48 protein-coding genes and 1 tRNA gene (2 of these 49 only partly in view) are annotated in these 57671 nt (G+C 41.2%); 22 read left to right on the top strand and 27 right to left on the bottom strand.

Annotated elements, in window-relative coordinates; translation table 11 throughout:
• The 6 genes from PHAL_RS0112170 to PHAL_RS0112145 form a co-directional block, all read right to left on the bottom strand.
• On the bottom strand, window positions 1–80 hold the start of the coding sequence (locus PHAL_RS0112170; RefSeq protein WP_016708690.1) for a Na(+)-translocating NADH-quinone reductase subunit C. Its footprint begins 670 nt before the window's first position; 80 of the gene's 750 nt are visible here — the first part of the coding sequence; the start codon lies at window positions 78–80; its stop codon lies beyond the left edge, outside the window.
• Window positions 73–1275 carry an NADH:ubiquinone reductase (Na(+)-transporting) subunit B gene (locus PHAL_RS0112165; protein ID WP_016708689.1) on the bottom strand — a complete coding sequence of 401 codons (1203 nt, stop codon included), beginning with the start codon at window positions 1273–1275 and terminating at the stop codon, window positions 73–75. Before PHAL_RS0112165 ends, PHAL_RS0112170 begins: the two co-directional genes overlap by 8 nt.
• 4 nt (window positions 1276–1279) lie before the next feature.
• Window positions 1280–2623 carry a Na(+)-translocating NADH-quinone reductase subunit A gene (locus tag PHAL_RS0112160; RefSeq protein WP_029216129.1) on the bottom strand — a complete coding sequence of 448 codons (1344 nt, stop codon included), beginning with the start codon at window positions 2621–2623 and terminating at the stop codon, window positions 1280–1282.
• 368 nt (window positions 2624–2991) lie between these two features.
• Window positions 2992–4185, bottom strand: a complete 1194-nt coding sequence (gene fabV / locus PHAL_RS0112155; RefSeq protein ID WP_016708687.1) for an enoyl-ACP reductase FabV — start codon at window positions 4183–4185, stop codon at window positions 2992–2994.
• A gap of 100 nt (window positions 4186–4285) precedes the next feature.
• Window positions 4286–4597 carry a BolA family protein gene (locus PHAL_RS0112150; RefSeq protein WP_016708686.1) on the bottom strand — a complete coding sequence of 104 codons (312 nt, stop codon included), beginning with the start codon at window positions 4595–4597 and terminating at the stop codon, window positions 4286–4288.
• 60 nt (window positions 4598–4657) lie between these two features.
• Window positions 4658–5257, bottom strand: coding sequence for an alpha-ketoglutarate-dependent dioxygenase AlkB family protein (locus PHAL_RS0112145; RefSeq protein WP_016708685.1), 600 nt, complete (start codon window positions 5255–5257; stop codon window positions 4658–4660).
• Between the two features lie 43 nt (window positions 5258–5300).
• Here PHAL_RS0112145 and PHAL_RS0112140 point away from each other — a divergent pair, with 43 nt between their 5' ends.
• The 4 genes from PHAL_RS0112140 to PHAL_RS0112125 are packed head-to-tail and all read left to right on the top strand — an operon-like array spanning window position 5301 to window position 9055.
• Entirely contained in the window at window positions 5301–6449 is a 1149-nt protein-coding gene (locus PHAL_RS0112140; RefSeq protein WP_016708684.1) for a methyltransferase, read from the top strand.
• A 2-nt stretch (window positions 6450–6451) separates the two neighbouring features.
• Window positions 6452–7006 (top strand): YajG family lipoprotein, encoded by a 555-nt coding sequence (locus PHAL_RS0112135; RefSeq protein ID WP_016708683.1) that lies wholly within the window; start codon window positions 6452–6454, stop codon window positions 7004–7006.
• A gap of 2 nt (window positions 7007–7008) precedes the next feature.
• Window positions 7009–7629: a peptidylprolyl isomerase gene (locus PHAL_RS0112130; protein ID WP_016708682.1), complete on the top strand. Its 621-nt coding sequence runs from the start codon at window positions 7009–7011 to the stop codon at window positions 7627–7629.
• A 46-nt stretch (window positions 7630–7675) separates the two neighbouring features.
• Entirely contained in the window at window positions 7676–9055 is a 1380-nt protein-coding gene (locus tag PHAL_RS0112125; RefSeq protein ID WP_016708681.1) for an AmpG family muropeptide MFS transporter, read from the top strand.
• Window positions 9056–9139: 84 nt separating this feature from the next.
• Here the strand turns inward: PHAL_RS0112125 and PHAL_RS0112120 are convergent, their stop codons facing one another.
• The 4 genes from PHAL_RS0112120 to erpA all read right to left on the bottom strand — a co-directional run bounded on the left by PHAL_RS0112120 (window position 9140) and on the right by erpA (window position 14568).
• Complete coding sequence (locus PHAL_RS0112120) at window positions 9140–9379, bottom strand: helix-turn-helix domain-containing protein (protein ID WP_016708680.1); 240 nt, start codon at window positions 9377–9379, stop codon at window positions 9140–9142.
• 521 nt (window positions 9380–9900) lie between these two features.
• On the bottom strand, window positions 9901–12978 hold the full coding sequence (locus tag PHAL_RS0112110) for an efflux RND transporter permease subunit (protein WP_016708678.1): 3078 nt from the start codon (window positions 12976–12978) through the stop codon (window positions 9901–9903).
• Window positions 12979–12982: 4 nt separating this feature from the next.
• Complete coding sequence (locus PHAL_RS0112105) at window positions 12983–14077, bottom strand: efflux RND transporter periplasmic adaptor subunit (protein ID WP_016708677.1); 1095 nt, start codon at window positions 14075–14077, stop codon at window positions 12983–12985.
• A gap of 152 nt (window positions 14078–14229) precedes the next feature.
• On the bottom strand, window positions 14230–14568 hold the full coding sequence (gene erpA, locus PHAL_RS0112100) for an iron-sulfur cluster insertion protein ErpA (protein ID WP_016708676.1): 339 nt from the start codon (window positions 14566–14568) through the stop codon (window positions 14230–14232).
• Between the two features lie 217 nt (window positions 14569–14785).
• Here erpA and PHAL_RS0112095 point away from each other — a divergent pair, with 217 nt between their 5' ends.
• From PHAL_RS0112095 to PHAL_RS0112070, 6 genes are all read left to right on the top strand, one after another.
• Window positions 14786–17146 carry a diguanylate cyclase domain-containing protein gene (locus PHAL_RS0112095; protein WP_016708675.1) on the top strand — a complete coding sequence of 787 codons (2361 nt, stop codon included), beginning with the start codon at window positions 14786–14788 and terminating at the stop codon, window positions 17144–17146.
• A gap of 206 nt (window positions 17147–17352) precedes the next feature.
• On the top strand, window positions 17353–19035 hold the full coding sequence (locus tag PHAL_RS0112090; RefSeq protein ID WP_016708674.1) for a chloride channel protein: 1683 nt from the start codon (window positions 17353–17355) through the stop codon (window positions 19033–19035).
• 20 nt (window positions 19036–19055) lie between these two features.
• Entirely contained in the window at window positions 19056–19490 is a 435-nt protein-coding gene (locus PHAL_RS0112085; protein WP_016708673.1) for a CopD family protein, read from the top strand.
• A 138-nt stretch (window positions 19491–19628) separates the two neighbouring features.
• Window positions 19629–20645 (top strand): aspartate carbamoyltransferase, encoded by a 1017-nt coding sequence (locus tag PHAL_RS0112080; protein WP_016708672.1) that lies wholly within the window; start codon window positions 19629–19631, stop codon window positions 20643–20645.
• Window positions 20646–20673: 28 nt separating this feature from the next.
• The gene (gene hemL / locus PHAL_RS0112075; RefSeq protein ID WP_016708671.1) at window positions 20674–21954 is read left to right on the top strand and encodes a glutamate-1-semialdehyde 2,1-aminomutase; all 1281 of its coding nucleotides are present in this window, start codon (window positions 20674–20676) and stop codon (window positions 21952–21954) included.
• A gap of 131 nt (window positions 21955–22085) precedes the next feature.
• Complete coding sequence (locus PHAL_RS0112070) at window positions 22086–23927, top strand: methyl-accepting chemotaxis protein (protein ID WP_029216127.1); 1842 nt, start codon at window positions 22086–22088, stop codon at window positions 23925–23927.
• Between the two features lie 69 nt (window positions 23928–23996).
• Here the strand turns inward: PHAL_RS0112070 and mrcB are convergent, their stop codons facing one another.
• The 5 genes from mrcB to PHAL_RS0112045 form a co-directional block, all read right to left on the bottom strand.
• Complete coding sequence (gene mrcB / locus PHAL_RS0112065) at window positions 23997–26348, bottom strand: penicillin-binding protein 1B (RefSeq protein WP_016708669.1); 2352 nt, start codon at window positions 26346–26348, stop codon at window positions 23997–23999.
• An 86-nt stretch (window positions 26349–26434) separates the two neighbouring features.
• A complete protein-coding gene (locus tag PHAL_RS23040) occupies window positions 26435–26626 on the bottom strand; it encodes a YqaE/Pmp3 family membrane protein (protein WP_016708668.1) in 192 nt (63 codons plus the stop codon).
• Window positions 26627–26767: 141 nt separating this feature from the next.
• Complete coding sequence (locus tag PHAL_RS0112055) at window positions 26768–27997, bottom strand: ammonium transporter (RefSeq protein ID WP_016708667.1); 1230 nt, start codon at window positions 27995–27997, stop codon at window positions 26768–26770.
• 9 nt (window positions 27998–28006) lie between these two features.
• A complete protein-coding gene (locus tag PHAL_RS0112050) occupies window positions 28007–28345 on the bottom strand; it encodes a P-II family nitrogen regulator (protein WP_016708666.1) in 339 nt (112 codons plus the stop codon).
• Between the two features lie 176 nt (window positions 28346–28521).
• Window positions 28522–29754, bottom strand: coding sequence for a GGDEF domain-containing response regulator (locus tag PHAL_RS0112045; protein ID WP_016708665.1), 1233 nt, complete (start codon window positions 29752–29754; stop codon window positions 28522–28524).
• A gap of 268 nt (window positions 29755–30022) precedes the next feature.
• Between PHAL_RS0112045 and PHAL_RS0112040 the strand changes: the two genes are divergently transcribed.
• The 5 genes from PHAL_RS0112040 (at window position 30023) to serA (ending at window position 34777) form a co-directional block, all read left to right on the top strand.
• A complete protein-coding gene (locus tag PHAL_RS0112040; protein WP_016708664.1) occupies window positions 30023–31540 on the top strand; it encodes a S10 family peptidase in 1518 nt (505 codons plus the stop codon).
• A gap of 114 nt (window positions 31541–31654) precedes the next feature.
• A complete protein-coding gene (locus tag PHAL_RS0112035) occupies window positions 31655–32200 on the top strand; it encodes a hypothetical protein (protein WP_016708663.1) in 546 nt (181 codons plus the stop codon).
• Between the two features lie 30 nt (window positions 32201–32230).
• Entirely contained in the window at window positions 32231–32827 is a 597-nt protein-coding gene (locus PHAL_RS0112030; RefSeq protein ID WP_016708662.1) for a 5-formyltetrahydrofolate cyclo-ligase, read from the top strand.
• A gap of 53 nt (window positions 32828–32880) precedes the next feature.
• On the top strand, window positions 32881–33534 hold the full coding sequence (gene rpiA, locus PHAL_RS0112025) for a ribose-5-phosphate isomerase RpiA (protein ID WP_016708661.1): 654 nt from the start codon (window positions 32881–32883) through the stop codon (window positions 33532–33534).
• Between the two features lie 13 nt (window positions 33535–33547).
• Window positions 33548–34777, top strand: a complete 1230-nt coding sequence (serA, locus tag PHAL_RS0112020; RefSeq protein WP_016708660.1) for a phosphoglycerate dehydrogenase — start codon at window positions 33548–33550, stop codon at window positions 34775–34777.
• A 370-nt stretch (window positions 34778–35147) separates the two neighbouring features.
• Here the strand turns inward: serA and PHAL_RS0112015 are convergent, their stop codons facing one another.
• From PHAL_RS0112015 to radA, 3 genes are all read right to left on the bottom strand, one after another.
• Window positions 35148–35852: a hypothetical protein gene (locus PHAL_RS0112015; protein ID WP_016708659.1), complete on the bottom strand. Its 705-nt coding sequence runs from the start codon at window positions 35850–35852 to the stop codon at window positions 35148–35150.
• Between the two features lie 495 nt (window positions 35853–36347).
• Window positions 36348–37280 (bottom strand): hypothetical protein, encoded by a 933-nt coding sequence (locus tag PHAL_RS0112010; protein WP_016708658.1) that lies wholly within the window; start codon window positions 37278–37280, stop codon window positions 36348–36350.
• Between the two features lie 154 nt (window positions 37281–37434).
• Window positions 37435–38820, bottom strand: coding sequence for a DNA repair protein RadA (gene radA / locus PHAL_RS0112005; protein WP_016708657.1), 1386 nt, complete (start codon window positions 38818–38820; stop codon window positions 37435–37437).
• Between the two features lie 363 nt (window positions 38821–39183).
• Between radA and PHAL_RS0112000 the strand changes: the two genes are divergently transcribed.
• Window positions 39184–41670 carry a PilZ domain-containing protein gene (locus PHAL_RS0112000; RefSeq protein WP_016708656.1) on the top strand — a complete coding sequence of 829 codons (2487 nt, stop codon included), beginning with the start codon at window positions 39184–39186 and terminating at the stop codon, window positions 41668–41670.
• On the opposite strand, the gene serB is transcribed toward PHAL_RS0112000, so the two are convergent.
• Entirely contained in the window at window positions 41671–42684 is a 1014-nt protein-coding gene (serB, locus tag PHAL_RS0111995; RefSeq protein ID WP_016708655.1) for a phosphoserine phosphatase SerB, read from the bottom strand. It abuts the gene before it with no gap.
• Between the two features lie 134 nt (window positions 42685–42818).
• On the opposite strand from serB, the gene PHAL_RS0111990 reads away from it, so the two are divergent.
• Complete coding sequence (locus PHAL_RS0111990; RefSeq protein ID WP_016708654.1) at window positions 42819–43439, top strand: AhpA/YtjB family protein; 621 nt, start codon at window positions 42819–42821, stop codon at window positions 43437–43439.
• On the opposite strand, the gene PHAL_RS0111985 is transcribed toward PHAL_RS0111990, so the two are convergent.
• The 4 genes from PHAL_RS0111985 to prfC form a co-directional block, all read right to left on the bottom strand.
• A complete protein-coding gene (locus tag PHAL_RS0111985) occupies window positions 43406–44179 on the bottom strand; it encodes a TatD family hydrolase (RefSeq protein WP_016708653.1) in 774 nt (257 codons plus the stop codon). The two genes, PHAL_RS0111990 and PHAL_RS0111985, sit on opposite strands and share 34 nt — an antisense overlap.
• Before the next feature lie 6 nt (window positions 44180–44185).
• The gene (pdxH, locus tag PHAL_RS0111980; RefSeq protein WP_016708652.1) at window positions 44186–44824 is read right to left on the bottom strand and encodes a pyridoxamine 5'-phosphate oxidase; all 639 of its coding nucleotides are present in this window, start codon (window positions 44822–44824) and stop codon (window positions 44186–44188) included.
• Window positions 44825–45110: 286 nt separating this feature from the next.
• Window positions 45111–46853 carry an arginine--tRNA ligase gene (argS, locus tag PHAL_RS0111975; RefSeq protein WP_016708651.1) on the bottom strand — a complete coding sequence of 581 codons (1743 nt, stop codon included), beginning with the start codon at window positions 46851–46853 and terminating at the stop codon, window positions 45111–45113.
• Window positions 46854–46906: 53 nt separating this feature from the next.
• Window positions 46907–48490, bottom strand: a complete 1584-nt coding sequence (gene prfC, locus PHAL_RS0111970) for a peptide chain release factor 3 (protein ID WP_016708650.1) — start codon at window positions 48488–48490, stop codon at window positions 46907–46909.
• Between the two features lie 368 nt (window positions 48491–48858).
• Here prfC and PHAL_RS24705 point away from each other — a divergent pair, with 368 nt between their 5' ends.
• The 5 genes from PHAL_RS24705 (at window position 48859) to PHAL_RS0111945 (ending at window position 56120) form a co-directional block, all read left to right on the top strand.
• Entirely contained in the window at window positions 48859–49707 is an 849-nt protein-coding gene (locus tag PHAL_RS24705) for an energy transducer TonB (protein ID WP_016708649.1), read from the top strand.
• 12 nt (window positions 49708–49719) lie between these two features.
• Window positions 49720–50433, top strand: a complete 714-nt coding sequence (locus PHAL_RS24645) for a MotA/TolQ/ExbB proton channel family protein (protein WP_016708648.1) — start codon at window positions 49720–49722, stop codon at window positions 50431–50433.
• 2 nt (window positions 50434–50435) lie between these two features.
• Window positions 50436–50852 (top strand): ExbD/TolR family protein, encoded by a 417-nt coding sequence (locus PHAL_RS0111955; protein ID WP_016708647.1) that lies wholly within the window; start codon window positions 50436–50438, stop codon window positions 50850–50852.
• 115 nt (window positions 50853–50967) lie between these two features.
• Window positions 50968–53157, top strand: a complete 2190-nt coding sequence (locus tag PHAL_RS0111950; RefSeq protein ID WP_016708646.1) for a TonB-dependent siderophore receptor — start codon at window positions 50968–50970, stop codon at window positions 53155–53157.
• Window positions 53158–53441: 284 nt separating this feature from the next.
• The gene (locus PHAL_RS0111945; RefSeq protein WP_016708645.1) at window positions 53442–56120 is read left to right on the top strand and encodes an ATP-binding protein; all 2679 of its coding nucleotides are present in this window, start codon (window positions 53442–53444) and stop codon (window positions 56118–56120) included.
• A 20-nt stretch (window positions 56121–56140) separates the two neighbouring features.
• Here PHAL_RS0111945 and rimI read toward each other — a convergent pair whose 3' ends face one another.
• The 4 genes from rimI to guaA all read right to left on the bottom strand — a co-directional run.
• Window positions 56141–56602, bottom strand: coding sequence for a ribosomal protein S18-alanine N-acetyltransferase (gene rimI / locus PHAL_RS0111940; protein WP_016708644.1), 462 nt, complete (start codon window positions 56600–56602; stop codon window positions 56141–56143).
• The gene (locus PHAL_RS0111935) at window positions 56589–56897 is read right to left on the bottom strand and encodes a hypothetical protein (RefSeq protein ID WP_016708643.1); all 309 of its coding nucleotides are present in this window, start codon (window positions 56895–56897) and stop codon (window positions 56589–56591) included. The genes rimI and PHAL_RS0111935 overlap by 14 nt, the downstream gene beginning before the upstream one ends.
• Before the next feature lie 65 nt (window positions 56898–56962).
• A tRNA-Trp gene (locus PHAL_RS0111930) sits at window positions 56963–57039 on the bottom strand.
• A gap of 145 nt (window positions 57040–57184) precedes the next feature.
• Window positions 57185–57671 carry the 3' end of a glutamine-hydrolyzing GMP synthase gene (guaA, locus tag PHAL_RS0111925; RefSeq protein ID WP_016708642.1) on the bottom strand. Its footprint extends 1091 nt past the window's final position, so the window shows 487 of its 1578 coding nt (coding positions 1092–1578); the start codon falls outside the window, past its right edge; its stop codon occupies window positions 57185–57187.

Genomic DNA, 57671 nt, shown 5'->3' with positions numbered 1-57671 from the left:
GATACGATGATTGCGCACACTAAACATAGTGCAACAACAACGGTTAGCGTTTTGCCGATTGATTCGTTATTACTAGACATTACGTGCCAACCTCCGCTTGATATTAGCTTGCACTACAAAGTGATCAAATAATGGCGCAAATAAGTTAGCAAATAAAATCGCTAGCATCATACCTTCTGGGAAAGCAGGGTTTACTACGCGGATCATCACTACCATAAAGCCGATTAATGCACCGTATGCGAATTTTGCTTTGTCGGTAAAAGCAGCAGATACTGGATCTGTCGCCATGAAGAACATACCAAAAGCAAAACCACCTAGTACTAAGTGCCAATGCCAAGGCATTGCAAACACTGGGTTAGTCTCTGAGCCAATTGCATTTAATAAGAATGCAGTTGCAACCATACCCAAGAATACACCTAGCACGATACGCCAAGACGCAATTCGCACGTAGATTAAGAACAAGCCACCGATTAACAATGCAAGAGTCGATGTTTCACCTACTGAACCTTGAATGAAACCGTAAAACGCATTCCACCATAGCTCCATGTTGCTGTAATCTAGTGAACCAACAAACGCTTGACCTAGCATAGTTGCACCAGAGAACGAATCTACTGCTGTCCATACTGTGTCACCTGAAATTTGCGCTGGGTATGCGAAGAATAAGAACGCACGGCCCGCTAAAGCAGGGTTTAAGAAGTTACGGCCAGTACCACCAAAGATTTCTTTAGCAATAACAACACCGAATGTAATACCTAATGCAACCTGCCATAGTGGAATAGTTGCTGGTAGGATCAATGCAAATAATACAGAGGTTACGAAGAAGCCTTCGTTAACTTCATGCTTACGTACAGAGGCAAACAATACTTCCCAAAAACCACCTACCGCAAAGGTTACTGCGTAGATTGGTAAGAAGAAACATGCTCCGTAGAACATTTTTGCGCCCCATCCAGATTCAGCCGTTAATTCACCGCCAAATAACTGAAATAAACCTACTTGCCAAGAGTTTGCTAGTTCAAAACCTTGTGCTAAAGCACCCGCGGCCTGATGACCGATATTGAACATACCAAAAAACATCGCAGGGAATGTCGCCATCCACACTAAAATCATCATACGTTTTAGGTCGATGTTATCACGAACGTGTGTTTTGCCTTTATTTACATAACCCGGGGTATAAAAAATAGTTGCCGCTGCTTCATACAGTGCATACCACTTTTCATGTTTACCACCGGCTTCAAAATGCGGCTCGATATCTTCTAGAAATTTCTTTAAACCCATCTCTCTAGCCTTCCTTCTCGATCGTAGTCAAGCAATCGCGTAGGATTGAACCATACTCGTATTTACCTGGACAAACGAAGGTACATAACGCTAAATCTTCTTCATCAAGTTCAAGCGCACCTAAAGCAATAGCACCGTCTAAATCACGTGCAATTAAGTCACGTAATAAAAGCGTTGGTAAAATATCTAAAGGCATTACACGCTCATAGCTACCAATTGGTACCATGGCACGTTTTGAACCACCTGTTGACGTCGTCATTTTAAATAAACGACTCGGTGTAAGGTGAGATAAGAATGTACGTGTTACAGAGAATTTGTCTGTACCTGGAGCAATCCAACCAAACAATTCTTTTTCACGACCTTCAAGTAATACTGATACTTGAACATGGTAGCGACCTAAGAATGCTTGAGGACCTTGCGAAATAGCACCTGATAAAACAGAACCAGAAATAACACGGTTATCACCGTCTTCTAGCTCACCGGCAACTAAATCATCAAGCGCTGCACCTAGTTGAGTTTTCACTAAACGCGGGTTTTTAACACGAGGACCAGCAAGCGAAACCACACGATCAGTGCTAATTTCACCCGTTAGGAATAAGTGACCAAAGGCAATAACATCTTGGTAACCAATATGCCAAACTTGCTTGCTTGCAGAGACTGGGTCTAAGTGATGGATATGTGTGCCAACAAGGCCAGCCGGATGTACGCCACCAAACTCATGCACTTCTACTTGAGGGATTGATGAACTAGGTACTTGGCTACCTGCTTGTTTACAAACAAATACTTTACCGTCAGTTAAACGCGAAACCACAGCTAAACCCGCTTCAAATGCTTGCGCATTTTCAGCAATAATTACCGCAGGATCTGCAGCAAGAGGGTTAGTGTCGATTGCGGTCACAAAGATAGAGCTAGGATTTGCATCCACAGCCGCAACTTTGCTAAATGGGCGAGCACGAAGCGCCGTCCATTGACCTGACTGAATAAGTACTTCTTTGGCTTTTTCACGGTCGAGGCTCGAAAGTTGCTCAGCTGAGAAAGAGTCAAAGGTGATTTGCTCACTGCCATTTACTTCAATAACGACAGATTGCAGCACACGTTTTGCACCACGATTAATTTCTTTTACTGTACCAGCAGCTGGGGCAGTAAATAATACACCTGGGTTCTTTTTGTCTTCAAAAAGTACCTGGCCTTTTTTAACTTGGTCATCCACACGAACATGCATGGTTGGACGCATACCAATAAACTCTTCACCTAGCACAGCTACACGTTTGACGGCAGAGCCATCATGAATAACTTGCTGAGGTGCGCCCTCTATGGGTAAGTCCAGACCTTTTTTTATGTTGATCATACGCACTTGCACTACATTAACGGAAAGAAACTGAAAAATCGTACCAACCACGTCGCCTTTGTGACTACTCAAGCTAAATTCAAGATATCAAAGAACTACCTGTTTTAATCTCAAAACAAGCAACGCAGTTAAACTCCTCACATATATTGCCCGAATTTTAACATTAATCGTGACTACTATGCGAGTGTAAATATGAAATTTATACGACAGATGTGGTTATTTAGCTCAATCGCCGCATTTGAATAAAATTCAATATAGACCAAAGTGCTATTGCTCGCGAGCAAGGAGAGAAATTAAGCAAAAATACAGAAAAAAAGATTGATCATAAAAAAAGTCGCCGTAGCGACTTTTAAACAATCAATTGTTGATTAATCAATCAAATTGGCAATCGGAGCAACGGCATCAACCTCTTGCTCATAATCAACCGAGTCAATACCAAAACCAAATAAACGTAAAAACTCATTATGGTAACCCACATAATCCGTTAATTCGTCAATTGTTTCAGTAGTAACTGAGTCCCACACAGTCTGGATACGTGCTTGCACGTCATCTTCCAGTTCTTTGTAGTTTTGGAATAAATGACCGCCGTCATCAAAACGTGGAGAATCACCATATAAGTTCTCAGTGAATAACGCGTGAATTTGCTCAATCGTCCCTTCATAAGTGCCATCGGCTTTCATTACTTTGAATAAAGCAGAGATATAAAGTGGCATAATAGGTATAGCAGAGCTTGCTTGTGTTACTACTGCGTTAAGTGACGAAACGTATGCTTCACCATTTAATGACTTAGTCGACTCTTTAATAGCAACCGTTGCACGGTCTAAATCTTCTTTTGCTTTACCGATCGTCGCATGACCGTAAATTGGCCATGTCAGCTCTTTACCAATATAGGTATAAGCGGTAGTTTTGAAGTTGTCAGCTAGAACGCCTGCTTCTTTTAAAGCGTCTATCCACATTTCCCAATCTTCACCACCCATTACTTTGATGGTGTTATCGATATCTTCTTGGCTTGCCGCCTCGACAGTTATTTCATCTATTTCACGCTTTGACGTATTCAGGTTTTTCGTCGTCACAGAGTTGCCAATTGGCTTAAGCGTAGAAGAATATGTTTCACCTGTATTTGGATCAGTACGGCGCGGTGATGCCAAGCTGTAGATCACTAAATCAACTTTACCTAAATCAGCTTTGATTGTTTCAATCGTTTTTTGCTTGATTTCGTTTGAGAACGCATCGCCATTGATATTCTTAGACCAAAGCCCAGCTTCGTCGGCCGCATTTTGAAACGCTGCAGTGTTATACCAACCCGCAGAACCGGTTTTACGCTCAGTGCCTTCTTTTTCAAAAAAGATACCTAAGGTTTTAGCACCACCACCAAACGCAGCAGTAATGCGCGATGCAAGGCCATAACCTGTAGAAGCACCGATAACTAGTACATTTTTAGGCGCATTTTTTAGCTCGCCTTGTTGTTTTACATAGTTAATTTGTTCTTGTACGTGCTCTGCACAGCCTACTGGGTGGGCATTTGTACAGATGAAACCGCGAATTTTAGGCTTAATGACCATTGATCATCCTATATCTATCTCAATAAAAATTAGCGCTAGTTTAAAGGCTAATTGTAAAAATACAGGTCTGATGAGTGTTATGCCCAATCAAACCTGGCCGTTAATCTAATTTAGAACCACCCAAACAGGTAGGTGAATCAGCAACCTGACCACTTTGCTCACTAAATTCTTCAGGGGTAAAGGTATGAATTGCTAATGCATGAATATGATTTGCAAGCTCATTTTTTAATATTTCGTTAATTTGTCGATGGCGTTGCAATAAACGTTTGCCGCTAAACTCTTCGCTAACAACAATCACTTTAAAGTGCGACTCTTCACCGCGACTATGCATATGACTTTCATTAATGACATTAAGGTGCTTGCAAGCAATCGCGTCTGCTATTTTGCTTTGTATCTGCTGCTGCATTGACATATAAAGGGCCGATCCATAACTAATGAGGGCCATACTATAACAACTAAGTTTGTAAATTGGCTAGCTGGGTTTTGGTAAAATATACCTGAATGTCAAACTTATACGAGGGTGAGCTAACGTTGTTTGCTTTGCAATTGCGTGTTGGTAATCCCGCTGGCTGTCACCATGCATCACTAAACAACTGCCACTGTGAAGTAATAAATCAGTTACTTTATTACTGGCCTTATGTTTTAGTTTTAACACCCGCTCTGCACCTAAAGAGATACAGACAATCGTTGGCTTTGGTCCGAGTTCAATTTCATCATCACTGTGCCAACCCATAGTGTCATTGCCATCGCGGTAATAGTTGACCAACAAAGAATTAAACGGTTGTTGTAAATGGCGTTCCAATCGTTTTCGCATGGCTAATAACACCCTAGGCCAAGGCTCAACCACTAACTTACTGTGTGAGTAACCATATTCAACCAGGTTATCACTAATAAAACATTGCAACCGTGGGATTGGGCCTGTTCGCCCATAAACGGTGGTATTGGGTTGCTGCCAATTTAAATTTTGCTGCAGATGATAAAATAAATCGAGGCTTTTTTGTGCGCTCAATGCGCTTCTTTGATAAGAAAAGCCATTTGGTAACATATGGGGGTTGGCCTTTTGCCGTTGCATGTTAGAATTTACCTATCAATTGATTACCGATCATTAAACTATTATGACCACGCAAGCACAGCTCGGCGATACAACCTTTACTCTTGAACGTTTTCCGTTAGATCAAAAAAACCGCAGCTTACAAGCTTGGGATTCTGCTGACGAATATCTAATTGACTATGTTACTGAACATTATCCCGATTGTCGCTCTTTGCTGATCTTAAACGACAGCTTTGGTGCTTTGTCCTGTTATTTTAGCAAACAGCAGTTAACGGTTTGTTCAGTGAATGATTCATATATTAGCCACCAAGCTGCTGCTTACAATTTAGCTGAGAATAAAATTGCGACTACAGCTTTTAGTCAGCTTGATAGCTTATCTGCTTTGCCTGAGCAGGTTGATTTGGTGATTTTAAAAGTGCCACGCACATTAGCTTTTTTACAATACCAACTCTCAGAGCTCAGTGAAGTATTAGCCCCCGGCACAGCGGTAATCGGGGCAGCTAAAACCAAAGATGTACACAACTCGACGATTAAAGCATTTGAGCAGTTTATAGGTGAAACTAAAACCAGTTTAGCCGTTAAAAAATCGCGCCTTATTATTAGCCACGCAGAAGGTGGCTATAAAGCCGCAGATTTTCCTGTCAGTTGGCCACTTGAAGGCAGCGACTTTACCATTAGTAATCATGCCAATGTATTTTCTCGTGATTCTCTAGATATTGGTGCGCGGTTCTTTTTTAATTACTTACCACAAACCAGTAAAGCCAAAAGCATAATTGATCTAGGTTGTGGCAATGGTGTGGTGGGGTTAATGACGCTCGCGCGCTGTCCAAACGCTGAGGTCACCTTTGTAGATGAGTCCTATATGGCTGTTGAATCAGCACGGTTAAACATAGAACTCAATATGGAAGATAAGTTCGAACAGTGTTCATTTATTGAAAATGACTGTTTAACTGGGTTTGAGCGCGAAAGTGTAGATATGGTGCTATGTAATCCACCTTTCCACCAAGCACAAGCGGTGACCGATCACATTGCATGGCAAATGTTCAAACAAGCCAAAGGTACCTTAAAAAATGGCGGTGAATTACGTATTATTGGTAATCGCCACCTAGACTACCATGACAAACTAAAACGCATGTTTGGCAACTGTAAGTTACTTGGTTCAAATAAAAAATTTGTAGTATTAAGTGCGACTAAAAATAATGGGATGTTATAACCATGATGAAATACATTTTACCTAGCTGTGCTTTATTAGCACTGTCGGCCTGTACTAGCCAACCGAATCAAATGATCTTGAATCCGGTTTATCAGGGCGGCAAGCTCAGCTCTATTAGCCAAAGCTTAAATACGAGTGTGATTGATTTACGTGGTGATCCTGCCACTTTAAAATTAATTACTTCAGATAAAACGCAAACCATTGCCAGTCAAGGGCTAACAGAATCAATTAAAAGTGCCCTAGATAGCGCACTTAGCCGAAATGGCGCCAGTATTTCAAACTTAGCAACCACACGCTTTGAAGTTGATATTCATACCTTACAAGCTGTCGTGACAGAAAAGCTGGTTACCCACACTAGCGATGCAAAAATTGAACTTGGCGTACGGGTGATCCGTAGCAGCAGTAACTTTAGTAAAATCTACCGAGGTAATGCCAGCCTTGAAGGACCGCTTGGCCATGATCGAGCAAAAATTGAAGGTCAACTTAATAAGTTGACTGAGCAACTAATAACCCGCATGGTATCAGACCCTGAATTACTTGCATTTTTAGAAGGTTAATCATGAAACGTGTATTTTTATTAGCGGTTTTATTACTGTTGAGCCAACCATTGATAGCAGCAACCGAAGGACGCTTTGTTCAGAAAAACAATATGTTTCCTCGTGTAGAAATCACCACCACGATGGGGAAAATAGTCATTGAAATGGATCGCTCAAAAGCTCCTATCACCGTCAATAATTTTCTAACTTACGTTATGGATGGTAGCTACAAAGGCACTGTGTTTCATCGTGTAGAGCGTGATGTAGAAAACGATCGTGACTTTGTTATTCAAGGTGGTGGCTACGACAAGGAGTATGATGGTGTGTACGAAGGCGAACCAATCTTTAACGAAAGTGGCAATGGTTCAAAAAATGATATGTATAGTATTGCTATGGCCTACCAAGACCGCCAACCACATTCTGGCACTCGCCAGTTCTTCTTTAATATGGATGATAACGACCATCTAAACCCAGGCAAAGATTGGGGCTTTGCTGTTTTTGGCATGGTAATGGAAGGTTATGAGACGCTTGATAAAATCATGCAGGTCGAAACTGGATTTAACGAGAAAATTGGTTATGACTTCGTACCTAAAACTCCCGTTGTCATTTTAAATATGACGGTATTAGAGCCAACTCCATTATAATTATTAATAAAGAGAGCGAGTCGCTCTCTTTGCCATTGAAGGCGTTATGACTAAAAACTTGTCGATAGCAGAATATTTTTCTTACTTTAAAGATAAACGCCTTATTAATGTGTTTATCTTTGGCATGAGCAGTGGTTTTCCTTGGGTATTAATTGGCTCAGTAATGTCAGCTTGGCTCAAAGATGAAGGCTTAAGCCGTAGTATGATCGGATTATTCGGCATTGTTTTTGGTGCGTACAGTATAAACTTTTTATGGTCCCCTCTGGTTGACCGTATCAAACTTCCCCTGCTTTATAATTGGCTTGGTCAACGCCGTAGTTGGATACTGCTTTGCCAAAGCTTTATTTTACTTGGTGTGGTTTTATTGGCGGGACTCGATATCACCGCTCATTTAGGCGTCGCTGCTGCTTTATGTTTACTCATTGCTATCGCCTCCGCTACCCAAGATATCGCAATTGATGCGTTTCGTATTGATACCTTAGATGAAAACGAAAGCCACAAAGCGACCGCAGCCGCTGCTATGGCCACTTCAGGTTGGTGGAGCGGCTATGCGCTACTGGGCGCTATCCCCTTTTATATGGCGGATATGCCAAACATTGATTGGCCACAAGTGTATTACTTTTTAGCAATGATCATGCTGCTGCTAATGAGCTGCGTGTTTTGGGCAAAAGAGCCTAAATCAAATCGAGAAGCTGTGCACGCTGAGTTAGAGCGTATTTACCAACAAAAACTATCTCTTGGTAAGCAAACACAGTTAACTAAGCTGGCCGCATGGCTCGCGGTGACGGTGTTCGACCCATTTAAAACCTTCTTCGCCCGTAACGGGGTTAAAACTGCACTCGCCCTACTGGCCTTTATATTCTTATTTAAAATTGGCGAAGCATTTTTAGCCCGTATGTCGATTGTATTTTATAAAGAGGTTGGTTTTACTAATACACAAATAGCCAATTACTCAAAGCTGGGAACTGGTTTAATTACCATCGTGTTTGCATTTTTAGGCAGTATTTTTAATCATAAATACGGCATCGTAAAAGGGTTATTTATCAGTGGTGTGGCAATGGCGGCATCTAATCTAATGTTTTCATGGATAGCATTAGCCGGACCACAAGAGCATTTATATGCAATGGCGATTGTTGTAGACGGTTTTACTCAAGCATGGTCGTTAGTGGCTATGGTGGCATTTATATCAATGCTTTGCGATCGAGCATTTAGTGCAACACATTATGCATTGTTAGCATCATTAGGGAATTTAGGACGAACATTACTATCAAGTTATAGTGGTGTAGTGATTGATGATTGGCTTAGTGGTAATTGGTCGCTGTTCTTTATTTTAACTGCTTTAATGGTATTGCCATCATTGATATTTTTATATCTAATTCGTCACCGGTTGTATGCATTAGAAAGTAGCTATCACGGCAGTAAATAAAGTTTTGAAAAGGGAGAAAGTAATTAATGGGGGAATAAATTATTGATGAAAGCGCTTCCCTGCGCTTGCTAAAAAAACTAATTATTAGTCTTCTTTTAATAAGCCTAAACCTTCATACGGGTCGACTTCTAGCGCATCACAATAACGTAGAAATTCAATCACGTCTAAACGGCGCTCTTGGTTTTCAATTTTACCAATGAATGAATGCGGTGTACCAAGTACTTGAGCAAGGCTACGCATTGTATGACCTTTCTCATGACGCTTAGTTTTAAGCCATTTGGTTAGTTTTGAGTTTTCTTCAGAAGAAACTGTTTTACCCATCATAAAAAACATCTCCTACTAGATGATTTAAAGTTTAATTAATTAAGAGTGAAAGTTTGCCCGTCTCACTCTTGGATACATTATATACTATTCACAACCATGTGAAATAACTAATTTCTAGCAATTACCCGTTACGGGTAATTGCTATTATAGGCTATTAACTTTATTGTAAAACAAACATTAAAGTTAATAGTCTAATTTTAGTTCCTCTTTAATGTAACAAATAAATTATTGAAATGAACCCTTTTTACGATAAATTATTTTTAACTTTAAAATTAAATAGTTATGCTAATAAACTGTATAATCATTACAAAAGAGAGAGATTCATGTTCCGATTATTATTCCTAATGCCTATTGTACTTTGCTTAATTTGGTACTTTTTTCTTAAATACAACCAAGTCCCGATCAAACAAGGTAAAAAAGGCTTTATATACATTTTGGCATTTTCTGCACTGGTGTTAGGTTTTTTTGTTCTAATGATGAAAGTCACTCACGTGTCGTGAGTGACTAAAAATAAATCAATATTACGCTCTGCGGCGTTCACGTAACATCAATAAACAAGGTGTGAGTACTAAGGTTAGTATAGTCGCAAAGGTCAAGCCCCCCGCAACGGCAGTTGCTAATTGCACCCACCACTGCGTTGACGGTGCACCAAAATCAATTGTGCGATTAAATAAATCAATATTGATCTGTAATACCATCGGCATTAAGCCCAAAATAGTTGTTACCGTGGTTAATAACACTGGTCGTAAGCGCTGTGCTCCCGTCCTTAAAATGGCATCTTTTACCGCAAGTCCTTGTGTTCTGAGTACGTTATAAGTATCAATTAGTACAATATTATTATTAACAACAATACCGGCTAACGAAATAACCCCAATGCCTGACATAACAATACCAAACGGTTGCTGTAACACTAATAACCCTAAGAACACGCCAACAGTTGAAAACACCACCGCGCTTAAAATCAAAAAGGCCTGATAAAAACTATTAAACTGAGTGACTAAAATAATACCCATCACAAACAGCGCAACTAAAAAGGCATTTTTCAAGAAAGCTTCTGATTCATCTTGATCTTCGGTTTCACCACGAACTTTGATTTTAACTCTAGGATCTAAGCCTTGCTCTTTAAGCTGTGCTTGTAAGCGCGGTAACGCTTTAGCCAGTTGCTCACCTACTTTCATATCAGCGTTAATAGTCACTACTCGGTGAGCGTCAACTCGACGAATTGTATCGACTTTTGGCGCCGCATGGCGTTCAACAAAATAGCTAATCGGTACTTGCCCATGTATGGTTTTAACACGTAACGTTTCAAGACGGCTTAAGTCTCGTTTGTCATGTGGAAAGCGCACGCGAATATCAATTTCATCATCAACATCATCTGGGCGATACTCTCCCAGCTTTAATCCATTGGTAATTAACTGCACATTGGCACCGAGCATAGCGGCATCTGCGCCATAACGTGCGGCATCGGCTCGATTAAGTTTTAACTGCCATTCAATTCCCGGTTTTGAAGCGGTGTCGTCTACATTACGAAAAGCCCCATCGTTTTCAATGGCTTGGCGGATCACTTTAGCTTGTTGGTTGAGTATCTCAGGAAATTTTGAACTTAACTCTATACTCAGTGCTTTGCCGCCACCTGGGCCATTTTCATCCTTACGCATCTCAATCTCAACCCCAGCAAAGCTTGCTGTGATTTCATTAACTTGGGTAATAATGTCTTCAGCTGGCGGGCGTTCATGCCAATCTTTTAAATTTAATCGAAATGAACCTATTTGATCTTGCCCACCAGTGCGTGCATACAAGGTTTTAATACCCTCAACGGCCAAAATACGGGTTTCAATCTCCTTCATGATCACGTCTTTTTCATAAATAGACAAATCACTATACGAACGTACTTTAATATTTACCCCATTTGGCTCAACATCTGGGAAAAACTCAACCCCGAGTTTTGATGCTCCAAAGCCAATAAATACTAAAATTGAGAACACAATCGCCGCGAGTAAGGTCCACCATGGTTTATCAAGCGCCCTATCTAGTACACGCACATACCGCCCTGCAAAACCTTGCAGTTGAGTTAAATCACCAGATTCAGCAATCACTAAATCCTGCTTTTGCACTGGCGTTAAGGGTCTAATTTTTCCTATCATACCGCCAATTGTTGGTACAAAAACCAATGCCATTAGTAATGATGCTGATAGCGTCGCTATTAACGTAATTGGTAAGTACTTCATAAACTCACCCATCATTCCTGGCCAAAATATTAACGGTGCAAAAGCCGCAAGTGTCGTAGCCGTTGATGCAATAATTGGCCATGCCATACGCTCAGCAGCAATCTTATAAGCCTGCTTACGTGACTTGCCTTCACTCATTGCTCTATCAGCAAATTCTGTGACAACAATTGCACCATCTACCAACATCCCGACTGCCATGATCAGCGCAAATAGCACCACGATGTTGACGGTTAAGCCAAATAAAGAAATGACTAAAATACCCGTTAGAAATGAACCTGGGATCGCAATACCCACTAAAAAAGCAGTGCGAGCACCAAGGACTGCAACAATCACAATAACCACCAGCAATACCGCCGACAACACGTTATTTTGTAAGTCTGACAGCATCATTTCAACGTCTTTTGACATGTCACCGGTGTAATCAACACGAATATGCTCAGGCCATATTTTTTGCGCTTGCTTAACAACTTCTTTCACTTGCGCTACTGTGTCTATAATATTTTCCCCAGCACGCTTTTTAACTTCAAGAGACACGGCTTGACGGCCGTTGATACGTGCGATTGAGTTCGGATCTTTATAAGCGCGGCGAATTTTAGCAACATCCATAAAGCGCACGACTCGATCGCCTACCACTTTTACAGGTTGTTCCATTACATCTTGAATGGTTTCAAATACCGAAGGAATTTTTACAGCAAAGCGCCCTTTACCAGTATCCAAAGTACCCGCCGCAACTAAGCGGTTATTGTTAGAAAGTAGTTGAATAATATCGTTTGGTTCAAGCCCGTAGGAGATCATCGCTAGCGGATCGACCTCAATTTCCACCATATCTTCACGATCCCCCCCCACATCTACTTCCAATACGCTAGAGATGCTTTCGAGCTCGTCTTTTAAATTACGCGCAAGGGTTAATAAGCCTCGCTCTGGTGAGTCGCCTGAGAGTGTTAAAGTGATGGTGGGTTGCTCGTCTTCCATGAGTATTTCATGAACTTCTGGCTCTTCTGATTCAGAAGGGAGCTTTGCCTTGGCTAAACTGACTTTGTCACGCACATCGGCAAGCGCCTCTTTAGGATCCATGCCCGCCATAAACTCTAACGTAACAGAAGCATGGCCTTCACTGGCCACCGCGGTCATTTCTTTTACGCCCTCGATAGAACGCAATTCAATTTCCATGGGCCTTACAAGTAACCGTTCAGCATCTTCGGGTGATATACCATCATGAATGATGGATACGTAAATAAACGGAATCGTTACATCGGGATTCGCTTCTTTCGGAATATTTTGGTAGGTCACCCACCCTGATATCAATAATAAAATAAAAATCAGCAGTACTGTGCGCGTATGATTGAGCGAGGCTTCTATTAAATTTTTCATGCCGTTATTCGCCCGCTATAGTATCAGCTTCAACAAACACAGGTTCGACACTATCACCGACTCTAACAAAACCTTGCCCTAACGTGATCACATTTGCTGTTTCACCTAATCCCCACAACCACACTCCTTCAGCTGTCGATTTAGCAAGTCTCACATTTTTAAACTCGACACGATTTTCAGCGTTTATTACCTTAACTCCAATATTGCCTTCACTATCTAGTGCCATGTAGGCAGGACTTAGTAACATCGCTGGCGCGGAATCGAGGGAGATATCAAGTTGCGTTGAATAACCTGCTTTAAATTTCATTTCGGGATTGGCAAATGCAGCTTCGATACGAAACGTATTGGTGCTGTCGTCGGCGACAGAGGCAATATAACGCACTTTTCCTGGGTATGTTTTATCGTTTAAAACATGGGCGTGCACAGCTTGACCGACTTGCAAACCAGTAATTTCTTTTTGTGTCGCATCAGCACGAACCACTAAAGGATCAAGATCAACCAACTCTAAAATAGGATCGCCAATCGCAACATAATCACCGAGCTGTACAAGGCGTTTATTAATGATGCCACTAAAAGGCGCACGGATCTCGGTACGCTCCAATTGCAGTTCAAGCCCAGCTAAACGTGCTTTTCCTTGCGCTAATACCGCTTCGCTGCGCATAGTTTGCACCCGATCTTGCAATCCTTGATCTCTCAGTGACAACGCACCTTCATATTCTGCCGTATATTGCTTTAACAGTGCTGTGGCAGAGCCCAACTGTGCAACTAAATCAGATTTATCTAACTCAAGTATTAGTGCCCCTTGCTCAACAAACTGGCCTTCTTGCACATAAATTTTGTTAACTTCACCGGCTTGACGTGCACTCACACGGGCTAACTTATCTGGTTCTGATTTACCATAAAACGACAAGGTTTTCTTGATGTCTTGCGCGACTAATTTCACCACTTGCACTTTCGCTGTTTTCTCAAAAGTGCTTGAAGACTGCTCATTACTCGCATGACTTGATCCAGAGCCCATCCAAATACAAATAGCAACAACAATGATTATGGCGAGAATATAGGGTTTTTCTTCTAGTTGCTGGGCAAGCTTTTTCAACACAAAGTTTCCTTTTAGCTATCAATAATAAATGTGCATGATTGTGCAAATAATAGAGTACGTAGTAGTTTTAAGGCAATAAGATTAGAGTGTTATCTTTGGTATTAAATTTTAGTCAATAAAAAAGCCGCAACCTGCGGCTTTAATCAATATCTTTAAACGCTAAAACTAGCGCCACACCCGCAGGTAGTCGTTGCATTGGGGTTTGCAACAAAAAAGCGTGCGCCTTCAAGTCCTTCGGTATAATCTACTTCACCGTCAACTAAATATTGAATACTCATTGGGTCAACCACTAAGGTCACACCATTTTTAACAATTTCTAAATCGCCTGGATTTGCTTTTTCATCAAAAGTAAACCCATACTGGAAACCAGAGCAACCACCACCTGTGACATAAACACGCAGTTTTAAATTTGGATTCTCTTCTTCGTCGATTAACTGTTTAACACGAACAGCCGCTGCATCGCTGAACTTAATGGGTAATTCATCTGACATACCATAACCCTCTATACCTACATTATTGCGATTATCTAATACCCGAGTGTTTTAATCAAGTATAGGGATAAGTTTGCTTATAATAGTTAAGCTAATTTTTATATAGCCAGTTGTAAGCGATGTAAAATGGTGCACCTGTTATTTCTATACTATATTTATTTCTCAGGCTGAAATAAATCCACACGATACTCTGTTTCAATTAAGATGAGGGACCATCTTGGATAACCATTTAACGCTCCACTTTATTACATCTGAAATGCTGAATGCCCCAGTTATTTCGGCTCAGTATGATGGCTATCTTGTATTGGCCTCAATATTAACGGCCGTATTTGCATCTTATATTTCTTTTTTATTATCAGCGCGCATTAAAGGCTCACAATTAAAAGAAGAAACACGGCTATGGACAATCGTAGCATCTTGCTTTTTAGGTGGCGGAATTTGGGCTATGCACTTTATTGGCATGCTAGCCTATAAGCTCCCCATTCCAGTAGAGTACGATATCACAATAACGCTCGTGTCTATTTTTCCCAGTATTTTTGCCAGCTATATTGTTATGTCACCCACATTAGGGCGTTTTAATAATTTATGGCTCAGAAGTATACTCATGGGTCTAGGTATTGGCAGCATGCATTATATTGGCATGATGGCGATGCGCATGCCCGCCCACATGGCTTACGAACCCTGGTTATTTTCATTCTCTGTGTTGGTTGCTGTGGTGCTCTCAGGCCTGGCATTAAAAATAAACGAATTACGATTAAGCACCCATACTAAGCTTTATTGGGTAAACTTACTTGCAGCTTTGACCATGGGCACCGCTATCTCAGGCATGCATTACATAGGTATGATGTCTATGTATGTTTTTGCTGCACATCACACTACCTATATCACTAATGAAAATAGCGCTGAACTTGCCCAAGTTATCCTGTTTGTTCTGTTAGCACTGAGTTTATTTCTGGTTGGCGGGATGGAATTACGAGCCAGAAGCCTATTATCAGCAAAATTAAAAGCAGTACTAAATACAGTGCAAGATGCGGTCATCTGCTTTGATAAGCAAGGAAATATTGAGTTTGCAAATCCTGCCACAACCAGTATTTTTGGCTTTGAGCAGCACGAATTAATTGGTAAAAACATAGCCCCGTTGATACCACAAAAATATGCAACACAAACAACTCACTATAATGACGCTGAACAAGCAGGTAAAAGTCAATTATTACAAGGGCGAAACAACAAAGGGGCAGACTTTCCTATTACGGTCTCGATTAGTCCAATCAGAAAACACGCCAACCCCTCATTTGTCGCTACCATTAAAGATTTAACCAATATCCAAAATCAAGAAGCATTTACCCAAACCATTTTCGACACGTTACCAATTATGTTAGTCGTCAAAGAAGCTGAGCAACTGTCTTTTAGTCATATCAACAAAGCAGGTGAACAATTACTTGGGAAAACACGAGACGAACTTATTGGGCTCAGTGATTTTGATATATTTCCTGAGCAAGAGGCCGAATGTTTTACTGCGTCAGATCGATCAGTTTTAAGTTCCGGTGAAGGTATAACAATTGATGAGGAACCTATCACCATTGATGGCCAGACCCACTATTTACGCACGCGAAAAATGGCTATCAAAGATAGTCAGGGTAAAACAAAGTTTTTACTCGCAGTCGCTGAGGACATAACTGAACTGAGAGTTGCCAAGCTAGAACTTGAAAAGCTGCATCATCGTATGTCTATAGCAGCGAATGCGGCGCATATTGGCGTATGGGAGTGGAACTTTAAGACCAATGAACTGATCTGGGATGAGTGGATGTTCGCACTCTATGGCGTTGACAAGTCGGCTTTTACTAGTAACTACACTGAATGGGAAAAAAGAGTCCACCCAGATGATTTTAAAAATGTAATCAAAAATTTAAAAAGTGCGGTTGCCAATAAGGGGGAGTTCCATGCTGAGTTTCAAATTATGTTACCTAGTGGGGAAACACGTTACTTAAATGCTGACGGCCAGATCTATGGCGATTGTATGGTTGGAATTAATTTTGATATCTCAAAACGCGTGATTGCTGAAAATAAAATACTGCAATTAGCACAAACTGATCACCTTACCGGCCTCGCTAATCGCAATGCGTTATGTAAGTTTGCTGAGCACGCATTTGACTGCACAAAACGCACTGCCACTAAAGTCGCCTGTTTATATTTTGATTTAGACAAGTTTAAACCTATTAATGACACCCATGGCCACTTAATCGGTGACCTAGTTTTGGTTGAAATAGCGAAACGCTTAAGTGACATAGCCAGAAAAACCGATTGTATCGCCCGTATAGGTGGTGACGAATTTGTCATTCTCATCACTCACATTGAAGAAAACAACCAAGTTAAAACAGCATTGGCGCGATTTATTGCCGCGATTGAATTACCGATAATGTCATCACAAGGCAGTCTTTGTGTGGGGGCCAGTATCGGTTATGCTATTTACCCAGATGAAGGAGAAAGCTTAGATGAATTACTCAACAAAGCTGATGCCAGAATGTACAACCATAAACGCGCCAAGGATGTGAAACAACAAGTTATTATCAACCAGTGAGCTCCTAATAATGAATGAGAACCTACGAATTTTGGCCGTGACACACACTCCTTTATATTTTTACTACTTAGCCAATTGTACGCTACACAATCACCCAACTACTTGGTATCAATTTGATTTAAGTTAAACTATTGATGAAAATCAAAAGGACTTACTGTGACACTTTTGCTAAACTGCGCGCTGGAATAGGTGGCGAGGAACAAAGCATGTGGCTTGAAACGCTTAGGCGTCGCTTGGCAAAGCCAAAAACATCGGTGCAATTGTGCTTACTTGGCGTAAGTGCTGGATTAATTGCGGCGTTTTTGATCATTCTATTTCGCCTCACAATTCTATTTTTTCAAGGCTTATTCCTTGATAACCCTGACGATTTTACCACCTTACCGCCTCTAGAACGGGTGTTAATGCCTATTATTGCAGCCTTTTTAATTGCTCTGTTTGCGGCTTTCACTGGTTTTAAACATTATCGATTAGGTATTCCTTTCGTTATTCACCGCATTAAAAGTCACTATGGGCAAATGCCGTTGTATAACACCGTTAATCAATTTGTCGGCGGTGCATTAGCATTGATCAGTGGTTTTTCTGTCGGCCGTGAAGGCCCTTCCGTCCATATGGGCGCAACCGGCGCTAGTATCTTAGCTGACAAACTGCATTTACCTTACAACGCTATGCGAACCCTCAGTGGTTGTGGGGTTGCAGCAGGCATTGCAGCGTCCTTTAATACCCCATTAGCGGCGGTAATTTTTGTCATGGAAGTCGTGATGCGTGAGTACAAAGTGCATATCTTTGTGCCTATTATGCTTGCTGCGGTTACCGGTGCTTTAGCTACTCAATTTGTTTTTGGTAATGCCTCTGAATTAGAACTCATCACCATCACCACTTTAAGTGGTTGGCACTATCCATTTTTAGTCCTATTTGGTATTGCACTGGGCGCTGTTGCTTATGCGTTTAACCAAAATTTAATGCTGATCATCCGCACCTTTAAACCTTTAAGCATGTTTCCACGGCTGTTATTGGCAGGCCTTATCGCTGGCGGCATCGCTTATTTAGTTCCCCAAGCAATGGGGTCTGGGATGAGTGCAATAACGCTCGCCGTAGAAACCCCAGAAGATGTACAACTGCTCACCACCATTTTAATCGCTAAATTACTCGCCACCTTATTCGCTATTGGGCTAGGTATTCCCGGTGGCATTATTGGCCCAGTGATCGGGCTCGGCGTATTAATGGGCACCTTAATGGCGTTTTTTGCGCAATTTATTAGTCCTGGTGTTGATATAGCAGGCACGTACAGCGTATTAGGCATGGCAGGGTTACTTGCCGCCACCCTACACGCGCCACTTGCCGCTTTAACCACGGTGATGGAGCTAACTTCAAGCCAAGAAATTATCGTCCCAGCAATGCTGGTTATTACAACGGCCTATGTGACCGCCTTACAAATATTTGGCAATCGCTCGATATTTTTACAGCAACTTGATTTTCAAGGCTTAAGTTATCAAGTTTCTCCAGCCACCGAAGCCCTACAAAAAGTAGGGGTTATGGACGAAATGGATGAAAACTTTAAGCTACTGTATTCAGATGATAAACAACAAATCGAAAGTACCTTAAATGCGGTGGATAGCCAAACCCCGCTGATTGTTTATGATGCTGAAAATGGCTACCGGCTTGCGGAGTATGATTTAAGTTTAATGTCGGATCAAAACATTGCTATTAACTATATCTGCCTGCAAGGGATCAGCAGCCAAGCAACCCTTGCCGATGCATTTGAGGTATTAAAAGATAAACGCAGTGGCGCTGTGTATATCTATAACTTACTCGATAATCAACAAATTATGGGAATTATGCGCTGGGATCAGATCCGCCATATCCTCACCATACGTAATAGCTTACTTTAACTAACCCAATAGAGAACATTATGAGCGCGCTACTAGTCTACAAAGCCCTACATATCTTTTTTATGATTGCCTGGTTTGCTGGCATTTTCTACCTGCCAAGACTGTTTGTTTATCATGCTATGAGCGAAGAGAAGTCATGTAATTCAATGCTTAAAGTCATGGAACGCCGCTTACTGTATTTTGTTACTCCGTTTGCCATATTAACCGCGGTATTTGGTGTATTAACCATTATGGAATACGGCCGTGAGTGGTTCAAACACAGCATGTGGCTGCACTACAAACTGGTATTAGTGATTATTTTATACCTATACCACGGCTTTTGTTTTAAGTTGCTGGCTGATTTTAAACACGACCGTAATACTCGAAGTCACCGTTTTTACCGTATTTTTAATGAGTTACCAGTATTGCTATTGTTAGTCATCATATTTTTAGCCGTAACTAAACCTAGTTTATAAAAAATTTGCTGTATGCCCAAACCACCTCAAAATGTAGAAACTCGCTTCTTGAAGTGGTTTGGGTATAATATCGCGCGATTGCGTGCCCATCGTTGATGGTTGATCGCGCCCCTTTTCAATGTGATAGGAATAACCCCAATGTTAAGTTTCCAAGGTGAAAATATTCTTTCTGTCAATCAGCTCGACCGCGACTGTATTGAACGTATTTTTGCAGTAGCCAAAAAAATGGAGCCGTATGCTAAAAAGCAAAAGCGCACCAATGTGTTAGAAGGCGCGATCTTAGCAAACTTATTCTTTGAGCCAAGTACCCGTACCCGCGTAAGCTTTGGTACAGCGTTTAATTTATTAGGCGGCCTCGTCCGTGAAACCACCGGCATGCAAAGCTCAGCACTCGCCAAAGGCGAATCGTTATACGATACCGCCCGGGTTATTTCAGCTTACGCAGATGCAGTCGCAATGCGCCACCCTGATGCAGGCTCAGTGGCCGAATTTGCCACTGGCTGTTCAGTACCTGTGATCAACGGTGGTGATGGCCCAAACGAGCACCCAACTCAGGCCTTGCTTGATTTGTTAACCATTGAACGTGAACTCAACCGTTTTGAGCAAGGTATTGACGGCATGCATATCGCCCTAGTTGGTGATTTAAAATATGGTCGTACGGTGCATTCACTATCAAAATTATTATGTCATTATAAAGACATCAAATTTTCAATGGTGGCACCAGATGGCTTACAAATGCCAAGCTATATTTTGGACGCCGTTGATAATGCAGGCCATAAAATTGAAATCGTCGATAAAATGGAAGGTAACTTAGCTGCCGATATCGTCTATCAAACCCGCATTCAAGAAGAGCGCTTTCCATCACAGGAAGAAGCGAATAAATACCGTGGCGGTTTTCGGATCAGCCAATCAATTTACAACGCCCACTGCAAACCAAACTCCGTGTTAATGCATCCATTGCCGCGCGACAGCCGCATGGAAGCCAATGAACTCGATAACGATTTAAATAGTAACGATAACTTAGCTATCTTCCGCCAAGTACAAAATGGCGTGTTAATTCGCATGGCACTATTTGCATTGACCTTAGATGTTGCCGACAAAGTTGAGCAATATGAAGTTGCTGTGCCATGGTTTAGCCGTAAACGCGATAGTTAATCTACCAGTACAACTAATAGGATTTTTCATGACAATTAGCCAAGATTTATTTGCCCGCGCCCAAGCGTCTATCCCTGGTGGCGTAAACTCACCAGTACGTGCCTTTAATGGTGTTGGCGGTACGCCGCTGTTTATAACTAAAGCGCAAGGCCCATTTACCTTTGATGCCGATGGCAATCGTTACATTGATTATGTAGGCTCATGGGGCCCGATGATCATGGGCCATAATCACCCAGCCATTAAACAAGCGGTACTTGATGCGGTAGAAAATGGCCTTAGTTATGGTGCCCCCACTGAAACTGAAATTTTCATGGCTGAAAAAGTAAAACAGCTTGTGCCATCAATTGAAAAAGTACGCATGGTAAGCTCAGGCACTGAAGCCACCATGAGTGCGATCCGTTTAGCGCGTGGTTTTACCGGCCGTGACAAAATACTTAAATTTGAAGGCTGTTACCACGGTCACGCAGATTCATTGTTAGTAAAAGCCGGTTCGGGCGCATTAACAATGGGTGTACCAAACTCACCGGGTATTCCGGAAGATTTTGCTAAACACACCTTAACAGTGTCGTTTAACAACCTTGATGAAGTAAAAGCTATTTTCGCCAAGTACGCCGACGAAATCGCCTGTATTATCGTAGAGCCTGTAGCCGGTAACATGAACTGTATCCCGCCGGTTCCTGGCTTTTTAGAAGGCCTGCGCGCGGTATGTGATGAGTACAAATCAGTGCTTATTTTTGACGAAGTCATGACCGGCTTTCGCGTAGCACTAGGTGGCGCACAAGCTTACTACAATATCACTCCTGACTTAACTTGTTTAGGTAAAGTCATTGGTGGTGGTATGCCTGTCGGTGCTTTTGGTGGTAAAACTGAGATCATGGATTACATTGCGCCAGTCGGCCCTGTTTACCAAGCTGGTACATTGTCTGGTAACCCAATCGCTATGGCCGCAGGCTTAAAAGCACTTGAACTTTTATGTGTTGATGGCCTACACGCTGAGCTTGAAGCAAAAAGCAAAGCAATTTGTGAGGGCTTTGAAGCCGCGGCTAAAAAAGCGGGTATCCCACTGACCACAAACTACGCCGGTGGCATGTATGGTTTCTTCTTTACTGAACAAGAAAAAGTAACCACTTACCAACAAGCTACTCAATGTGATTTAGAGCGCTTTAAAAAGTTCTTCCACTTAATGCTTGAAGAGGGCGTGTACTTAGCACCTTCAGCGTTTGAAGCGGGCTTTGTTTGCTCTGAGCACTCAGAACAAGAAATCGCCGATACCATCGCCGCCGCCGAGCGTGCGTTCGCTAAGCTTTAAGTTTTAATTTTAAGTGATAAAAAAGCCCGTAAGGGCTTTTTTTTGCTTCAGCTCTCATATCAATGAATGATATTACCAAGGTATGCGGTCTTAGTAATAAGTATTAACAACTAAGCCATCAAGAGAGCTCTATGTCAGGATTAAGACGCATAACTTCCCCCGCTATCAATTTGATGGCAAACCTCAAATATAAAACCAAAATTAGTTTAGTGTTTGGTATTTTATTAGTGCCTTTAAGCGTTAGTTTATTTTTTTTATTGTCTTTGCTTACTAATAATATTGAAGTATCGCAATCTAAACGCCATGGCTTGCATAGCTACAGTGCTGTACTTGATAACTATTTAAATTCACGTACAGATAATAATGCCGCTATCGCTCGCTCCTACGGCTATTCGGTTACAGATGCTCAATCGAACGAGGCATTAGAACACATATCTACAGCTTCAAAGTTAGCCCTTGACGAGCAGTTAGCGAGCGCCTATTTAAATCGTACATTAGTCTCACCGCTGCCCGCCTTAATTTCGCAACTACATCAAATAAAGCAAAGTGCCGACACCGTACTAGAGCGCCAATCGTTTACTCCTGCAACATTTATTAGTTTATCTAACCTATCGAAATCATTACCACAATATTTAGCAAATGTTCGCACCACCTTACAAGTTGCGACAGATGCCAACAAACAAGTCGGCGCAAAAATTACACCACAACTCAGTAAGCTTGAGCAGAGTATTATTAATTTTAAAACAGCTATAGATAAGAGAATACTTGAACCTGATGAGCTGGCACTGACCCAAGCTGAATTCACACAATTACATACCGAGGTTATCAACGATACCCGTCACTTGATTGCTGCAAGTGTGCCAATGTTAGAACAGCTAATTAGTGAAAAGTTACAACAACAGCAATGGATCAGAAACACAGTACTGCTTGCTTCTTTATTTAGCTTGCTCAGCGCTTGTTACCTATTAATTGGTTTCTACTTTGCGGTGGTTGACGGTATCACTCGCTTCGCTAACGCAGCAGAGCATGCTGCAAATGGTAATTTAAATGCCAAGTTAGACACTATTGGCAGTGATGAAATGAGCATAATCACTACTCGATATAATGCCTTACTGAACGCATTTAAAGGTTTCTTGGCACAGGTTAATCAAACAACATTCGATTTAAGTAGCGCAATAATTTCTCTTGAACAAGCAAGCCATCAAACAAACCTTGATGTCGGTGAGCAACAAAATCGCGTCAATACCATTCACAGCGCCTTGAGTGAAATGGCTGACAGCGCACATACGGTCGAAGACGCTGCAAACCAAGCCATGCTGATTGCGCAAACAGCGGCAGATCACGTCTTAGAAAGCTCACATAACACCATGGAACTTGCTGAGTTTATGCACGATCTACAAGTTGAATTCAGTGACAATCAACATGCTTTAGATCGCCTAGCCAAAGACAGTCAAAATATAAGTAAAGTCAGTAAAGGGATCAGTGAAATAGCGGATCAAACTAACTTATTAGCACTTAATGCAGCTATTGAGGCTGCACGTGCGGGCGAACAAGGTCGTGGTTTTGCTGTGGTAGCGGATGAAGTAAGAACCTTAGCTCAGCGGACTCAACTACAAACTCAAGAAATTCATCAAATCATCAGTTCTTTGCAACATGCCTCTGACGATACACAGCAGAAAATGCGCTCAAGTGTTGATAAAATGGTGCATTGCGTACAGTCAGCTAACAATACAAATAGCGTGCTGCAAAATGCGCAACAGAGTATGCAAGAAATAACATTACAAGGTAAGTTAATAGCTCAGCGGGTACAATCACAATCCATTGCCACCAGCCAAGTTTTAAAAGATTCGCAACAGATCAGTACGTTAGCAATAAAAGCACAAAACTCCGCGCATTCAAGCTCTGTAGATACAAAGACAATCAGCCAGCTGTCTGAGCAACTAAGCAGTGCGATGCAATTTTTTAAACCTTGATCAGCTTACTTGCTAAACAAACGCAGCAACCTAGGTTGCTGCGTTTGTTTATAAGTCACTTCAATACACTTAACGCTGACAACTAGGTCTTGGCTCAAACTCACTAACTCGCAATGGGAGTTGAATGACCTTACCACAGCCCGGAGGTGCTTGTTTACCCGTCTGTTCATTAACAAATGCCCAGCGGATCGAGGGCGGACGAGTATCAGCAATAGACTCTGGATTAAGTGGTTTAAGATAGCGAATATAGGTTTCTAGTGCACCAACACTGCCTGTTAATCCAGTGCTTTTGTTATCATCACGGCCAAGCCATGCGACAGTTACCGTATTTTGATCAAAACCTGCATACCAACTATCACGTAAATCATTACTAGTGCCGGTTTTACCCGCCAATTGAATTGATGGAAAATGGGCATTTAAGCGTTTTGCAGTACCATCTTTTGTAACCCGTTTCATCGCATATTTTGTCATGTATAGCGCGTCTTTATCAAAGCGCGGCTGCGAGCTGATATTATGCTGATAGAGCACCTTTCCGACTGAATCCGTTAACGCTGAAATTGATGTCAATTGGCGATACTCACCATCTGCCGCCAATGTGGTATAAAGCTGAGCGACTTCAAAACTCGACATTTCAAGCGCCCCAAGTAGTAATGATGGGTAATGACGAATATGACCTTTTGCACCGAGCTTGGTAAGCGTATCAGCCACTTTATCGACTCCAACATCTAGGCCTAGATTCACCGCTGGTATATTGATGCTGTTACTAAAAGCTCTATACAGCGGCATCATACCGCGATATTGATGGTCAAAATTTTCAGGCTGCCACACTTTGCCCTGTTCATTAGTTACTTGCACTGGTGAATCATCCAAGAGCGTTGCTAAGTTATAGTGGGGTAACCCCAACGCCGTTAAATACACCGCAGGTTTTACTAACGAGCCAATGTTTCGTTTTGTATCTAATACTCGATTAAACCCTAAGAAACGTGGATCACGCCCTGCAACTAAAGCTGATACCCCGCCCTTCTCTACATTAACTGAGATCATTGCCGCTTCAAGCTGCTCCGTAGCAGCACGTTTTTCGAGATACGGCAGGCTTTTTTCAATGGCTTCTTCCATTGCTGTTTGTTTTTGTAAGTCAAAATACGTAAACACGCGCACGCCAGCATCAAGTACTTCTTGATCAGGTAGTAATTTTTTCAGCTCACGATCCACCAGCTCTAAATAACCAGGGTATGATTTAGGCAAGCTATCCTTCATTGGTGCAATGTCGATTGGCCGTTTTAAAGCAGCACGGTATTCGCGGGTATCAATCAATTTATTATCAACCATTAACCGTAATACTAAATCACGACGTTCCATAGTGCGCTCAGGGTAACGGCGAGGATTATAGTATGAAGGTCCTTTCACCATAGCAACAAGTAGCGCTATTTGATCGTACTCTAGCTCATCGACCGGTTTAGAAAAATAAAATTCAGACGCCAAGCCCATACCATGCACACCTTGGTTATACGATTGACCAAGATACACCTCATTTAGGTAGGCTTCTAATATTTGATCTTTTGAATAACGATAATCTAAAATTAACGCGATCAATGCTTCATTAAATTTGCGTATCAGCGTGCGGTCTCGCGTTAAATAAATATTTTTTGCCAACTGCTGAGTTAACGTACTGCCACCCTGAACAGTGCGCCCTGCTTTTATATTGCTATATAAAGCACGCATGATCGAAAATACGGATACACCGTGGTGTTGATAAAAGTTCTGATCTTCAACCACTAAAAGTGTATCTGTAAGCATAGGTGGAAACTTATCCAGTGGTACAAATTCACGGTCTTGTTTTGAATCATTACCAATCCGAGCAATTTGTACGGGCTCCAAGCGAGCGCTATTTAAGCGTCTGCCAAACTTATCTTTAATGCTGGCAAGTTTTTGACCCGCAAAACGCAGCTCAATAACTTGTGCTTGTTCTAAACCATCATAAAACTCAAATTCGCGGCGGAAAATTTTAATGCTATCGTCTGCTTTTACATATTGCCCGGTTCGGCTGAGTTTATTCACCGAGCTATAATTTAACCTATCAAGCTCCCACACGACTTCTTGACTAGATAAAAATTGCCCAGGGTAAAAGCCCATTGCCCTAGCATAAACTTGTGCAGGTAGCTGCCATTTATTGCCTTCAAATTGGCGGGTGATTTTTGCATCGAGGTAAATTAAATATAACGCCATAGCAATTATGCCAGCTAAGCTGAGTTTCCAAAAAATAGACCAAAGCTGACGACCGATACCACGTTTTTTTATATTTTTTGTCGGCGTTTTTTTAGTCGGTGTTTTTTTCACTGACTTAGATGCTGTACTTGACGCTTTTTTTGTTGGGCGCTTTGGTGGAGTTTTACTAGAGCGAGGATCTTTTTTATCAGCCATTGACGTTGCTATTTAGTTCCAGAAGTTAATTTTACAGGTGCTATAAGCGCAATACTAACACCAGTAAAATTAACAGTCACTGAAACTTAGCGTGTACACAGCCATAGTGAATGAACCATTGCCGGAATAAAAAAGATAAAACACAAGATAATATTAATAATCAGATCTTTACCAACTCCAGCTTTTAAGAATACGGCCACCGGAGGTAAAAATATCGACAGAATGATCAAAAGTAATTTGTTATCCATAGCTAGCCTTTTATTTGTAGTTAATGTCATTTAAAGAGTAGACACTAAATCCTTATTTTCCTACCCGAATACGCTGAGTTTTATCAATAACTTTTTATTGCAAACACAAAAAAAGTCCTAATCGAAATTAGGACTTTGTTCTGAACACACAATGATTTTTAAATTATTCGCTTAGTTACTACGTACTGAAACAAACTCAGGGTAGGCATCGATACCACAATCGTGCTGATCCATACCGTTTAACTCTTCTTCTTCTGTTACACGGATACCCATGGTTTTCTTAAGGATAGTCCACACAATAAGTGAAGCGATAAACACGAAGCCTAAGATACATACTAAGCCAATTAATTGAGTAACAAATGAAGCATCGGCATTTGATACTGGCACTAAGATAATCCCCAAGATACCGCACACACCGTGCACTGAAATGGCACCAACTGGATCATCAATTTTAATTTTGTCTAGCGCAACAATACTAAATACAACGAGTGAGCCACCTAAAATACCCAGTAAACACGCAAGTAATGGTGATGGTGATAATGGGTCAGCGGTAATCACTACTAAGCCTGCAAGTGCACCATTTAGTACCATAGTTAAATCAGCTTTACCCCATAACACTTTACATACAAACAGTGCTGCAATTGCACCTGTTGCCGCAGCAGCGTTGGTGTTAAGTAGGATTTTACCTACCGCAGTGGCATTTTCAGCATCAGAAATAAGTAGTTGCGAACCACCATTAAAGCCAAACCAACCCATCCACAGAATAAAAGTACCTAGTGTAGCAAGTGGTAAGTTAGAGCCAGGAATTGGGTAGATTTCACCATTTTTACCGTATTTACCTTTACGCGCACCTAACATTAATACACCAGCTAGTGCAGCCGCGGCGCCAGTACCGTGAACAATGGCTGAACCAGCAAAATCAACAAAGCCCATTTCAGATAAGAAGCCACCGCCCCAAGTCCAATAGCCTTCAATTGGGTAAATAATGCCAGTTAGTACGATTGCAAAGGCAAGGAAAGCCCACAACTTCATACGTTCAGCAACGGCGCCCGATACAATCGACATAGCCGTTGCAACGAATACCACTTGGAAGAAGAAATCAGACTCTAATGAATGATCAGCATCTCCAGCTTGAGTGCCAATAAGTGTTCCAAACGATGGGATTAATCCGCCTTCGGCATTGTCTACATACATGATGTTGTAGCCAACTAATAAAAACATGGTACACGCAATAGCATAAAGCGCCACGTTCTTAGTTAAGATCTCTGTGGTATTTTTTGAACGGACTAAGCCCGCTTCTAACATGGCGAAACCTGCCGCCATCCACATAACTAAAATACCTGATATTAAGAAATAAAATGTATCTAACGAAAACTTCAGTTCTATTATTGTGTTTTCCATAAAGCCCCCTTAAATTGCTTCTTCGTCTAATTCGCCCGTTCGAATACGGACAATTTGATCTAAGTCGTAAACGAAAATCTTACCGTCGCCAATTTTGCCTGTTGAAGCAATTTTGGTAATGGTCTCAACGACCCTTTGACAATTTTCGGTACGAGTAGCAATTTCAAGTTTGATTTTAGGAATAAAATCGACTTGATATTCAGCTCCACGGTACAACTCTGTGTGACCGCGTTGACGACCAAAACCTTTGACGTCAACAACCGTCATCCCCTCAATGCCTAAATCAGCCAGTGCTTCACGCACATCATCTAGTTTGAATGGCTTTATTATTGCACTAATCATTTTCATAGTGGCCCCCTTCGGACGCTTATTGTTATCCTGTTTGCTAAGATAATCCAACCTTTGTGCCACTATTTTAAATAAATAAAAAACAATAACTTAAACAAGTAAAATAAATCCACCCCACAAAAAATGCACCACGAAGGTGCATTTTTTTAACATCTTTACTGTCGTGGTGCAGCTCGCTAATTTTGCTTTACAACACAGTCACGATTTCGCTCTTTTGCTTGATACAAGGCTTTATCCGCCGAGCGCATAGCGCTGGTTAACGTCACATTTTGAAATTTAGTTAAACCAATACTTACCGTTATCGCAAATGCTTGACCATTTATCACAAATTCATACTCTGACAACCTGACTCTAAATGCATCTAGCAGCGGGTATGCTTGATCTAACCCCACATCAGTTAACACGATTGCAAATTCTTCACCACCAACCCGTGCAACAGTGAAATCTTGAAACGAACTCCGTAATAATGATGCCACCTGTTTTAGCGCTTGATCCCCTGCTTCATGACCAAACTTATCATTAATCGCTTTAAAAAAATCAATATCAAGTAATGCTAAGCAATTAGTGCGAGAGGTTTCTTTTAACAGTTTTTCAGCAAATTGATAAAAATAACGACGATTATAAAGGTTGGTTAAATCATCGCGAAACGCACTTTCTTTGATATCAGCAATAAGTGCAAGTTGCTCCATAGTTTGCAACACACGGCAATGAAACTCTTCATTCATAAAGGGTTTTGTTAAAAAGTCATTCGCACCAAATTTGATAAACCGCGCAGATAAACCATGCTTACCAGCACCAGATAAGCCTATAATAGCGAGATCATCACGGCCGCGAATATTTCGCACAGCTTTAACTAGCTCAAAACCATCCATGGTCGGCATTGCGTAATCGGTCAAAAGTAACTTGATCTCTGGATCATTTTTAATAATCTGTAATGCTTGCTTACCATCATGGGCATCTTGCACATCAAATAACTGTTTTTCGAGCATTTGCCTCATAAGTGAGCGACTCAATAACGAGTCATCAGCGATCAACGCCTTACACCCTTGATTACGCAATAACTGTGACACTAATTTAATAGCATAATGATAAGAATCACGATTATCTTTGATCACATAATCAACCACACCCAGCTCTAATATCTGCTGGCGTTTATATTCATCAATGGTAGATGTAAGCACAACTGTAGGAATAGCGTGCTCTAAGGTGTATTTTACTACTTGGCCATCCATTGCATCAGGCAGGGTTAAATCAACTAACGCAAGTGTGTATTGGTGTTTTGCAATAAACTCCTTGCCCTGTGCAAGTGACCAAGCAAAGTCAATCGCTACATCAAGATAATGAGCGGATAAGTGCCGTAATACTTGCTGGACAACTTTACTATCTTCAACTACTAACACTCTTTGCATATATCTTCTCAACACTTCAGCGGAACAATGCCGATAAAAATTATTTACGAATAAAAAATAAAAATAAGAACTAAGTATGGAATATACTTTATTATTGCTTTAAGCAAAATATCCTACCGCAAATATACGCATAAAAGCATAGTAGTTCCCTTTAGGATAATATTATTGTCTACCTCTTACCGACTAATATTGGCGTCTAGTCTCATTCCCTTTGTTATTTACCTAGAAATTATCTTTAATAGGTTAACAATTATCTAAAGGATAAACCATGAAGCTTATCAGTATCATTAGTTTCTCACTAGCTGTACTTACTTTAACTGTCAGTACAACCAGTTACGCAGAAAACCAACGTCGCATTGATGTCGACAGCAAAGTTGTCACCGAACATAAAGCGCGTATCAATGGGGAGCGCTTTACTTATACAGCAACCACAGGCACACAACCTGTATGGGATGATAACGGTGATGCTGTAGCTACATTACAATACACTTACTATGAACGTGATAAAGTTGATGATCGCACTAAACGCCCATTACTGATCTCATTCAATGGGGGACCGGGATCGGCCTCAGTATGGATGCACATTGCTTATACTGGCCCACGGGTGTTAAAAATTGATGACGAAGGCTACCCTATTCAGCCTTACGGTATAAAGGACAATCCTTATTCAGTACTTGATGTTGCCGATATTGTTTATGTTAACCCAGTCAATACCGGCTATTCACGCGTTCTTGAAAACGACAAAGGCGAACTACCAAGCAAAGAAGCACAGCAAAAAATGTTTTTTGGTGTTAATGCTGATATTAAATATTTAGCCGAGTGGTTAAACACTTTTGTATCACGCAACGAACGCTGGCGCTCGCCTAAATTTTTAATTGGTGAAAGCTACGGCACAACCCGTGTTTCAGGCCTTGCTCATGAGCTACAAAATCGCCAATGGATGTACATAAATGGTGTGGTGTTAGTCTCTCCAACAGAGATTGGTATTAAACGTGAAGGCCCAGTGGAAGCGGCGAACCGCTTACCTTACTTTGCCGCAACCGCTTGGTACCACAAAGCACTCAGCCCTGCACTGCAAGCAAAAGATTTAGACGAATTACTGCCTGAAGTGGAAGAGTTTACCGTTAATAAATTACTGCCTGCTATCGCAAAAGGGGGATTTATTGCTGCTGAGGAAAAACAAGCCATCATCAAACAAATGGCTTTATATGCGGGTGTGTCAGAAAAGTTTGTAGCGCAAAACAACCTCGACATTCCAAATAACTTTTTCTGGAAAGAGTTACTGCGTGAACGCGGCCAAACAGTAGGTCGTTTAGACTCTCGCTACTTAGGTATTGATAAGCGTGATGCGGGTGAATCTCCTGACTATTGGGCGGAACTTACATCATGGCTGCACTCTTTTACACCGGCAATCAATCACTATTTACGTGATGAATTAAACTATAAAACAGATGTTAAATATAACTTGTTTGGTAATGTTCATCCGTGGGATCGTACAAATAATAATACTGGTGAAAACTTACGTTTAGCAATGGCGCAAAACCCTTACTTAAATGTAATGATCCAATCGGGTTATTTTGATGGCGCAACCAATTACTTTGATGCCAAGTACACTATGTGGCAACTTGATCCAAGTAGTAAAATGCGTGACCGCTTAAGTTTTAAAGGCTACCGTAGTGGTCATATGATGTACTTACGCCATGCAGATTTAGAAAGCTCGAATAATGATCTACGAGATTTCATTTTAAAATCATTACCTAAAGAAGGCGAAGCTGCAAAATATTAAACATTGCACTGCCCTAATTAATAAAAAGCCCGATTATTACGGGCTTTTTTTTCGCAACAAGTAAACGTTTAGGTATATACTCAAACCATTGATTTTACGTTTTGGAAAACAAAAATGGCAGAAAACTTCCGTGTCATGTTTGCTGGTCTAGCCAAAGATACAGACCAAGCACACGCGATCAGCCAGTTGGCGACGAAACTAAAAGCCCCCACGGCCAAAGTGGCCGCTTTTTTTGACAACAAGCCATTGTTTGCCCCTTGTGAAAAAGAGAAAGCGCTAAAACAAGCCAAAATACTTGCGAGTGTTGGCATCAAGAGCAAGCTGCATCCTGTTGAAACACATATGACAGCCAATACGACTGAAACCCCCAACCAGCGCGACGAACGAATTTTTAACGCCCTTGATTACATCACCAGTAGCTTAATTCGCATTGAAGAAAAACTCGATGACTTAGAGCAACGTATAGCAACAAGCCAACACCCAGCAAATACAGATGAAGACGATAATTGGCAAACGGACGATTTACTACTAGATGAAGAGTTAACCACACCAATTAAAAAGCGCAGTAATGTGCTGTTATTTTCGCTGATCGCAATGGTCGTTATACTACTTGTGGTATTGGGGTTATCGTTTGCATTTCCTGACTTATTCAGTTTTTAACATAAAATAAAAGGTACAACCTAGTTAACAATGAGTGAAACAAGAGCACAGATCCGTCAACAGATCCGCAAAGCACGTAATTTACTGTCAAAATCTGAGCAAAAAATTGCAGCAAAAGCACTGAAAGTGAATTTTACTCAACACTTAAAACAGCAAAAAAAAGTAAAAAACGCTCACATAGGCATCTATTTTAGCAATGACGCAGAAATTGATACATCATTGTTAATAAAGGACCTTTGGAGTAAAAACCACCACCTTTATTTACCGGTTATCCACCCCTTTAACGGCACTACTTTATACTTTCAGCGTTATGAAGAAAATTCACCCATGAAGGCAAATCGCTATGGTATCTTGGAGCCCAAGTTAAATTGTAGTCAGATATGCCCGCTTGCAGAGCTTGATTACCTGCTAATGCCGTTAGTTGCATTTGATGATAATGGCAACCGGTTAGGTATGGGGGGTGGTTTTTATGATAAAACACTGGCGCGCTACGAAAAAGAAAACTGGCAAAAACCACAACTAATTGGCCTTGCACATCAATGCCAACATGTTACAAGTTTACCGGTTGAATCGTGGGACGTACCATTAAATTACATAATTACACCGCAGAAAATCTACCATTGGTAAGCAATAAATTTGTATACTAAAGGTAAGTAACTCCACCTATTGAGCATACAACAATGACACAAGATGAATTAAAAAAAGCAGCAGCTTGGGCTGCACTCGAATTTGTAAAAGAAGGCACCATAGTCGGTGTGGGTACAGGTTCAACGGTAAACCACTTTATTGACGCTTTAGGTTCAATAAAAGACACCATAGCCGGTGCGGTTTCAAGCTCAGATGCATCAACCGAAAAACTTAAAGCTCTTGGTATTGAAGTGTATGAGTTAAACGATGTTGATAGCTTAGATGTATACGTTGATGGTGCAGATGAAATTAACGCACAAAACGAAATGATCAAAGGTGGCGGCGCAGCACTCACTCGTGAAAAGATCGTTTCTGCAGTAGCTAAGCAGTTTGTTTGTATTGTTGATGAAACAAAAATAGTGGATACCTTGGGTGAATTTCCACTGCCAGTAGAAGTTATTCCTATGGCACGCAGTTATGTAGCCCGCGAATTACTAAAACTGGGCGGCGATCCCGTATATCGTCAAGGGGTTGTGACTGACAATGGTAACGTTATTTTAGACGTCCATAATTTGTCTATCAGCCAAGCAAAAGATTTAGAGCTGACAATTAACCAAATTGTTGGCGTAGTAACCAACGGCTTATTTGCCCACCGTGGCGCAGATAAAGTAATTATCGGTACCAAAAATGGGCCGCAAATTAGATAAATAGGATGAGGATATGAGTAAGGTATCGTTAGCAAAAGACAAAATTAAAATTCTTTTGCTTGAAGGTGTGCATCAAAGTGCTGTTGAAACGCTTAAACGCAACGGCTACAGCAATATTGATTATGTAAAAACCTCATTACCTGAGGACGAACTGCTGGAGCGCATCAAAGATGTGCACTTTGTGGGTCTACGTTCTCGTACTCATATTACCGAAGCAGTATTAGATGCGGCTGAAAAACTGGTTGCTGTTGGCTGCTTTTGTATCGGCACTAACCAAGTTGATTTAAACGCAGCCCGTGAGCGCGGCATTGCTGTGTTCAACGCGCCGTTTTCTAACACTCGCTCTGTTGCAGAGTTAGTACTTGGTGAAATTTTACTGTTGTTCCGTGGTATTCCTGAGCGTAATGCTATTGCCCACCGCGGTGGTTGGTTAAAAACAGCCAATGGTTCATTTGAAGCTCGCGGTAAAACCTTAGGTATTATTGGTTACGGCCACATTGGCACACAGCTGAGTATCATGGCAGAAAATATCGGTATGAATGTTGAATTTTACGATATTGAAGACAAGCTAACCCTAGGTAATGCAACACAAGTCCATAACCTAACACAGCTATTACAACGCGCTGATGTTATTAGCTTACACGTACCTGAAACACCGCAAACTAAAAACCTCATAGGTAGTGCAGAAATCGCCGTAATGAAGCAAGGCGCAATTTTGATCAACGCCTCACGCGGTACGGTCGTTGATATTGACGCCTTAGCCGAAGCATTACGTGACAAAAAAATCAGTGGCGCTGCCATCGACGTATTCCCTGTTGAACCAAAATCAAACGATGAAGAGTTTGTATCGCCACTACGCGAATTCGACAACGTGATTTTAACACCACACATTGGCGGTTCAACGCAAGAAGCACAAGAAAACATCGGTATTGAAGTAGCAGGCAAACTGGCTAAGTACTCAGATAACGGCTCAACGATTACTGCTGTTAACTTCCCTGAAGTGTCACTGCCAGAGCTTGCCAACCGTAGCCGTTTACTTCATGTGCACCACAACCGCCCAGGTGTTTTAACACAAATTAACCAAGCGTTTGCCCAGCACGGCATCAACATCGCCGCGCAGTATTTACAGACAGACGAAGCAATTGGTTACGTAGTAATCGACGTAGACACTGATCAGTCAGAAGTTGCACTAAAAGAGTTAAGTGCAGTAGAGGGCACGATCAGAGCACGTATTCTTCACTAGATGCTAGATGCTAGATGCTAGATGCTAGATGCTAGATGCTAGTAAAAATAAAAGCCGTGCTTGTTAAGTCAAGCACGGCTTTTATTTTGAGTGGAATAAATGTTTTTTGCAAAGAGCAGTGTAGGTTCCGTTCCATTAAATCTTTTTAGTCGTAATGTCCAAGCTCCCCATAAATGTATGGAAAATGAGCGCGCAAAAAGGGATGACTGCGTTCTAACCCTTGTATGAGTTAGTATTAAGCTCTTTGCTTAACAACCACATCGACAGGGGAAATAAACGTATTTGTTTATTGATTTAAAGTTGACCGTCATTGAATAAAACGATCAAAAAGAATACTAATGCCTATTGACAGAGTTAAGGCTCAAATGTGTTAGCTTCCATATATGGCCGCCAATATTATACCTATCACTATCACAATAACCCATTTACCTTTACCACTGCCTTTTGGTTCATTTACAGAACTGAGTAATTCCGCAGGAGAAGAAGAACGTTCATTGATGCTTTTTATGAATTCTTCGTCTTGTTTCGTTCTTTTGTCTTTAAGTTTGCTTTCATAATTTCGCCAAACATCGTTGTGCATTTCGTGTAAGGTTGTATGCTCTTCTGGCTCTCCCCAAAGGTCCGAGAGCCACTTTATATCAGTCTTGTTTAGCAGCTCCAATTCGTTATAGCCAAGAGATTTATATGAAAATGGAAGTTCCTTCAACTTCTTACCGGGAACAGATTCGATGACATTATAACCAGGCTCTTTCAATACATCTGAATAAGGTATTGAAAATGAATTTATTGCCGCCAGCCAATATAAAAGTGCCAGCTCTTCTTCATATTCAATTTTCTGCTTACGCTTGTCTCGAATCAAAGCTCTAGTGGCAATTGCGGCTTCTCTAAAGGATGCGGGCAAAGGCAAGTTTTCTATAGCTAACGCCAGACGTTTTTCGGGATCCCCCCTCAATTTTTTTATACGATCAGCCCAAAATTCACCTTTCTGCAGTTCTTCTCTGTGACGCAACCAAAAATCAACAGCATATTCATCTGCATCCAAATCTGTTTCAGTTTTATGCCATGAATCAGTCATCGAACTTTCCTTTAAGGCTAACATTTTATAGTGCGCGAAGGGCGGATCTTTCTACTCTGACCACGCTCAATTTTACTTTATACAGTTTTAACAAATTAGCTAACGTATTACTATCACTACGTTTTCTATTATCTTTAAGCAAAGCTAAATGAAACAATATACGCGTGTCGCTCATTTTTCTGAATATGGGAGCAAACAACAGCTTTATTACTCAATGAGTTATTACCCAAAACCTATATCAACGTCGGTTTCCACCTTGAAACCATCACTCAGTTTTGCTCTGTCACGGTTGGGTTTCGTTGCGCTCAGTCACAATCTACGATGATAAATTGAACGCCGACCTACTTTGGTTTTTCCTAGCGCCTAACGCCTAAAACCTAGCTCCTACCCCCTAAAATCACCCAATAAAAAAGCGCGAGCTAAACTCGCGCTTTCAACTAACTCAAAACTACCGCTGTTTTAAACTGACAGCTTACGACTGATAGCTGACAGCTATTATTCACCCTTCGCTTTTAAATTAATAAACGCTGCCAGCTCTTCTGGTTGCCCCATAAGAGTAAAAATCTGTTGGTTGATCTCGGTCATAGTTTGCCCTTCTGGCAAGCTTGCTGACACGGTTAATGAGCTTAACCCTTGCGTAAAGTTTTTAATCGCCTCACCCAGCTCTTTACTCACAGGGGCTTGCTGCAACTGCATGTCGACAACTTGCTGCATTTGCTCTAGCGTCATACCTTGTTTTTCAAGTGCTTGCTCTACTAATGCTTTAAATTCACCTTCGTTGTTAAGGGCTATTTCAATGCTGCGCGGTTCAAGCTGGGAAAGTGCTTCCATTAAAATGGTTTGTTGTTGTAATTGCTGCTCTAGGGTAGGTTGCTGATTGCCTAACTCTTGCTGCATTTGACTTAACTTTAATGATGCGTTCATCAGTGCAGTTGATTTTGCTAAACCGAGGTTAAAATTAAGGGCAACTATTTTATTAGCATTAAGATCGAACGCAATATCGCTATCCCCTGACTTTTCATCGTAATTCATTAAAGTATGTAAATCATAACTGGCTGAAGCAAGGTTATTATTAGCATCTGCTGGTAGCTGAGCTAAAAAGTGCTCGCTAAAGGCAAAGTTTTTAATTGTCAGCTCGGTACGTGGCGCGATTTTATCGGTTTCGTATCCTGACACTTTAATACTCGCAATATTGGCTACTGCTTGCTGGTCAAAACCGGTGATTTCCATATTCGATATTTCTACACTTTGGCCAAATACGCTCGCCGAGATATCTTCATAACTGGCTGTCACGCCCATTTGTTGATTCATCAGCGCTAGTTGACGATCAACTTCTACTTTCACTTCTTGTGTCAGTGCGTGATTTGCGTAGCTAACACCACCGATTGCAGCGGCAACAACAACGGCAACAATTGCGAGTTTTTTCATTCTATTTCCTTATTACTATTCTTTATCACCGTTGTTATTTATAACGTTTTAAACGGCTTTATACTAAAAATTTACCTAAGCCTATCACTCAATAATCGCTTTAGTAAGGGCTTGCGTTGGATCAGGAGCACTAATATGTCTTATGTACTTACCACTAATTAATTAAACTTAACAGCTCATGTACCGTTTTAACTGGGGTGATTTTAGCGCCCAGCCCTTCCATCGATTTATGGTAATTTCGAAATGGAATGAATATTTCGGTAAAGCCATGTTGTGCAGCTTCTTTGATGCGCGGTACGCCACTGTCAATTGGCCGTACGTCACCATTTAAGCTCAGCTCCCCCATAATACAGGTAGTTCGTGGCACCACAAATTCATTTAAGCTACTAAGTAAGGCAGTCACTAGTGCTAAATCGATACAGGTTTCTGTTTCATCAATTCTCAGCCCACCCACAATGTTAAAAAACGTATCGTGGAAGATTTTGGTTTTAGTGTGCTTGCGCAAAATACCGGTGAGCATTTTGATCCGATTCATATTTAAGCCCACACACACCCGCTGCGGAAATTCAGCTTCGGTTTCAGTAGTTAAACATTGAATTTCGAGGAGTAGATTACGGTTACCTTTACGAATACAAGTAATGGCTGAACCCGGCGAATCAGTGCTAGAGCCTGATAAAAATATTTCACTGGGATTATCAACACTAAGCATGCCGCGTTCACACATTCTAAAAATGCCCACTGTGTCAATGTCGCCAAAGCGATTTTTATTGGCACGTAAGGTACGTATTTGGCCATCGTTGGTATCTATATGCAGTAACGCATCAACAATGTGTACTAAGGTTTGCGGCCCAGCTATTTCATTATTCTTATTTACATGGGCAATAATAAACATAGTGACATCGTTTTGCTTACAATACTGGGTCAATGCTTGCGCGGCACTTTTAACTTGCGACGGGGATCCTGGGCTGCCATTGGCGGTATCAGTTACTACGGCTTGAACAGAGTCGATCACCGCAAACTTAATTTTGTTCTTTTCAAGCTCTTCGATAATAGTTTCGACACTGGTTTCTGATAATAAGTACAGTTCATCAGGGTTGTAATCAAGCTTTAAGCGATTTACACGGTTTTTAAATTGCGATAACGACTCTTCCGCGGTGCAATACAGTGACGGCATACGTTGTGACATACGCGCTACTAAGTCAGATAATAATGTTGTTTTACCAGCCCCAGGGTCGCCAGAGATAATATTTACAGAGCCTGTGGTAACACCGCCCGATAAAACACGATCAAGCTCACCAATGCCGGTGAGCTGCTTTTCGGCTTCAGTGGTTGCGATGTCATTAATTTTTTTCGAGCCACCGCCCACACCTCCAGCATAACCGCCAACAGCACTACGCGCTGCTGCTTTTTTAGCTTGCCCTGCCGAAGGCTTAAACTCGGCTAAGGTATTCCATGCGCCACAGCGGCACTGCCCTTGCCAGCGCTGATAGTTCATACCGCATTCGGTACAAACAAACTCTATTTTTGCCGCTTTTGCCATAAACTTTTGCCTATACTCGTCATTTTGAAATTATTTATGTTAATACTAGGTAATGTTTAGTTTGCTATGCCGTACTTTGATTGACGAATATTGACCTTGCCAACTAGACAAATCAACGCCACAATCGAGTTATATAAAAGTAATTTACTTTTTTTAGGGCATACTTTTTGCTTAACCTTTCCTACTTGGGCTTTTTGATCCTAAAATTAAAGTAATGAGCCATTTATTTGGCAGTTTAATAATAATAAAAACTAAAGATGGTAGCTCATTACATTTTCTATGCTGAAAACCAGCAGCCCAGAGAATGTATAAATACTCACGCAGTATACCAACTTTTTAGAATAGACGGTGATGGTTTTATAAATGACTGAAGACATTCTACTGAAGTACGAAAGTTTGGTTGACGAACTTAAATCGTATTTAGGTAATGCCAAATTTGACACTATCTTTAAATCAAAGACGGCAGGTTTAACAAAACCTGAGCAATTCTTGATCAAGATGGAAATGTCACGCTTATCGCAACCCATTGCTCGTTTTATTGATTTACGTGGCCAAGTTACAGGCCAGGTGAAGCCTTATGAGTATGAAGGCAAACAACACTTTATGGATGAAACCGCCATTGCGGTATTTGAAAAAGCCATAAAACGTCATGGTGGGTATACTCTTGCGGTTTATGAAGCCGTTATGAATACCGATAACAATCACCGCGTCATGCAAAAAAAGGCTGCACAGCAAGCAAACCAAGCTGACCAACAAAATGAACAAAAACGAGATTGTCAGGTTATTAAGTTTGCTTCTTATGAAAGTCGTCGTGAAGAACGAATGAATTACTCAATCAAAATCACGGTAGAATTGAGCAAAGACAACACAATCGCGGCCAGTACGTCTGATATTTCTTTAAGTGGCGCAAAAATCAAACTTTCCCCTCGTTACCAAGTCAAGAAAGGCCAATTGCTTGGGCTACGCTTAGTGGGACTTGAACAAGATTTTGAACTGGGTTTAAAAAACGGTATTCAATACGAAGTTGTTGCGGTTGAAAAAATATCGACAGAGTATAATCATGTGCGGTTAAAACGTACTTTTATCGAGAACAATGCAAAGTTCGATGAGTTTTTAGAAAGCTTTATTCATGGTAATAAGCGCCGTTATAAGGTGAATTTAGATAACACTTTAGATGCAGTGGTTTCTAAGGGCTATGAGCAGTATTATATTCCTCGCGTTACCTCATTATTCACCTTTTTTAGCCTGCAAAATGACAAGCTCTACCCAAGCTTAGTGCTCACAACTGAAAACAATATTTTCATCCAACGTTATTTTTGTGATGAACGTAAGTTATCCTGTTTATATACTATTTTAAACCAACAACGTTTAAGCCAATTATTAAGTAACCCTGCGCAAGTTAAAGAAGAGTATTTATACACCTTTACCCATGTAGTCGCTGGTAAAGTATATTACTATTCAGCAACACGCAGTGAGCTTGCTAAAGAGCCACAATTAAGTGCGTTATTTTTTGGTTTTGGTAGTCAAAAAGACAGCTGGCAATGCTTTAAAGTACAGTTAATGCCTAGCCACCCTGAAGACTCATATATTCCGCTGAGCTTACCAAATACCGCAGCTAAAGATATTGAAAAGCTCAATAAGCCCCCTTCGCCTCGCGTTCAAGGTATGATCAAGGACGTAAAGTATTTACTGATCTTAACCTCCATTGGCACCGCAGCAGAACAAGCCCATTATCAACGTTTTGATTATGATAAAAGTATCGTTAATCAGTTAAAGCGCTTTGGGCACGGTAAACATAAAACTCCACCAAAGCTTGAAACCGTTGATTTAGAGTATGTGAACCTGCGCTCGCATAAGCGCTATTTATACAAAACTGATGCACTATTAACTACACAAGATGAGCAAACATATACCGCCCATAGCCGTGATTTCTCAGTAATGGGGCTACAAATAGAATGCGAACAACCCGTTACTTTTCAAAAAGGTGACATTGTAGAGTTAAGCTTGCCTGAGCTACAAAAAATCACTAAAAAGCATGTGCTTAGTAAATTGAAATATGAAGTGATGGCTGTTAGCAAGTCATTAACCACTATCAATTTAAAAGCATCTAGAGTAGCTGACGTCCCGCATGAAGGGGTGAGGTTTTTCACACAGTTAATTGAAAATAATAAAGATAAACTAAAAGTATCTGAAGAAGCACCAAAAGTACCTGGACTTTCAACGGCACTTAGGAACATGGTGACTAAGAGCGTGTGTCAATTTCCGTTTTACTTACATAAAGAGGCGGCGCATTTTAAAACAGGCGCAATTGGCCAAGGTTTATACCCCAGTCCATTACATATTATTTTACAAAACTATGGTTTGCTCAATGACACCACCAGCATTGATGCGCTTTTGCCACCAGAGAAAATAAATGAGGTCATTACCCCACAAATAAAAGACCGCAGCCGACAAGATCCACCATTACCTTTTACTTTATTTATCCGTTTTGATCCGAAAAAATCAACTATTGAAGAGGCTGTGAAAAGCCAATGCAGTGCATCGGACGATTTCACCCCTAACCTCCTCTTTTTAAAGAAAGGTTTAAAATCTGAATTGTTATTTATAATGCGTGTTTTTATTTCGCGAACAGGTCGCCCTGACACTGATTACTTAGCTAACGAGCTAAAATACGTAAGCCAATACGCACTTCATAAAGCCAAAGATCTGGAAGAAGCGTTGTGGTCAGTAGCAGGTGTTGGTGACATGGTTGATGTAACTGATGAAACGCTTAGTCATTTAGATTTACCAGTTGAGCTGATAGAACAAATGAATAAGCGTAAACAAATTTGGTTAAAGCGACTAAGTTAATTACTCAGCCATTGGAATGGTTAATAAATACAGCAGCTGCAGTAGCGAGCCTTGGCAAATGGCTGCTTGAGCTTGCTCAACCACCTTCGGCTTACCGTGAACGGCAACTCCGAGCCCTGCCTCTGCCATCATGGTTAAATCATTTGCGCCATCACCAATAGCCACTGTTTGCTGCATTGGTAAACTTAACTGCTGCTGTAAGTTACGAAGTACCACGGCTTTTTGCTGCGCATCAACAATTGTACCCAGCACTTTACCTGTGAGTCTGTCGTCTTTAAACTCTAAAACATTAGCATGGATTTCATCTAAACCAATAAGCTGTTGCACTTGCTCAGCAAATGGTACAAAGCCACCTGATGCGATGGCTAAATACCAACTATGTTGTTTCAACACTTCGCATAATTCTTTAATCCCCGGCATTAAAGGCAAGCTGCTTTTCAGCTCATCAATTAAGCTTTGCTCTATTCCCTCAAGCTTGGCTACACGTTGATGCAAGCTTTCACTAAAATCTAATTTGCCAGCCATTGCTTGTGCAGTCACCGCCGCAACATCATCGTACACATCAGCTAGACGAGCAATTTCGTCAATACATTCGATGGTGATGGCAGTTGAGTCCATATCCATGACTAATAAGCCTGGAGCTGTAAGCTTTGGCGGCTTGCTAACTTGTACAAGTTGAAAACCCAGCGGATGAGCAAACTCATTCAGTAATAGGGGGTTAATACTCGCGTTTGCGGTATCACTATAAAAGCACAAAGCAGGCGTTAAACTTGGATCAGGCTGATAACGACATACAGCTGAGACTGTAAATTGCTGTTGCGATAAAAACTGAACAATATCTGTTAGTTGTTGGCCGTTAAAATTCCCAGTAAAAGCAATGCTAAACACCCCTTGTGGATCGGCTGGTAAAGGTGCTTGCTCTACTAAGGCGCTTTGATAGTGATACCACTTGCCTAACGACAACTGCATTGACAATTGCTCAGATGAAAGGCTCGCAATGCGCTCCAATGTCATGGTGACTCCAAAAATAATACTAATGTCTCCCCTGCCAAATAACAGTTAACTCGCCATAAAGGGGGATTTAAGGTTATAGTTAGGCTTAGTTGTAACATCAAAAGCAAAAGCTGTCAGCAGCGTAAACGGTGACTATGAAAAATAACCATCTTAAAAACCCTATTTCAGCATCCCTAAGGCAGCGTTTAGTGCGATTAAGCATTGCTGCTGCTTGCTTTTTATTACTGACTTGGGTAGCGGTTAATGGCAGTTTTCAAAGTCACCAACTGCTTTATGATAATGCAGACAGCACGGCAAGAAGCTTAACCCGCTTTATGGCACTTAATGCTAAAACACCATTACTTGAAAAAAACAAACCCGAACTCACCGCCTTATGTAATAGTATTAGTAAAGATGAGTTTGTATTAGCAGCAACGATTTACGATCATCAAGGTGTCCTTATCGCCAGTAGTGATAATTGGCAAATGCACCATTTATTGGGGAAGTTACCAAATTCAACTCCAGGTATTAGTAAGCTTAAGACACCGTTTGTTGAACCAATTATAAGTGATGATAATCGCCCATTGGGGTTTGCTTCTGTTACTTATTTAACTCGCTCAGCGGTGGCAACGAGTCACAGTAGTTTTCATGATCTAGGTCGCCAAGTATTACTAATGCTGGTGATCACCTGTATTTTCACATGGCAACTTGGCCGAGGCTTAAAGCGCTGGCAGGTTAATCGCTATATCCGAAAAAGTGCTGAACACGATTCATAAAGCTGCTTTTTAAAATCAGCTTTATAAGGTGCTGTGATCTGCTTCAATTGGCATAGTTGTTCAAACACTAAAGGCAACTGTAACGGCGTATTGATTTGCCCCTGAAAGCCCGCCAATGGCATTGATGGCGCATCTGTTTCAAGCACTAAATGTTCAGCTGCCAATGCAGCAACGACACTACGGGTCTTTTGTGCCCGCTCATAGGTGATCACGCCACCCACTCCTAGCTTAAAACCTTGCTTAATGTAGTACTGTGCTTGTTGCATTGAACCTGAAAAGGCATGAATAACCCCGCCGAATTTAGGCTTGCAACGCTTAAATGACTGTGCAATTAAATCGTGGCTTTGTCGATGATGTACGATCAGAGGCAATGCTAGTTGATTAGCAAGTTCAATATGATGCTCAAATATCTGAGTTTGTAAGGCTAAATTATCGATACTGCGGTCAATACCACATTCACCAATAGCAACCAGCTGCGGCTGATGTTGCTCGGCAAATTCAGTTAATGCTGCTAAATGGCTTGGTTGATATTCAGCTAAAAAATAAGGATGTAAACCAGCGGCAATGTGCACGCCCTTATACTTAGCGGCAAATGCAATTAATGCGTGAGATTGTGCCAAGGTAATCCCCGGCACAATGAGTTTGTCGATGCTATGCTGCTGACATTGTGCAATGAGTTGTGTGCGAGAAGCATCAAATTCAGCAAAGTCTAAGTGGCAGTGAGAATCAATAAACGCCATAACAGCTTATGGATTCAAGCGTGTAATTTGCCAACTATTATCAGCTTGGCGCTGATACATAAAACGATCATGTAAACGATGCGCGCCGCCTTGCCAAAACTCAATTTTGGTAGGCACGACGCAATAGCCGCCCCAAAAATCGGGTAATGGGATTTCACCCTTCGCAAATTTATTTTTCATATTGGCAAAGGTTTCCATCAACACTTTACGTGATGATACCGGCCTACTTTGTGCTGATGCCCATGCTGCTAACTGGCTTTCTTTAGGACGGGACAAAAAGTATTTCGCTACCGCTGAGGTCGGTAACGGCTGTGCTTCGCCATAAACAATGACCTGACGCTCCATGGTGTGCCACGGGAAGTGTAACGATATTTTGTTATTACCTTTAAGCTCTTGCGCTTTACGTGAGCCAGTATTGGTGAAAAATACAAAACCATTATCATCAAGGTGTTTTAACAACACAATACGCTGTGAAGGCTGACCAGTTTCATCCACCGTCGCCACCACCATCGCAGTTGGGTCTGATAAATTAGCGGTTACAGCGTTATCGAGCCACTTTTCAAACTGCTTAAAAGGGCAATCAAGCAAACTATCTTCGCTCAACCCATCTTGTAGGTATTCACGACGAATATCTTCGAGTTTCATATCAAATCCTTCTTCTTGTAGGTATTCACGACGAATATCTTCGAGATCAGCTATCAGCTATCAGCTATCAGCTATCAGCTATCAGCTATCAGCTATCAGCTATCAGCTACAAAATTAAGCCATTGCAGCTCAGTGTCAAGCTAAACCTAGCACCTAAAATTATCTGCAAGTGTAGGAGTGCTAGCAAGGCAATGAGTTTATTTATGCCAAGGAGCATACGTGTTTTGTATGTGACTTAGGCTAAATAAACTCATTAACGCAGCTAAAGCGAACTACACGCAGTAGGTTACATTTGCTCCATGACTTCAATGCCTAACAGGTCCAACCCTGTTTTCAACGTATCCGCCACTAAATTACACAACACTAAACGGCTGTCACGTACACTTGGCTCTACGCCGTCTTTCAGTACTGGGCAGGCTTCGTAGAAGGTCATGTAAAGACTAGCCAGCTCATATAAGTAACTACATAATACGTGCGGTGTTGCTTCATTGATCATTTGATCAAGCACTTCTTCTAATTGAAGAAGTTTTAGTGCAAGGGCTTTTTCTTGTGGCTCAACAATGGCGACATCTGCGGTTAAGTTTGCTGCGTCTACACCCGATTTACGGAAGATGCTGCGAACACGCGTATACGCGTATTGTAAGTAAGGGGCCGTAGCACCTTCAAAACTAAGCATGGTATCCCAGTTGAAAATGTAATCACTGGTACGATTTTTTGATAGGTCGGCGTATTTAACCGCACCGATACCAACTTTACGGGCGATTTCTGCACGCTCTGCATCCGTTAAATCAGATTCACGCTCTGCCAGTTTTGCCGTTGCACGAACAATTGATTCTTCTAGTAAATCAGCAAGTTTAACCGTACCGCCAGTACGGGTTTTAAATGGTTTACCGTCTTCGCCCATCATGGTGCCGAATGGGCAAAATTCGTAACTGGTTTCATCACGTAATAAACCCGCTTTACGGGCTGTAAGCTCTACTTGATTAAAGTGCAGACTTTGGCGGGCATCAACAAAAATTAAGATACGAGCTGCGCCTAACTTATTTGAGCGGTAATCACAGGCCGCTAAATCAGTGGTTGCATATAAGAAGCCACCACCTGATTTTTGTACAATAAACGCTGATGGCTCACCATCTTTATTCGCTAGTTCGTCTAAAAACACCACTTGTGCGCCTTGCGACTCCACAGCAATATTTTTGTCTTTTAATAACGCGATAATGTTATTAAGCTCACTGTTATATGCACTTTCAGCCATAATGTCGTCTGGCGTTAGTGTTACATTTAAACGCTTATACACTTCTTCAGAATGTTTTACTGAGGTTGCAATAAATAACTTCCACAGTTTTTCACAGTGTGCATCGCCACCTTGTAGTTTTACTACGTAATCACGGGCTTTATCGGCAAACCCTTCTTCTTCATCAAAACGCTTTTTCGCGTCGCGGTAGAAGGTTTCTAAGTCAGCCAATGCCACTGAATCTAAATCAACACCTTGGTTAATTTGATCTTCTAGGTGAGCAATCAACATACCAAACTGAGTACCCCAATCACCCATGTGATTTTGACGAATAACCGTGTCACCACGAAACTCAAGGGCACGCACAACAGCATCGCCTATGATAGTTGAACGTAAGTGGCCTACGTGCATTTCTTTTGCAAGATTTGGTGATGAGTAATCAACCACAACGGTTTGCGGCTTTGCATGCTCAGCAACTGCAAGTTTTGCATCTTGATTTGCCGCTTTTACGCTGTGCGCTAAAAATTCAGGCTTGAGGTGAATATTAATAAAACCTGGGCCTGCAATTTCAGTTTTATCAGCAATATCGCTAACATCTAAGTTATCAATAATTTTTTGTGCAAGCTCACGAGGATTGCTTTTCATTTTTTTAGCCGCACCCATTGCACCATTAATCTGGTAATCACCAAACTGTGGACGAGTACTTTGTGTAACCGCAGGATTAGTGTCTGCGGGTAGTCCTGCAGCAGTCATTGCAGCAATAGCTTTATCGATTAGAAGCGTACGAATATTCATGTAATTTGTTACCTTTGTCAGCCCGCATTGCGGGCTTTAATTAAATTTTGCGTTTAGTTTTCACGGGTGTGGTTAAACGTCACTTCAGGGTAACGCTCTATTGATAAATTAAGATTCACACGGCTTGGCGCTATGTAAGTTAAGTTATCACCGCCATCAAGTGCTAAGTTGCTCTCGCACTTACGTTTAAATTCTTCAAACTTTTTAACGTCATCCGAACTGACCCAGCGTGCTGTATTTACATTCACGCTTTCATACAAAGCATCTACGTTATATTCTGCTTTTAAGCGTGCCACAACCACGTCAAACTGCAGCACACCGACTGCACCCACGATTAAATCATTATTGATAAGCGGTCTAAATACTTGTACTGCACCTTCTTCTGAAAGCTGTACTAAGCCTTTTAACAATTGCTTTTGTTTTAGTGGATCACGCAAACGAATACGGCGGAACAGCTCTGGTGCAAAGTTTGGAATACCAGTAAATTTAAGTTTTTCACCTTGGGTGAAAGTATCACCAATTTGAATCGTACCGTGGTTATGTAAACCTATAATATCACCAGCAAACGCGTCACTTGCGCGTTCACGGTCGCCGGCCATAAAGGTCACTGCATCAGAAATACTTACTTGCTTACCAATACGCACATGGTTCATTTTCATACCTTGGCTGTACTTGCCCGATACAATACGCATAAAGGCAATACGGTCACGGTGTTTTGGATCCATGTTGGCTTGAATTTTAAATACGAAACCGGTGAAGTTTTCTTCTGTAGCAAGAACTGTACGGTCTTCTGTTTCACGTGGCAGTGGCGTTGGCGCCCACTCAGTCAGGCCATCAAGTACATGGTCAACACCAAAGTTACCAAGTGCAGTACCAAAATATACTGGTGATAATTCACCGGCTAAAAATAGCTCTAAATCAAATTCGTGTGAAGCACCAATAACCAGCTCTAATTCTTCACGTAATTGTTCTGCTAATTCGTCACCAATTGCTTCATCCAGCTCTGGGTTATCTAACCCTTTAATACTGCGTACTTCTTGAATCGTATGACCTTGGCCTGTTTTATATAAAATCGTTTCTTCGTTATGAATGTGGTAAACACCTTTGAACTCTTTACCACAACCAATTGGCCACGTGATTGGCGCACAGGCTATGTTGAGCTCAGTTTCAACTTCGTCTAATAACTCCATTGGGTCGCGGATATCACGGTCACACTTATTCATAAATGTCACAATCGGGGTTGTACGCAGGCGTGTTACTTCCATTAATTTACGGGTACGATCTTCGACACCTTTTGCCGCATCGATAACCATTAAACATGAATCAACAGCGGTAAGAGTACGGTAAGTATCTTCAGAGAAATCTTCGTGCCCTGGGGTATCCAGTAAATTAACAAGCGCTTTGTTGTATGGAAACTGCATAACAGAGGTAGTTACTGAGATCCCACGCTCTTTTTCCATTTCCATCCAGTCTGATTTTGCATGCTGATTAGAACCACGCCCTTTAACAGTCCCCGCTTTTTGAATAGCCTGCCCGAACAACAGTACTTTTTCAGTAATGGTGGTTTTACCCGCATCCGGGTGAGAAATGATCGCAAAGGTGCGTCGTTTATTAATTTCACTAGATAAATTAGACATGTAAGCCGCTTTAAGTCATAACAAGGCACAGCTAAAACAACCCGATTCAGGTTATTTTGAGGCATTGTAAATATAAAATAGAATTACTGACATTATACCTTGTTTGTTGTAGCCAAAAAAGCAGCGATTGCAAGTAATTAACTGCTTAGTAAAATTCAAGTAATTCAAACATATTGAACTGTTAGGGTTAGCCACAGACTTTTAACTACCGAAACAGTCCTCAACATCAAAACCGGAACTCAATCCCCCTGAAACAATAGCTAAAAGCATCTTACCGCCAGCAAGTGATAATAAAAACAATTACCACTTGCGACCCCAATTTAAAAACAATAAAATAATGACGATTTGTATTTGAACCAAACTTAATAATGGCTACTATTAATTTTTCTCCAGTTACATTTTCTGCATTAAAGCAACAAAACTTATCACTATGTTCTGTTGCGATTTGCTTACTTGTTATTACAGTTCACGCTGCTGCTATTACCTTGCTGTGGTTAGAAACAGCGAATACTCGAGTGGTGTTAGAAAAGAATCCAAGCTCTATCAAAGGGAACTTAATCTACTTCCCTAGTAACACTAAGCAACCCACTAGAAATAACTTGTTTGATCAAAAAATACAGTCTGAACCAGCTAAAAAACCTGAACCTGCGGCAAAGCCTGAGCCTGTGGCAAAACCTGAACCTGTGGCAAAACCTGAACCTGTGGCAAAGCCTGAACCTGTGGCAAAGCCTGAACCTGTGGCAAAGCCTGAACCGGTAGCAAAGCCTGAACCGGTAGCAAAGCCTGAACCGGTAGCAAAGCCTGAACCGGTAGCAAAACCAAAGCCTGTAATTCAACCCAAGCCTACCCAAGCACCTAACGCCGAGCCTACAAACTCAAACACTCAACAATATGCTGATGACTATAATATCGAGCTACCTGCTGGTTTAGTTTTACCACACTTAAGTGATGCCAATGCCGTTAATAATCCAACTCCACGCTACCCTCGCTTATCTCGCAGAATGAAAGAGCAAGGAACGGTTTTACTAAAAATTTATATCAATGTAAGTGGCAAGGTAGAGCAAATACAGTTGCACCAATCCAGTGGGTTTTCTCGATTAGATCAATCAGCTAAAGCCACTGTTAAACATTGGCACTATCAACCAGCGAAACAAAATAATACGCCTATTGGCTATTGGTACATACAACCCGTGCATTTTGCACTTAACCAACCTTGATAAGGAGGATTTATGGAAGGTCCCTATGGTATTACAGCGCTTTGGGCACAAAGTGATGGCGTAATTAAAACTGTCGCTATATGCCTACTTTTAATGTCTGTTGCATCGTGGAGTGTCATTACAATAAAAGCGGTAAAGCTATTTCGATTACAGCGCTGTGCATTAAAAGTAAATGGATTTTGGCATTCTAAAGACATTCATGCTGAAATAAAACATCTCGACACACGCTCAGGACATCCGACCCCTTTTAGTCAGCTAGTAAATGAAGGACTCAATGCTAAAGCGCATTACCAGCAACATAAGAATGAACTGCACGGTGATTTAAATCTCACACACTGGCTGACAACATGCTTGCGTCATTCTATTGATGGCAGTAAAGCGGAGCTGCAGCGAGGTTTAGCCATATTAGCATCTGTTGGCGCAACCGCCCCATTTATTGGCTTATTAGGTACTGTATGGGGTATTTATCATGCCCTAATTAATATAGGCATCAGTGGTCAAGCTAGTATTGATAAAGTAGCGGGCCCTGTGGGCGAAGCGCTGATAATGACGGCTTTTGGCCTTGCTGTCGCGATCCCCGCGGTCTTAGGTTATAACGCACTAACTCGCGGAAATACACAAGTGATAGAGCGCCTCAATTTCTTAGCTCACGAAGTTCATGCTTACTTAGTGATTGGCTCTGCCCCCAGCAAAACTGCGCATCAACTAAAAGTTGTAGGAGAGTAGCTATGGCTTTTGGTCAACAAATAAATGATGAAGAACAAATGATGGCTGAAATCAATATGACTCCGTTTGTCGATGTAATGTTGGTGTTGCTTATTATTTTTATCATTGCGATGCCGGTGATCACTCAATCCATCACCGTGGAACTCCCAAAAGCACAAGTAACACAAAGTGAATTAACTGAACATGTAGAAAGTATAAGTTTGCAAGTTATGGCTAATGGTCAAATCAAATGGCAACAGCAAGATATTGATATTACTGCGCTTAAAGCTAACTTAGCAAACATAGCGCAGCAATCTCCTCAACCTAGCTTGCAATTGCAAGGAGCTGCACAAGTACCTTATGAAAAAGTAGTACAAGTGATGGCATTGGCGCAGAATTCTGGCGTGACCTCGTTAAATTTTGTTACTCAATTACCTTAGCAATTTTACTAATTTATGTAGCCTAAAACCAGTCATTATCTCTAAATTTAAAAACAACATTACGACATAACAAACTGATTTAAAAATCATTTCACACAAAAAATAAGGAGTTTATGTGAAACCTACTCGTCCCATCTTAGTATTCCCTAAGCCTCTATCAGCCATTACGCTTGCATTGATAGCCGTTAATTCTATTTCTATTAGTTACGCAAAAAGTAATCAGCCGAGTCAATTAAAAGCAGTCACTGTCAATGCTGATGCTGATCAAGAAACAGCAACGGGCCCTGTTGATGGTTTTATTGCTCGTAAGAGTGTCACTGCAACAAAAACAGATACGCCACTCATTGAAACACCACAATCTATTTCCATCGTCACAGCAGACAAAATAGAAGCAATTGGAGCAACGCGAGTAACAGAAGCCCTAGCTTACACAGCAGGTGTAAACACCTCTCCATGGGGAGATTTACCTCAATATGATTGGTTGTATATTCGTGGTTTCGATGCCTATGCACCTGGCTTTTATCAAGATGGATTACAGATCAGAAACAGTGGTAACTGGGGGATATGGCAAACAGAACCCTATGGAATGGAACGCATAGAAGTACTAAAAGGCCCTGCCTCTGTATTATATGGCCAAAATGGTCCTGGTGGCGTTGTCAATTTAGTGAGTAAAATGCCAACTCCATTTAGCCATAATGAATTACAAGTTAAGGTGGGGAATTATGAGTTAAAACAAATCGCTGTAGATATGTCTGGACCTTTAGATGATGATAGTGAATATTTATACCGGTTCACTGGTTTAACAAAAGATGCTGAACTCAGTACTGAATCACTAGAAAATGATCGTGACTATTTAGCGCTTTCATTAACTTGGCAACCAAGTACTCAAGGAAAAATCACCTTTTACTCGCAATATTACAACGTTGACGCTGGCGCCGCGTGGCATGCTTACCCACTAGAAGGCACATTATTACCTAATCCTAATGGTGATATCGCTATTTCTACTTTAATTGGTGAGCCCGATTTTAATCGCTATAAACAAGAGCAATGGGTGGTAGGCTATCAAGGTGAGTACCACTTCAATAATAATTGGCAACTTCAACAACACAGTCGCTATGCTAAGTTTAATGTTGATTATGGGGTAATCTGGGGTAAATGGGCGCAAAAAAATAGTGACCCACATTCAGCTGATAACTTTCGTTATTTAAAACGTACCCCTTTATCTAGCCAAGAAACGGTAACCGGCCTTGCAATTGATACTCGTTTAATAGGTAAAATCAATACAGGTAAACTACAACACACAATCCTACTTGGTATTGATTATCAGGACACTGAAATAGATGTAGCTGCTCGCTACGGCGGTGTATTAGATGACTTAGATATCTTTGCGCCGAACTATGGCTCTGAGGTCATTCAGCCAGAACCAAATATTGCCGGTATTTCAACGCTTGCACAGGTCGGTGTTTATCTACAAGATCAAATTAAATTTGATGATAAATGGATAATGACACTAGCTGGACGTTGGGATCGTGCCGAAATAAAAAATGAAACGCCCGATGGTATTATTGATCCTACCTCGCAGCGCACAGATACAGAGTTTACTGCACGTGCCGGCTTAGTTTACCTAGCCGACAACGGTTTAGCTCCGTATATCAGCTATTCAGAATCTTTTGCCCCAACCACTAATGTTGACCCTCAGCAAGGTAGGCCATTTTCACCTGAAACTGGCCGTCAATATGAAGTAGGTGTGCGCTACCAACCATTTGACACGGCAGCAAGCTATAGCATGGCAGCATTTGATATAGAGCGTAGTGATTTCACGCAGTGGGTATGGACAACAGAACCTGCAGGGTTCAAACAAACTGGCGCCATTGAAGTACGAGGGGTGGAGTTAGAAGCACTGGTGCAACCAACGAGCAGAACAAATATCACTGCGGCATACAGCTGGATACCTACAGCCGAAGTCACTGAAAGTGGTAATACAATTGAAATTGGTAAGCAAGATAAAGCTATTTCAGAGCATCAATTCAGTGTGTGGGGCGACTACCGTTTTGCCGATGTATTCACTGTTGGCTTAGGGGCACGTTACACCGGAAGTAATTATGGCACGGGAGAAAAAGCGCCAATTGCAGTCGACAGTTATACGTTACTGGATGCGATGCTAAGCTATGATTTAGCGCAATGGAAACTAGCTCTAAATGTACGTAACCTGACAGATAAAACAGTGATCACCACTTGCGGCAGCACTTCATGCTCCTATGGCGACCGTCGTAAGGTGGCACTCACCGCAACGTATCAATGGTAAAAACTAAGCAATAAGTAACCAATGTAAAAAGTGGCGCTTAGCTGCTTTTTACAACCCACTGGAACAACTCTATTAACTATCGTCTCGAGATGCTAATAAAAACAACGAAGAAACCGCTCACGTTAGATCCCCTACTACTCAATTTCCCACAAATCAGAAAACTTAATTACCACAAAAGTGACTTCTACTACTCACTATGTGTATTATGGGGAAGTATTTATTATCACCAATTTGCTAATGGCTATAGTAATTAGGAATAGATTGCAAAGGATCCCACCAGCACAATGAAAACCAGTAAGCTAAGTATAAGATTATTATGGTATATCACGCCGTTGGTGATTTTGCCTTTGCTGTTTTTAGGTGGTTTTACTCTCACCAACGTTACCAGTTCTACACAAAAACAAGCGGAACTTATAGTTAGTCGTTTTGTTGAGCAACAACAGCAAAAAATGTTTAACTACATTGATTCGTTCCACTCAACCACTAAATTACTGTCAACTTCCCCTGTACTCAGTGACTTTTTAGCCGATGACTTACGCGACAACGGTAACTACACCCGAAGACTGGGCGCGCTAATGGATGTATTTGCGAGTTACTCAGAGGCTTACCCTGATATCATTAGTGTGAATTTGATTTCACCCGATGGCCATAGCGATGCCTATTACTCCAGTAACTTAAATACCGCACCAACCAGCTACCCATTTTTTTCGCAAGTATTACAGAGTAACTTACGCCAGCAGCAATTTATGGTGCAAAAGCAAGATGGCACCACGAGCTTGTATTTTATTCAACGTATTTACAGTGCCGATTACTACCTAAAACGACCGCAACAGCTTGGCTTTATTGTAGTACACGTTGAACCATCCATTTTAAATACCAGCATTTTAGAAGCGCCTTATAACAACACGCTTAATTTACTGCTCACCAATAATGGCAAAATATTATTTAGCTCTGATTACGATAAACGCGGCCAATATATTAGTGAGTATGAACTAAAACAAATTCATGAACTCGCTGATTTGGGCAAGCTTTCAACCATAGAGCTATCCAGTATAGATAAAGTTGAACGGATGATTTACGCCATCCAAATGAGTGGCGGTTATTATTATGTCTCGACCATTCCTAAAGCGTTACTTTATCAATCTGGTAAAGCCATCAGTTTAATTACCGCGTTAATTGTAATTATTTCAGTGATCACCTTGCCGATGCTGATTTTTATTGTGGTGCGCAATTTATTACTTAATCCAATAGAATTACTTGGCGCCGCCAGTCATCGCGTTGGTGACGGTGACTTATCTGTGTACTTACCCGCCCATAATAACGATGAAGTAGGTGTATTATTTAACGATTTTAATCACATGGTAAACCAAATTCGTCATTACCAAGACGAACTTGAAGAATATAAACATCACCTTGAAGATAAAGTAGAAAGTCGTACAAAAGCACTTGAAACCATGAATAGCCAGCTAGAGGTTGCTATTGCTCAAGCAGAGCAAGCTAATCAATTAAAAAGCCGATTTTTAGCTAATATGAGTCATGAAATTCGTACCCCACTGACCGCTATTATGGGCTTTACTGAGCAACTATTGCACAGTAATAAAACCAGCGGCGATGCGTTGCACCTAAGTACTATATTGCGCAACTCGAAGCACCTACTTGAGCTCATAAATAATATTTTAGACTTATCAAAAATTGAAGCGGAAAAGCTCGCTGTCGAAAAAGAGCCGCTTGATATAGTGCAACTGGTGCATGATATTGATTCTATTATTCGTCCTTTAACACAAGAGAAAAAGCTCAGCTGTAATATTAATTTTCACTTACCACTGCCGCGGATCATTAATAGTGATGGCACGCGTTTAAAGCAAATTTTAATCAATATTGCCAGTAATGCAGTGAAGTTTACCGAACAAGGTTTGATCACCTTAGACATTACTTATAATAGTGATTCACAGCTTATTGAATTTGCCATTCAAGATAGTGGCATAGGTATGTCAGAGCGTGAGGTTGAACGGGTATTTAAGCCGTTTGAACAAGCTGATACCACCACCACTCGTCGCTTTGGCGGTACAGGATTAGGCTTATGTATTTCTAAAAACTTAGCCCAATTACTCGGCGGTGATGTGTATGTACAAAGTACTCCTGGCAAAGGTAGTTGTTTTCGTGTACAGATTGCCTGCAACTTAGTAACAGACAACGAACTATTACCTCTGATGCTCACAGAGCAAAGTCAATTAACACCAGAAAAAGACTTACAACTTTCATTTGCACAAAATAATTTCGATGCCAATATTTTAGTCGCAGAAGATAATCCTGATAATCAACTATTGCTCAAGTTACTCTTACAAACATGGGGGCTTGAGCCAGATATTGCCAACAACGGCGCTGAGGCTGTTGAAATGGCATTAGTGAATGACTACCAGTTGATTATCATGGATATGCAAATGCCAGTGATGGGAGGACTAGAAGCGACACAAATGCTGCGTCATGCAGCATATGATGGCCCAATCATTGCCCTCACCGCGAACGTAATGAAACATGACGTCAATACTTATCTGCACGCAGGTTGTGATGAGGCGCTAGCTAAACCTATCGACAAAGACGCTTTAGAAAGTGTATTGGTTACTTACTTAAATATTGAAAAAGACACGCAGAATAAATGGGAAAACTTACTCAATAGTGAAAAATTCCAGCAAATCAATAACGACTACCGTTCAAAGTTGCCTGATTATTTAATTCAAGTAACACAATTACACAATGCCAACGAGTGGGAGCAACTCAGAGCGCTTGCCCACAGCTTAAAAGGCAGTGCTGGTTGTTTTGGTTTTAGTAATATTCATCATGCTGCAGCGGCACTTGAGGATAATTTACGTGGACGCGACCAAAGCCGACGTGATTATTTAGCGCTAAGCTTAATTGAGTCGATTAAATACACCTTACAGCAACAGCCGTTAACCGAAGTATAAAATGTACTAGCCTACCTAAGTTAGCCAAATAGCAGCGTCATGCCCATAAGAATAGCATCTTCATGGCCATTTTTGGTTGGATCATCGCTTGGGTAATAGTTTTTACGTATCGACATCTCACTAAAGCCTGCTTGTTCATACAGCGCAATGGCGCGGGTGTTGGTTTCTCGCACTTCTAAAAACAAGTTTTCAGCATTATGCTGCTCACCGTAAGCTATAAAATTAGCAAGTAACTGCTTAGCAATGCCCTGCCCTTGGAATTGGGGTGCTACACAGATATCCATTAAGGTAAAATCAGGGCCTGCCTTTTCACCAATATAAAACCCTATCATTTGTTCTGCTTGAAATGCCGCTAAATTAAAATAGCGCCCAGCTAAACATGATTGCATAGTGCTGCGCGCCCATGGATGGCTATGGCATGCGTTCTCAATATGCATCAACGCATCTATCGATGCTTCAGTAACTGCTTTAAAGGTTATCAATATGTTTGCTCATCAGCGCCCAAAGTGCGCGTTTAGTATCAGCATTAAGCTGTTGAGTTGGTAAGCTCAGTTGACCATCATGCCATGCTAAAGTGTCGCCCTTTACTACATTACTAATATGCAGTGGCGTAATAGCGCGATTTAAATCAGCGAGTAATTGTGTACTTAGCTCAACGGGTATAAGTGGTGCTTCAGCTTTAGGCTCACACACGTCTTCAACAACGGGCTCAGAGCGAAAATGCGTATTTAGTTCAAGGTTTTCTATACCAAAAATAGCTGCGTATCGTGGATGCATAACAACTCAGTAGATTTAAACACTAGAACAATATAAGAAGTAATAAAAACGATGTAAAGAAGAAATGGCAGGGGCGGAGAGACTCGAACTCCCAACCATCGGTTTTGGAGACCGCTGTTCTACCAATTGGAACTACGCCCCTGCAATGACGACGAATTATAGAGACCTTTCGCTAAAGGTAAAGAAAAAAATTACTTTTTTGGTTTGTTTGCTTTTTAAATAAACAAAACGGCGAATTAGCATGCTAATTCGCCGTTTTATAATCAGTTAAAAAAACCGTTTATAGGTTATTCCCACTCAATCGTTGCAGGTGGTTTACCTGAAATATCGTAAACAACACGTGAGATACCGTCGATTTCATTAATGATACGGTTTGAAACCACACCTAAGAACTCATACGGTAAGTGCGACCAACGTGCAGTCATAAAGTCAATCGTTTCAACACAACGAAGGCTTACAACCCAATCGTACTTACGGGCATCGCCCATAACACCGACCGATTTAACCGGTAAGAATACCGTGAACGCTTGGCTCACTTTATGATAAAGCTCAGCTTTATGTAGTTCTTCAATGAAAATTGCATCAGCACGGCGTAGTAAATCACAGTACTCTTTTTTGATTTCGCCAAGTACACGCACGCCTAAACCAGGTCCTGGGAATGGGTGACGGTAAAGCATGTCGTATGGTAAACCTAGCTCTAAACCAATTTTACGTACTTCATCTTTAAATAATTCACGTAAAGGCTCAACTAAGCCCATCTTCATGTCATCTGGT

The organism is Pseudoalteromonas haloplanktis ATCC 14393 (genome assembly GCF_000238355.1).
In the GTDB taxonomy this organism is placed as follows: domain Bacteria; phylum Pseudomonadota; class Gammaproteobacteria; order Enterobacterales; family Alteromonadaceae; genus Pseudoalteromonas; species Pseudoalteromonas haloplanktis.
This window is presented reverse-complemented; position numbering and strand designations above follow the sequence as displayed.

Bases quoted from the DNA above. Each gene is read 5' to 3' on its own strand.
- PHAL_RS0112165 (WP_016708689.1), bottom strand. From the start codon at position 1,275: ATGGGTTTAAAGAAATTTCTAGAAGATATCGAGCCGCATTTTGAAGCC.
- PHAL_RS0112160 (WP_029216129.1), bottom strand. From the start codon at position 2,623: ATGATCAACATAAAAAAAGGTCTGGACTTACCCATAGAGGGCGCACCT.
- fabV (WP_016708687.1), bottom strand. From the start codon at position 4,185: ATGGTCATTAAGCCTAAAATTCGCGGTTTCATCTGTACAAATGCCCAC.
- PHAL_RS0112150 (WP_016708686.1), bottom strand. From the start codon at position 4,597: ATGTCAATGCAGCAGCAGATACAAAGCAAAATAGCAGACGCGATTGCT.
- PHAL_RS0112145 (WP_016708685.1), bottom strand. From the start codon at position 5,257: ATGCAACGGCAAAAGGCCAACCCCCATATGTTACCAAATGGCTTTTCT.
- PHAL_RS0112140 (WP_016708684.1), top strand. From the start codon at position 5,301: ATGACCACGCAAGCACAGCTCGGCGATACAACCTTTACTCTTGAACGT.
- PHAL_RS0112135 (WP_016708683.1), top strand. From the start codon at position 6,452: ATGATGAAATACATTTTACCTAGCTGTGCTTTATTAGCACTGTCGGCC.
- PHAL_RS0112130 (WP_016708682.1), top strand. From the start codon at position 7,009: ATGAAACGTGTATTTTTATTAGCGGTTTTATTACTGTTGAGCCAACCA.
- PHAL_RS0112125 (WP_016708681.1), top strand. From the start codon at position 7,676: ATGACTAAAAACTTGTCGATAGCAGAATATTTTTCTTACTTTAAAGAT.
- PHAL_RS0112120 (WP_016708680.1), bottom strand. From the start codon at position 9,379: ATGATGGGTAAAACAGTTTCTTCTGAAGAAAACTCAAAACTAACCAAA.
- PHAL_RS0112110 (WP_016708678.1), bottom strand. From the start codon at position 12,978: ATGAAAAATTTAATAGAAGCCTCGCTCAATCATACGCGCACAGTACTG.
- erpA (WP_016708676.1), bottom strand. From the start codon at position 14,568: ATGTCAGATGAATTACCCATTAAGTTCAGCGATGCAGCGGCTGTTCGT.
- PHAL_RS0112090 (WP_016708674.1), top strand. From the start codon at position 17,353: ATGTGGCTTGAAACGCTTAGGCGTCGCTTGGCAAAGCCAAAAACATCG.
- PHAL_RS0112085 (WP_016708673.1), top strand. From the start codon at position 19,056: ATGAGCGCGCTACTAGTCTACAAAGCCCTACATATCTTTTTTATGATT.
- PHAL_RS0112080 (WP_016708672.1), top strand. From the start codon at position 19,629: ATGTTAAGTTTCCAAGGTGAAAATATTCTTTCTGTCAATCAGCTCGAC.
- hemL (WP_016708671.1), top strand. From the start codon at position 20,674: ATGACAATTAGCCAAGATTTATTTGCCCGCGCCCAAGCGTCTATCCCT.
- PHAL_RS0112070 (WP_029216127.1), top strand. From the start codon at position 22,086: ATGTCAGGATTAAGACGCATAACTTCCCCCGCTATCAATTTGATGGCA.
- mrcB (WP_016708669.1), bottom strand. From the start codon at position 26,348: ATGGCTGATAAAAAAGATCCTCGCTCTAGTAAAACTCCACCAAAGCGC.
- PHAL_RS23040 (WP_016708668.1), bottom strand. From the start codon at position 26,626: ATGACATTAACTACAAATAAAAGGCTAGCTATGGATAACAAATTACTT.
- PHAL_RS0112055 (WP_016708667.1), bottom strand. From the start codon at position 27,997: ATGGAAAACACAATAATAGAACTGAAGTTTTCGTTAGATACATTTTAT.
- PHAL_RS0112050 (WP_016708666.1), bottom strand. From the start codon at position 28,345: ATGAAAATGATTAGTGCAATAATAAAGCCATTCAAACTAGATGATGTG.
- PHAL_RS0112045 (WP_016708665.1), bottom strand. From the start codon at position 29,754: ATGCAAAGAGTGTTAGTAGTTGAAGATAGTAAAGTTGTCCAGCAAGTA.
- PHAL_RS0112040 (WP_016708664.1), top strand. From the start codon at position 30,023: ATGAAGCTTATCAGTATCATTAGTTTCTCACTAGCTGTACTTACTTTA.
- PHAL_RS0112035 (WP_016708663.1), top strand. From the start codon at position 31,655: ATGGCAGAAAACTTCCGTGTCATGTTTGCTGGTCTAGCCAAAGATACA.
- PHAL_RS0112030 (WP_016708662.1), top strand. From the start codon at position 32,231: ATGAGTGAAACAAGAGCACAGATCCGTCAACAGATCCGCAAAGCACGT.
- rpiA (WP_016708661.1), top strand. From the start codon at position 32,881: ATGACACAAGATGAATTAAAAAAAGCAGCAGCTTGGGCTGCACTCGAA.
- serA (WP_016708660.1), top strand. From the start codon at position 33,548: ATGAGTAAGGTATCGTTAGCAAAAGACAAAATTAAAATTCTTTTGCTT.
- PHAL_RS0112015 (WP_016708659.1), bottom strand. From the start codon at position 35,852: ATGACTGATTCATGGCATAAAACTGAAACAGATTTGGATGCAGATGAA.
- PHAL_RS0112010 (WP_016708658.1), bottom strand. From the start codon at position 37,280: ATGAAAAAACTCGCAATTGTTGCCGTTGTTGTTGCCGCTGCAATCGGT.
- radA (WP_016708657.1), bottom strand. From the start codon at position 38,820: ATGGCAAAAGCGGCAAAAATAGAGTTTGTTTGTACCGAATGCGGTATG.
- PHAL_RS0112000 (WP_016708656.1), top strand. From the start codon at position 39,184: ATGACTGAAGACATTCTACTGAAGTACGAAAGTTTGGTTGACGAACTT.
- serB (WP_016708655.1), bottom strand. From the start codon at position 42,684: ATGACATTGGAGCGCATTGCGAGCCTTTCATCTGAGCAATTGTCAATG.
- PHAL_RS0111990 (WP_016708654.1), top strand. From the start codon at position 42,819: ATGAAAAATAACCATCTTAAAAACCCTATTTCAGCATCCCTAAGGCAG.
- PHAL_RS0111985 (WP_016708653.1), bottom strand. From the start codon at position 44,179: ATGGCGTTTATTGATTCTCACTGCCACTTAGACTTTGCTGAATTTGAT.
- pdxH (WP_016708652.1), bottom strand. From the start codon at position 44,824: ATGAAACTCGAAGATATTCGTCGTGAATACCTACAAGATGGGTTGAGC.
- argS (WP_016708651.1), bottom strand. From the start codon at position 46,853: ATGAATATTCGTACGCTTCTAATCGATAAAGCTATTGCTGCAATGACT.
- prfC (WP_016708650.1), bottom strand. From the start codon at position 48,490: ATGTCTAATTTATCTAGTGAAATTAATAAACGACGCACCTTTGCGATC.
- PHAL_RS24705 (WP_016708649.1), top strand. From the start codon at position 48,859: ATGGCTACTATTAATTTTTCTCCAGTTACATTTTCTGCATTAAAGCAA.
- PHAL_RS24645 (WP_016708648.1), top strand. From the start codon at position 49,720: ATGGAAGGTCCCTATGGTATTACAGCGCTTTGGGCACAAAGTGATGGC.
- PHAL_RS0111955 (WP_016708647.1), top strand. From the start codon at position 50,436: ATGGCTTTTGGTCAACAAATAAATGATGAAGAACAAATGATGGCTGAA.
- PHAL_RS0111945 (WP_016708645.1), top strand. From the start codon at position 53,442: ATGAAAACCAGTAAGCTAAGTATAAGATTATTATGGTATATCACGCCG.
- PHAL_RS0111935 (WP_016708643.1), bottom strand. From the start codon at position 56,897: ATGCATCCACGATACGCAGCTATTTTTGGTATAGAAAACCTTGAACTA.